Origin of the sequence: Halomonas alkalisoli (assembly GCF_021412585.1) — a bacterium.
GTDB classification, from domain to species: Bacteria; Pseudomonadota; Gammaproteobacteria; order Pseudomonadales; family Halomonadaceae; genus Halomonas; species Halomonas alkalisoli.
Window position 1 is genome coordinate 1 of record NZ_JAKCMI010000025.1, and the last position, 48,305, is coordinate 48,305.

At 63.7% G+C, this 48,305-nt stretch carries 37 protein-coding genes; 18 read left to right on the top strand and 19 right to left on the bottom strand.

Features of this window, described 5'->3' with window-relative positions:
* Nucleotides 1–590 precede the first annotated feature (590 nt).
* The 7 genes from LY622_RS10575 to LY622_RS10605 all read right to left on the bottom strand — a co-directional run bounded on the left by LY622_RS10575 (nt 591) and on the right by LY622_RS10605 (nt 8,241).
* Nucleotides 591–1,805 (bottom strand): MFS transporter, encoded by a 1,215-nt coding sequence (locus LY622_RS10575; RefSeq protein WP_234290869.1) that lies wholly within the window; start codon nt 1,803–1,805, stop codon nt 591–593.
* Complete coding sequence (locus tag LY622_RS10580; protein WP_234290870.1) at nt 1,795–2,346, bottom strand: hypothetical protein; 552 nt, start codon at nt 2,344–2,346, stop codon at nt 1,795–1,797. The genes LY622_RS10575 and LY622_RS10580 overlap by 11 nt, the downstream gene beginning before the upstream one ends.
* Nucleotides 2,347–2,495: 149 nt before the next feature.
* Nucleotides 2,496–3,830: a DEAD/DEAH box helicase gene (locus tag LY622_RS10585; RefSeq protein ID WP_234290871.1), complete on the bottom strand. Its 1,335-nt coding sequence runs from the start codon at nt 3,828–3,830 to the stop codon at nt 2,496–2,498.
* A gap of 250 nt (nt 3,831–4,080) precedes the next feature.
* The gene (locus LY622_RS10590) at nt 4,081–4,566 is read right to left on the bottom strand and encodes a helix-hairpin-helix domain-containing protein (RefSeq protein ID WP_234290872.1); all 486 of its coding nucleotides are present in this window, start codon (nt 4,564–4,566) and stop codon (nt 4,081–4,083) included.
* A 61-nt stretch (nt 4,567–4,627) separates the two neighbouring features.
* Entirely contained in the window at nt 4,628–5,212 is a 585-nt protein-coding gene (locus LY622_RS10595) for a PqiC family protein (RefSeq protein ID WP_234290873.1), read from the bottom strand.
* A 60-nt stretch (nt 5,213–5,272) separates the two neighbouring features.
* Nucleotides 5,273–6,946, bottom strand: a complete 1,674-nt coding sequence (pqiB, locus tag LY622_RS10600; protein ID WP_234290874.1) for an intermembrane transport protein PqiB — start codon at nt 6,944–6,946, stop codon at nt 5,273–5,275.
* Nucleotides 6,943–8,241 carry a PqiA/YebS family transporter subunit gene (locus tag LY622_RS10605; protein ID WP_234290875.1) on the bottom strand — a complete coding sequence of 433 codons (1,299 nt, stop codon included), beginning with the start codon at nt 8,239–8,241 and terminating at the stop codon, nt 6,943–6,945. Before LY622_RS10605 ends, pqiB begins: the two co-directional genes overlap by 4 nt.
* 236 nt (nt 8,242–8,477) lie before the next feature.
* Between LY622_RS10605 and LY622_RS10610 the strand changes: the two genes are divergently transcribed.
* The 6 genes from LY622_RS10610 (at nt 8,478) to LY622_RS10635 (ending at nt 16,675) form a co-directional block, all read left to right on the top strand.
* Nucleotides 8,478–9,461: a calcium/sodium antiporter gene (locus tag LY622_RS10610; protein WP_234290876.1), complete on the top strand. Its 984-nt coding sequence runs from the start codon at nt 8,478–8,480 to the stop codon at nt 9,459–9,461.
* A 317-nt stretch (nt 9,462–9,778) separates the two neighbouring features.
* Nucleotides 9,779–11,191 (top strand): cytochrome ubiquinol oxidase subunit I, encoded by a 1,413-nt coding sequence (locus LY622_RS10615; RefSeq protein WP_234290877.1) that lies wholly within the window; start codon nt 9,779–9,781, stop codon nt 11,189–11,191.
* Between the two features lie 3 nt (nt 11,192–11,194).
* Nucleotides 11,195–12,205 (top strand): cytochrome d ubiquinol oxidase subunit II, encoded by a 1,011-nt coding sequence (gene cydB, locus LY622_RS10620; RefSeq protein WP_234290878.1) that lies wholly within the window; start codon nt 11,195–11,197, stop codon nt 12,203–12,205.
* Nucleotides 12,206–12,209: 4 nt separating this feature from the next.
* Nucleotides 12,210–13,931 (top strand): thiol reductant ABC exporter subunit CydD, encoded by a 1,722-nt coding sequence (gene cydD / locus LY622_RS10625; protein ID WP_234290879.1) that lies wholly within the window; start codon nt 12,210–12,212, stop codon nt 13,929–13,931.
* Nucleotides 13,924–15,654, top strand: a complete 1,731-nt coding sequence (gene cydC, locus LY622_RS10630) for a thiol reductant ABC exporter subunit CydC (RefSeq protein ID WP_234290880.1) — start codon at nt 13,924–13,926, stop codon at nt 15,652–15,654. The genes cydD and cydC overlap by 8 nt, the downstream gene beginning before the upstream one ends.
* A 25-nt stretch (nt 15,655–15,679) precedes the next feature.
* Entirely contained in the window at nt 15,680–16,675 is a 996-nt protein-coding gene (locus tag LY622_RS10635; RefSeq protein WP_234290881.1) for an adenosine deaminase, read from the top strand.
* A 50-nt stretch (nt 16,676–16,725) separates the two neighbouring features.
* Here LY622_RS10635 and LY622_RS10640 read toward each other — a convergent pair whose 3' ends face one another.
* Nucleotides 16,726–17,730: a cytochrome-c peroxidase gene (locus tag LY622_RS10640; protein ID WP_234290882.1), complete on the bottom strand. Its 1,005-nt coding sequence runs from the start codon at nt 17,728–17,730 to the stop codon at nt 16,726–16,728.
* Nucleotides 17,731–17,953: 223 nt separating this feature from the next.
* On the opposite strand from LY622_RS10640, the gene msrP reads away from it, so the two are divergent.
* Nucleotides 17,954–18,919, top strand: a complete 966-nt coding sequence (msrP, locus tag LY622_RS10645) for a protein-methionine-sulfoxide reductase catalytic subunit MsrP (protein ID WP_234290883.1) — start codon at nt 17,954–17,956, stop codon at nt 18,917–18,919.
* 66 nt (nt 18,920–18,985) lie between these two features.
* Entirely contained in the window at nt 18,986–19,585 is a 600-nt protein-coding gene (msrQ, locus tag LY622_RS10650) for a protein-methionine-sulfoxide reductase heme-binding subunit MsrQ (protein ID WP_234290884.1), read from the top strand.
* Nucleotides 19,586–19,619: 34 nt separating this feature from the next.
* On the opposite strand, the gene LY622_RS10655 is transcribed toward msrQ, so the two are convergent.
* Nucleotides 19,620–20,999: an NCS2 family permease gene (locus LY622_RS10655; RefSeq protein ID WP_234290885.1), complete on the bottom strand. Its 1,380-nt coding sequence runs from the start codon at nt 20,997–20,999 to the stop codon at nt 19,620–19,622.
* A 348-nt stretch (nt 21,000–21,347) separates the two neighbouring features.
* Entirely contained in the window at nt 21,348–21,884 is a 537-nt protein-coding gene (locus LY622_RS10660; protein ID WP_234290886.1) for a phage integrase N-terminal SAM-like domain-containing protein, read from the bottom strand.
* 327 nt (nt 21,885–22,211) lie between these two features.
* On the opposite strand from LY622_RS10660, the gene LY622_RS10665 reads away from it, so the two are divergent.
* The 6 genes from LY622_RS10665 to LY622_RS10690 all read left to right on the top strand — a co-directional run bounded on the left by LY622_RS10665 (nt 22,212) and on the right by LY622_RS10690 (nt 28,123).
* A complete protein-coding gene (locus tag LY622_RS10665) occupies nt 22,212–23,405 on the top strand; it encodes a DUF262 domain-containing protein (protein WP_234290887.1) in 1,194 nt (397 codons plus the stop codon).
* Between the two features lie 10 nt (nt 23,406–23,415).
* Nucleotides 23,416–24,054, top strand: coding sequence for a HEPN domain-containing protein (locus LY622_RS10670; RefSeq protein ID WP_234290888.1), 639 nt, complete (start codon nt 23,416–23,418; stop codon nt 24,052–24,054).
* Nucleotides 24,055–24,176: 122 nt separating this feature from the next.
* Nucleotides 24,177–24,821, top strand: a complete 645-nt coding sequence (locus LY622_RS10675) for a hypothetical protein (RefSeq protein ID WP_234290889.1) — start codon at nt 24,177–24,179, stop codon at nt 24,819–24,821.
* A 90-nt stretch (nt 24,822–24,911) separates the two neighbouring features.
* Nucleotides 24,912–25,424: a hypothetical protein gene (locus LY622_RS10680; RefSeq protein ID WP_234290890.1), complete on the top strand. Its 513-nt coding sequence runs from the start codon at nt 24,912–24,914 to the stop codon at nt 25,422–25,424.
* A 131-nt stretch (nt 25,425–25,555) separates the two neighbouring features.
* Nucleotides 25,556–27,355: a hypothetical protein gene (locus LY622_RS10685; protein WP_234290891.1), complete on the top strand. Its 1,800-nt coding sequence runs from the start codon at nt 25,556–25,558 to the stop codon at nt 27,353–27,355.
* A gap of 177 nt (nt 27,356–27,532) precedes the next feature.
* Entirely contained in the window at nt 27,533–28,123 is a 591-nt protein-coding gene (locus LY622_RS10690; RefSeq protein ID WP_234290892.1) for a hypothetical protein, read from the top strand.
* 230 nt (nt 28,124–28,353) lie between these two features.
* Here LY622_RS10690 and LY622_RS10695 read toward each other — a convergent pair whose 3' ends face one another.
* The 6 genes from LY622_RS10695 to xdhA all read right to left on the bottom strand — a co-directional run bounded on the left by LY622_RS10695 (nt 28,354) and on the right by xdhA (nt 38,424).
* Entirely contained in the window at nt 28,354–30,675 is a 2,322-nt protein-coding gene (locus tag LY622_RS10695; RefSeq protein WP_234290893.1) for a TRAP transporter permease, read from the bottom strand.
* 69 nt (nt 30,676–30,744) lie between these two features.
* Nucleotides 30,745–31,692, bottom strand: a complete 948-nt coding sequence (locus LY622_RS10700; RefSeq protein ID WP_234290894.1) for a TAXI family TRAP transporter solute-binding subunit — start codon at nt 31,690–31,692, stop codon at nt 30,745–30,747.
* 442 nt (nt 31,693–32,134) lie between these two features.
* Entirely contained in the window at nt 32,135–33,460 is a 1,326-nt protein-coding gene (gene guaD / locus LY622_RS10705; protein WP_234290895.1) for a guanine deaminase, read from the bottom strand.
* 179 nt (nt 33,461–33,639) lie between these two features.
* A complete protein-coding gene (xdhC, locus tag LY622_RS10710; protein ID WP_234290896.1) occupies nt 33,640–34,500 on the bottom strand; it encodes a xanthine dehydrogenase accessory protein XdhC in 861 nt (286 codons plus the stop codon).
* Complete coding sequence (gene xdhB, locus LY622_RS10715; RefSeq protein WP_234290897.1) at nt 34,500–36,974, bottom strand: xanthine dehydrogenase molybdopterin binding subunit; 2,475 nt, start codon at nt 36,972–36,974, stop codon at nt 34,500–34,502. Before xdhB ends, xdhC begins: the two co-directional genes overlap by 1 nt.
* Nucleotides 36,958–38,424: a xanthine dehydrogenase small subunit gene (xdhA, locus tag LY622_RS10720; RefSeq protein WP_234290898.1), complete on the bottom strand. Its 1,467-nt coding sequence runs from the start codon at nt 38,422–38,424 to the stop codon at nt 36,958–36,960. Before xdhA ends, xdhB begins: the two co-directional genes overlap by 17 nt.
* 318 nt (nt 38,425–38,742) lie before the next feature.
* Between xdhA and LY622_RS10725 the strand changes: the two genes are divergently transcribed.
* On the top strand, nt 38,743–39,426 hold the full coding sequence (locus LY622_RS10725; RefSeq protein WP_234290899.1) for a TetR/AcrR family transcriptional regulator: 684 nt from the start codon (nt 38,743–38,745) through the stop codon (nt 39,424–39,426).
* Here LY622_RS10725 and arsJ read toward each other — a convergent pair.
* Together arsJ and LY622_RS10735 are read right to left on the bottom strand one after the other, a co-directional pair.
* Nucleotides 39,398–40,600 (bottom strand): organoarsenical effux MFS transporter ArsJ, encoded by a 1,203-nt coding sequence (gene arsJ / locus LY622_RS10730; RefSeq protein WP_234290900.1) that lies wholly within the window; start codon nt 40,598–40,600, stop codon nt 39,398–39,400. The two genes, LY622_RS10725 and arsJ, sit on opposite strands and share 29 nt — an antisense overlap.
* Entirely contained in the window at nt 40,597–41,625 is a 1,029-nt protein-coding gene (locus LY622_RS10735; RefSeq protein ID WP_234290901.1) for an ArsJ-associated glyceraldehyde-3-phosphate dehydrogenase, read from the bottom strand. Before LY622_RS10735 ends, arsJ begins: the two co-directional genes overlap by 4 nt.
* Before the next feature lie 101 nt (nt 41,626–41,726).
* On the opposite strand from LY622_RS10735, the gene hrpB reads away from it, so the two are divergent.
* Both hrpB and hutC read left to right on the top strand, forming a co-directional pair.
* Nucleotides 41,727–44,177 (top strand): ATP-dependent helicase HrpB, encoded by a 2,451-nt coding sequence (hrpB, locus tag LY622_RS10740; protein WP_234290902.1) that lies wholly within the window; start codon nt 41,727–41,729, stop codon nt 44,175–44,177.
* 60 nt (nt 44,178–44,237) lie between these two features.
* On the top strand, nt 44,238–44,945 hold the full coding sequence (gene hutC, locus LY622_RS10745; RefSeq protein WP_234290903.1) for a histidine utilization transcriptional repressor HutC: 708 nt from the start codon (nt 44,238–44,240) through the stop codon (nt 44,943–44,945).
* Nucleotides 44,946–45,015: 70 nt separating this feature from the next.
* Here hutC and LY622_RS10750 read toward each other — a convergent pair whose 3' ends face one another.
* Nucleotides 45,016–46,341: a YjiH family protein gene (locus tag LY622_RS10750; RefSeq protein WP_234290904.1), complete on the bottom strand. Its 1,326-nt coding sequence runs from the start codon at nt 46,339–46,341 to the stop codon at nt 45,016–45,018.
* 276 nt (nt 46,342–46,617) lie between these two features.
* Here LY622_RS10750 and hutU point away from each other — a divergent pair.
* Nucleotides 46,618–48,305 (top strand): urocanate hydratase (hutU, locus tag LY622_RS10755; RefSeq protein WP_234290905.1); only part of this gene is annotated, 1,688 nt, incomplete at its 3' end.

A 48,305-nucleotide genomic window follows, 5' to 3' on the forward strand; every position in this document is an offset into this window, starting at 1 on the left:
CGAACCGAGCGCTCCTACAGCGATCCTCTCCACCGACGGTGCCACGCCGCTGTTGGAGGAAGCTTTAGCTCACGACTGGAGGCCGAAGGCCTCCCCGGTGGTGTTGGAAACGATGCGATTATCGCCGTGGCGGCGGCCTCCGCCGTGGCGCCTGGCGGCGCCAGGCGCGATGCGGAGTCGGAGCGCCGAACCGAGCGCTCCTACAGCGGATTTTTCCTGCCGTGGCAAGCGATTGCCACCCTGTCGGAGGAAGCTTCAGCTCACGACTGGAGGCCGTAGGCCTCCTGGCGGTGTTGGAAACGTTGCGATTACCGCCGTGGCGGCGGCCTCCGCCGGGGCGCCTGCGGCGCCAGTCGCGATGCGGAGTCGGAGCGCCGAACCGAGCGCTCCTACAGCGATCCTCTCCACCGACGGTGCCACGCCGCTGTTGGAGGAAGCTTTAGCTCACGACTGGAGGCCGAAGGCCTCCCGGCGGTGTTGCCGATGTGAGCAATAACTGCTGCCGCAGCAGCCTCTGCCGAGGCGCCTGGCGGCGCCAGTCGCGATGGGGACCAGCGCTCCAACAGCGGATTTTTCCTGCCGTGGCACCCTCAGCGTGTCACCAGCTGGCCCGCTTCATTCACGTCCAGGCGCTGGTTGCGCCCGGCCAGCATGGCGAAGATCGCGGATACCGCGACGATCAGCAGCAGGGCGGTGGTGACGATGGTCAGGCTGACGTCGAACTGCAGCAGGATACCCACCGCCAGCGGCCCCATGGCGGCCAGGGTGTAGCCGCCGCCCTGGGCCAGGCCGGAGAGCTTGCCGGCCAGGCGCGAGTTGGCGGTGCGCAGTACGATCAGCGTCAATGCCAGGCTGAAGCAGCCGCCCTGGCCAAGGCCGAGCAGTACCACACCGGCCCAGCGCCAGCTCGTGGGACCGAGCAGCAGCAGCCAGAGGCCGGCGCCGACACAGCCCAGCACCAGCATCAGGGCGGGGCGCTGGTCACGGCTGAAGCGTGCAAGCCAGGGTGCCCCCAGGGCCGAGATGAGCTGCACCATGACCGAAGCGCCCATCATCCAGCCGGCTTCCGACTCCCCATAGCCACGGGCCTGAAGCAGGGTGGGCAGCCAGCCGAAGACGATATAGGCCAGCGACGACTGTGTGCCCATGTAGAGCATCACCTGCCAGGCGAGCGGCTGGGAGAGCAGTTGGCGCAGGGAGCCGCCGCCTCCGGGCAGCGGCGTGCCCCTTGGGGTTCGCGGCATGAGCATGATCCAGGCCAGCAGGGCCGTCACGCCCAGCAGCGACCAACTGATCAGGCTGAGTCGCCAGCTGCCGAGCAGGTCGGCCAGCGGGATGCTGAGGCCGGCACCGAGGGCGCCCCCGAGGCACAGTGCCATGGTGTAGACACCGGTCATCAGGTCGGCCCCGGCGGGTATCTCGCGCTTGACCAGGGCCGGTAGCAGCGTGCCGGCCACGCCGATGGCGGCGCCCACCAGCAAGGTGCCGGCGAAAAGCAGCGGTGTGGCGGGGAGGCCGCGTAGCAGCAGGCCGGCGATCAGGGCGGCGAGCGCCAGTGTCAGGGTGTTCTCGGGCCCGAGCCGCTTGGCGAGCCAGGGGGCCAGGGGGGCGAAGATGCCCAGGCAGAGGACGGGCAGGGTGGTGAGCGCGCCGATGGCCAGCGGAGAGAGGCCGGTGTCCAGCTGCAGCCTGACCAGCAGGGGGGCGAGCGAGGAGAGCGCGGGCCTCAGGTTGAGGCCGACCAGCACCATCAGGAATAGAAACAGTATCATGCGGGCGGTGTTACGCTTCGTGTCAGTCGTCATCGCCTCGCCATTCCCGCCCTTTGGGCGGCTTTTTGGATGTGCCCGACGCATCGGTATGTTCGCCGTCACGGGGCGCAATCAAGGGGTGTTCGGGGGTGGGGGAGCCGAAGGTCACCACGCCGGGATCCAGGCTGGCCTTGACCTGGCGGCGAATGCCGGAGACATCCTCGGTGCTGATCAACAGCTCCCGGTCGTCCTGTCGTTGACGCTGTGCGATCAAGGGGCCATCGAAGGTCCAGCAGCGTTGGGGAACCTGTGAGACATGCCAGGTGCGCCCCTGCCAGTGAGCCAGGGCCTGTGTATCCAGTTCCAGCGCCTCCAGCGGTACCAGCGCGGCAAAGAGCCGAGCGTTCAGGACGAGTCCTCCGCTGGCCATGTTCACTGCACCCTGGTAACGCCTCTCATGCAGTTCCGTGAGAACGACGCTGCGTTTCTTCCGGGGCTCGACGGTGGCCTGCCCGCAAAGGTGGAGCAGGCCGTCGTCGATCTGCTTGATGACCCAGACCGGAATGGGCTGTTTGCCGGTCAGCCACTTCAGCATTGGTAGGGCACTTTCACAACGGCACGCCGATACGCGCTCATCCCTGTTCTCTCCCTATCGGCACGGTACACTCGGTATCGGTAGCACTCGTACGGCACAATTTGGCTGCCTACATTGGCACAGATCCCAGCAGTCTACCATGTGCCGAATCAGGCTTGGCGAGCGCCCTGGCCGCGACTGCGACGCCGGCGTGGTGCCCGGCTGTCGTCGCCGCTACGGTTGCCTTCGCTGCCACGCGAAGCGGCACCGCGGTTCCCGGTGCTGTTGCCGCCGTTGCCGCGCTGCCCCTGGCCGCCAGAGCGACCACCGCGCCCGCCGCGACCGTTCTCGATGGGCTCGGGCTTGGCGTTGGGGTCGGGCTCGAAGCCGGGCTCGACATGCTTGGTCAGGTCGCGCTTGATCAGCCGCTCGATACCCTTCAGCAGGCCATGCTCGTCGACGCAGACCAGTGAAACGGCCTGGCCGTCGCTGCCGGCTCGGCCGGTGCGGCCGATACGGTGAACGTAGTCTTCCGCCACGTTGGGCAGCTCGAAATTGACCACGTGGGGCAGTTCGTTGATATCGAGGCCGCGAGCCGCGATGTCGGTTGCCACCAATACCTGCAGGTCGCCGGTCTTGAAGGCGGCCAGGGCCTTGGTGCGCGCCGACTGGCTCTTGTTGCCGTGAATCGCCATGGCAGGGATGTCCTGCTTGGAGAGCTGCTCGGCCAGCCGGTTGGCGCCATGCTTGGTGCGGGTGAAGACCAACACCTGGTTCCAGCTGTGACGGGTGATCAGGTGGGCCAGCAGCTCACGCTTCTTCTCCCTGTCGACGCGATAGATCGACTGGTCGACGGTCTCGGCGGTAGTGTTGCGACGCGCCACCTCGATCATGGCCGGGTTATCGAGCAGCTTGCCGGCAAGCGCCTGGATCTCGTTGGAGAAGGTGGCCGAGAACAGCAGGTTCTGGCGCTTCTCGGGCAGCACGCGCAGGATCTTCTTGATGTCGTGGATGAAGCCCATGTCCAGCATGCGATCGGCTTCGTCGAGCACCAGGATCTCGACGTGGGAGAGGTCCACGTGCTTCTGCTGGTGCAGGTCGAGCAGGCGGCCGGGCGTGGCGATCAGGACGTCCAGGCCGGGGCGGATGGCATCCACCTGGGGCTGCTGACCTACGCCGCCGAAGATGACATGGCTCTTCATGGTGAGGTGGCGACCGTAGTCGGCCACGCTTTCGCCCACCTGGGCGGCCAGTTCGCGGGTCGGCGTCAGGATCAGGGCGCGAATCTGGCGCTTGCCGGGTCGCGGTCCTTCCGCCAGGCGTTGCAGCATCGGCAGGGTGAAGCCGGCGGTCTTGCCGGTGCCGGTCTGGGCGCTGGCCAGCAGGTCGCCACCATTGAGGACGGCAGGTATCGCCTGGCGCTGAATGGGGGTCGGAATCGTGTAGCCCTGTGCCTCAACGGCACGGAGCAGTTCGGCACGCAGGCCGAGTTCGGAAAAGGTCATGCGGTCTCCGCAGATACGCCTCCGCCGTGCCATGTGCGTCTTGCACATGACCAGTCCCGGGCCAAGGCGTGAAAAATTCGGTTCAGGGCGCGGCAGGAGGGACTACAGGTTGCCGCGAAGGCGCATTATGCCACAGCGTTGGCGGTAGCGCAGCTTGTTCCTGCGCCACCGCCTTGTTTTCCGGGCAGATGATTTTCCAGCGTGGCGCTTGTCCAACGGGATTTTCCAGGAATGCCTTCCAGGCTCCCGGTTACGGAAGGTTCTGCTTGATGCGTGCCCGAGTGGCGGCATTGAGGCCCTTGACGTTGTCGAGGGCTTCCGGTTTGAGTGCCTTCAACTGCTCGAGGTCGCTGATACCGTGGGCGAAGAGCGCCCTGGCGCTGACCGGGCCGATGCCGTCGAGCAGGGTGAGCCGCTGTGCGAAGCGGTCGATGTAGGCCTGCTGTGCCTGCTGGTCCAGGTGATCACAGGCGCCGCGACCATAGAGCTCGCCGGCCAGCCGGTTCATGCTCCGCTCGAGGCGCTCCAGCATCGGCAGCTCGATGTCCGGATGCTGCCGCAGGCGCTCCTGCAGCTCCGTCAGTGCCTGGCTGGCCGTCTGCAGCGAGGCTACCGCCGTTGCCGGTTCGGCATCCATTGCTGCGAGCAGGCTCGACTCGAACTCACGCGCCTGCGCTTGCAGCGACAGCGCATCGTCCCGTGAAAGGGTGGTTTCATGCTGCCCGGTATCGCTCATGACGCTGTTCCTGTTCGATTCTGTGATTGCAGTACGCTACTAGCGTAGCGTACTCGTCGCCTCATCGATGGCGACGTACGGTTGCGGCCACCTGGTCGGCCACCTGATCCCAGCTTCTGCCCAGGGCCCTCACCAGGGCGGGGTAGCCGTCATCGTCGAGCTCCGTCTCTGCGCGGAAGTTCTCCATGGCCAGCAGGGTTCCATCCGCTGCCAGCAGCTGCCACTGGCCGCTGGCCACCGCCAGGCCGTCGTAGCGGCCCTGGAAACTATCGACCTCCAGCCGCAGGAACAGCGCATCGGGCTCCCGCTGGCCGCCTTCGTCGCGCAGGACACGGGTGTCGCCCAGGCGCTCGGCAAGGCGTGCCCGCATGCCTCGTTCGAGCTGGCGCCCCAGGGGTTCGGCCCAGAGGTGCTGGCGAGCCGCATTCAGGCTGATGTCGTCGAGCTGCAGCACGATGCCATCCACGTCCAGGTAGTGGGCCAGGCGCGGGGCACGGACCCGTAGCACATGTTCGGCACCGGGCCCGCCGGAGGGTACGGCCTGGCTGTCGGGCAGCATGAAGCGATTGGCCGGCGTGGTGCTGGTGGCGCAGCCGCTGAGCCCGAGCAGCATCGCCAGGGTGAGAAGGGCAGGCAATGTCCTCATGCACGGCTCCGTTGCGCAGGTCTCGAAGTCTTGAAACTCATTCCAGGTTCCCTGTTCAGTTCAGTTGCGTCTCGGTGCGCGGGGTTGCGGGTCGTCGGTATCCAGGCTGTCGAACAGCAGCGCCCGCGGATTCTCGTTGAGCGTGCGGGTCACCGGCTGGAGGTCGCGCATCATGCGTTCGAGGCGCTCGGCGGCGCCGCTCAGCTCGCGATAGGCACTGGAGTCCGGCGACATGCCCTCCAGCGTCTCCTGCAGGGCCACCAGCGTCGCGTTCAGGTTGCTCGGCAGGCTGCGAGTGCCAGGGTCGTCGAGCATGGCCTGCAGCGAGCTGCTCAGCTCGCGCACTTCGGTAAGCATGGCCTCCGATGTTGCCAGGTTGCGGTCGAGGCCGGCCAGCAGCGGCTCGATCTCCAGGTCGTTGAGCTTGGTGAGCAGGCTGGTCACCTGGGATTCGATCTGGGCAAATCCGGCCGAGGTGATCGGGAAGACGGTCCGGTTGCTGAAGGTTTCCGCTATGTAGCTGTCGGCCTCTTCGCGATGGAAATTGATATCCACGAACATGGCGCCGGTGAGCAGGTTGCCCGACTTGAGCGAGGCGCGCAGCCCGGTATCGAAGAGCCGCCGGAAGCGCTGCTCCCACTCCTCGAGATCCACTTCCTGGTTCTCGATGCCCAGCCGCTGGGGCTCGATGCGGATCAGTACCGGGATCGAGAAGCCGCCGCGGTTCGCCGGCTGGGAGGCGGTGAACTGCCAGGGTACCGCGGCCACCGTGCCGATGCGCACCCCGCGAAACTCTACCGGCGCCCCCCGGGACAGGCCGCGAACGGTATCTTCCACCAGCAGTACGTATTCCAGGTAGCGGTTGAAGGTGCCCTGGCGAGCGCTGTCCTCATCGGGATAGAGGTTGAAGGCGGTGTCGTCCGCCACCGGATTGCCGCGGGGCAGGTCCTCGGGCACGCCGAATGTCACCCCGCCTCCCAGCAGGGCCTCCAGGGATTCGACGTTGACCCGGATGCCATCGGCGTCGAGGCGCAGGTCGACGCCGCTGGCGGACCAGAAGCGCGTAGTGTCGGTGACCAGCCGGTCGTAAGGGCTCTCGATGAAGATGCGTTGGTCCATGCGGCGGGCCTCGGCATCGAAGTTGACCTCCTCCACGCGTCCCACCGTGTAGCCCTGGAAGGTGACGGGGTCGCCGGGACGCAGCGAGTTGCCCAGCTGGCTGATCAGGTTGACGCGAACGCCGGCGGCATCCGCCGGGGCCACTGGGGGCTGGTCGCTCACCTCGAACTCCCGGACGCCCGGCTCGCCCCTGCCGGGCTGCAGCTGGATGAAGGCCCCGGAGAGCACGGTGCCCAAACCGCTGATGCCTTCGCGGCCGATACGCGGCTTCACGACCCAGAAGCGGCTGCCCTCGGTCAGCATGGCATCGGAGTCCGGCGCCATGCGTGCGGAGATCACGGTATGGGTCAGGTCGTCGGAAAGCTGTACCCGTTCGACGCGCCCCACCTCGACGTTGCGGGTCTTGATCAGCGTGCTGCCGGCCTCGATGCCTTCGGCGTTGGACATGGTCAAGGTGATCAACGGGCCACGACTGCGATAGTTGTCGTATACCAGCCACAGGCCGATCACGATGGCAACGATGGGGACGATCCAGATCGGCGACAGCCGTGCCTGGGGCGAGGGCTTGGCACGGTGCAGCTCCCGGGTATCGGGTTCGCGGGGTGTCTCGCTCATTCAGAGATTCCTTGCGGGTCGCGGGTGGCACGCGGCGGAGGCGTGTCCCAGATCAGGCGTGGGTCGAAGGTCATGGCGGCCAGCATGGTCAGTACCACGACACTGCCGAAGGCCAGGGCGGCGGGGCCCGGGGTAATGGACATCAGCGACCCGGCGCGAATCAGGGCGACCAGGATGGCCACCACGAAGACGTCGACCATGGACCAGCGGCCGATGAACTCGGTGAGGCGGTAGAGCCGCGTTCGCGTGCCGGCGTTGAGTTCGTTGCTGCGCTTGACCACCAGGCAGAGCCAGGATAGTGCCACCAGTTTCCCCACCGGGACGATCACGCTGGCGGTGAAGATCACTGCCGCGATAGGCCAGGAGCCCATCTGGATCAACTCCACGACACCGCCGATGATGGTCGATGGCGTGGAATGTCCCAGGCTGGTGGTGGTCATGATCGGATAGAGGTTGGCCGGCACGTACATCACCGCGGCGGCGGCCAGCAGGGCCCAGGTTCGCTGCAGGCTATGCGGCATGCGGGCGTGCAGCTGTTCATCGCAGCGTCGACAATGCGTTTTCCCTTGCGGCGAGAGTCGGTTGACCAGGCCGCAGGTGGGGCAGCCGGTCAAACCCTGGGAGGCCGCTGTCTGGCCCGAGCGAGCCCCCTCCGGTGCCAAGGGTTCGCCGCTGAGAGAGAACCACATCCAGTCCGAATCGAGGGATTGCGTGGTCGACAGCAGCAGAATGGCGAAGGCGCAGAAGGCCCAGAAGGAGACGCCGAGCTCGATCTGCGCCATGCCGGCGACCTTGATCAGGCTGACCAGCGCGCCAATGATGAAGACGTCTGCCATCATCCAGGGGTGCAGGTGGGAGAGCGAGCGGGCGATATTGCGACTGGACGGCAACGGCTCGCCACGCAGCAGGCCGAACTGCAGCCAGATCACCCCGAGCAGGTAGACGGCGGGCAAGACCAGGATGGTCAGGATCACGGCGATCGCCACCAGGGGCTGGTGGAAGCCGATCAGCGTCGTGGCGGTCTGGGAAAGCTCGATGTTGTTGCCGATACCCCCCACGCTGAAGCTGACGAACGGAAAGGAGGCCGCCAGCATCAGCGCGATGAGTGCCGATATGGCCAGGGCCATGCTACGTTGGGCCGGTCGATGGTGGCGCGTGGCCAGCGTATGTCCACAGCGGGGGCAGTCGGCCTTCTGTCCGCCACGCAGGGGCGGCAGCGCGACCAGCCAGTCGCACTCGTGGCAGGCGCGCAGGCGCCGCCGCGAGGTGCGTGCCTCGGGCGGGTACTGGTCCACCAGGGGCTCGCCCTGCGGAAAACCAGGAGTTCGGAACGTTCGTACGGGTTGCCTGGGCACCGGCGTCGTTTACCTGAAGCATTTACCTGAGACGGGAAGAAAAGAGCGCCACCAACTGCCGCTCGGCAGTACACATCATGTCGACATGGCCATGGGCGTCAAACGAAAGTGTGACATGTTGACGCCATGCATACCATATACAAACATTCGGCACTGAATGTTCCCGAGGAAATGGAATGTTGCTACCCGCTCTCGCCGTCATTGGCGGTCTGGTTCTGCTGGTCTGGAGCGCCGAGCGCTTCGTCGAAGGGGCGGCAGCCACATCCCGTCGCCTGGGTGTCTCACCACTGCTGATCGGCATGCTGGTGCTTGGCTTCGGTACATCGGCACCGGAACTGATGGTATCGGCACTGGCGGCGGGGCAAGGCAATCCGGGGCTGGCGCTGGGTAATGCCTACGGCTCGAATATCGCCAACATCGGCCTGATTCTCGGGCTGGTGGCACTGGCGTCGCCGCTGTCGGTGCACTCCGGGGTGATTCGCCGGGAGCTGCCGCTGTTGGGTGGGGTGACGCTGCTGTCGGCCCTGTTGATGTGGGGCGGGGTGATCGGGCGCATGGAGGGCAGCCTGCTGCTGGCACTGCTGGCCGCGTTCATCCTGTTCAGTATCCTGCAGGCCCGCCGAGCCGGGCCGGATGCCCTGGCGGCGGAGACCGAGGAGAGCCTGGCGGTCAAGCCCATGTCGCTCAAGGCTGGGCTGGTCTGGACCCTGGTGGGCCTGCTGCTGCTGATCGTGAGTTCACGCATCCTGGTGTGGGGGGCGGTTGCCATCGCCCAGGGCTTTGGCGTCAGCGACCTGATCATCGGGCTCACCGTGGTGGCGGTGGGTACATCGCTGCCCGAGCTGGCCGCCTCGGTCAGCGCTTTGCGCCGGGGTGAGCACGACCTGGTGCTGGGCAACGTGGTCGGCTCGAACCTCTTCAATACGCTGGGCGTCGTCGGGCTCGCCGCGGTGATCCGGCCCATCGAGGTCGGCAGCGAGGTGCTGCTGCGGGACTGGAGCCTGATGGCTGTCATGACGGCGCTGATGGTGGTCTTCGCCATGGGCTGGCGGGGGCGCCCGGGCCGTATCAATCGCCTCGAAGGGGCCGTGCTGCTGACCCTGTTCCTCGGCTATATGCTCTTCATGATCCGGCTGGTGGTGCTGTCCGGCAGCGCTTGAGCCCACCTGAAGAGGGAGAGCATCCAGGGAGTGCTGCGACAACCAGACACAGGAAAAGCGGAGTCATAACGGTTACTGTTCAGCTTCGTTGTCGGCCCTGTCGTGAGGCCGGGCAGCCGCTGGTCGCAACGCCGTTACAGGACGGCGTCACACCAGCCAGGCTGCTAGGCTCATCAGCAGGCCGTTAGTCTCATCAGAGTGTCGAGGTGGAATGCGTCACGGCAAGCCAGGAGGGCGTTGCCGGAGGCACAAAAGCACACGGTGTGCATCCGCATCCCTTGAGACGTGAACTCTTTGCAGCCAAGAGGTATTGCGTCATGGAGCTAGATCCCCTGTTGCTGTCACGATTGCAGTTCGCTTTCGTGGTTTCCTTCCACGCCATCTTTCCGGTCTTCACCATCGGCCTGGCGTCCTACATTGCCGTGCTTCATGCGCTGTTCTACAAGACCGCCAACCCGGCCTGGGACCGCCTGGCCCAGCTCTGGACCCGGGTCTTTGCCGTGGCGTTCGGCATGGGGGTGGTGTCGGGCATCGTCATGTCCTTCCAGTTCGGCACCAACTGGAGCAACTTCGCCCAGTCCACCGCCAACTTCATGGGGCCGCTGCTGAGCTACGAGGTCGTCACCGCCTTCTTCCTCGAAGCGGCCTTCCTCGGCGTGCTGCTGTTCGGCCGTGGCCGGGTGCCCCAGGGCGTGCATCTGTTCGCCGCCATCATGGTGGCAGTGGGCACCTTCATTTCGACCTTCTGGATACTCTCCGCCAACAGCTGGATGCACACCCCGGCCGGGGTCGAGGTGATCAACGGCGTCTTTCGCGTGACCTCCTGGACCGAGGCGATATTCAACCCTTCGTTTCCGTATCGTCTCGCCCATATGGCCATGGCATCGTTCATTACCGGTGGCTTCGTGGTGGCCGGGGTCAGCGCCTGGTACCTGCTGATCGGCCGCGACGTGGAAGCCAACCGCAAGGCGCTCTCCATGTGCCTGTGGATGCTGCTGGTGCTGACGCCGAGCCAGGCCCTGGTGGGCGACTTCCACGGTCTCAATACCCTGGAGTACCAGCCCACCAAGCTGGCGGCCATGGAGGGTAACTGGGAAACCCGGGAGGGGGCGCCGTTCCTGCTGTTTGCCTGGCCGGACCAGACGGCCCAGCAGAACCGCTTCGAGATCGGCATCCCCTATGCGGCGAGCCTGATCCTGACTCACGAGCTGCATGGCGAGGTGCCGGGCATTCTCGAGGCGCCGCCTGAGGAGCAGCCGCCGGTTGCCCTGGTGTTCTGGTCGTTCCGGATCATGGTCGGCCTCGGCTTCCTGATGATCGCGGTCTCCCTGCTGGGATTCTATCTGCGGCGGGGCGGGCGCCTCTATCACTCCCGTCGATTCCTGCAGACGCTCCGGCTGATGTCGGTGACGCCCTTCATCGCGGTGCTAGCCGGCTGGGTCACCACCGAGTCGGGACGAGCCCCCTGGCTTGTCTACGGGATGATGACCCATGCGGAAGGGGTCACGCCCTCGCTGACCGGTGGCATGGCGCTGTTCACGCTGCTCGGCTACATCACGGTCTATGGCGTGATCTTCTATGCCGGCACCTACTACCTGACGCGGGTCATCCGCTACGGCATGCAGCCCCGGGATGAAGAGAAGCTGGTCGACGACTTCGAGACGCCCAAGCGGCCCTGGTCGGCTGCCAGCACCCCCTTCGACGACGACCCCACCAAGGCGGAGGGCTGAGACATGGAGATGTTCGACCTGTCATTGATCTGGGCGCTGATCATCGGCTTCGGCATCATGATGTACGTGCTCATGGACGGCTTCGACCTGGGGCTTGGCATCCTCTTTCCCTTCGCACCGGACGAGGATGCCCGGGACGTGATGATGAACTCTGTCGCGCCGGTGTGGGATGGTAACGAGACCTGGCTGGTGCTGGGGGGCGCGGGGCTGCTGGGCGCCTTTCCTCTGGTCTATTCCGTGTTCCTGCCGGCGCTCTATATCGGTGTATTCCTGATGCTGGCGGGGCTGGTATTTCGCGGCGTGGCCTTCGAGCTGCGCTTCAAGTCGCATCGCGATCGCCGCGGTCGCCGGATGTGGAACCGAGCGTTCAGTTGGGGGTCGGCCATCGCCGCCTTTGCCCAGGGGGCCGTGGTGGGTACCTATATCCAGGGCTTCGAGACCCAGGACCGCGTCTTCGTGGGGGGCGCCTTCGACTGGCTCACTCCCTTCTCGGTACTGACCGGGATCGGCATCATGATCGGCTACACGCTGCTGGGTACCACCTGGCTGATCCTCAAGTCGGAGGGCTATATCCAGGCCTGGGCCTACAGGCTGACACCGCGGCTGCTGCTGGCGGTGCTGGCGATCTTCGCCATCATCAGCATCTGGACGCCGCTGGTGAATCCACTGGTCTGGGAGCGCTGGTTCGGCAACATCGGCTGGATCTGGATACTCCCCGCGCTGACCCTGCTCTGCATGTTTGTCGTCCACTGGTCGGTGAAGCGTCGCCGGGAGCTGATGCCCTTCATGGCCACCCTGGGCATGTTCCTGTTCACCTACCTGGGGCTGGTGGTCAGCAAGTGGCCGATGATCGTGCCGCCGGACTACACCATCTGGGACGCCGCCTCGGCGCCGGAATCGCAGCTGTTCCTGCTGATCGGGGTGCTCTTCGTGCTGCCCTTCGTGCTGGTCTATACCTTCTGGTCCTACTGGGTCTTCCGCGGCAAGGTCAGGGTTGGCGAAGGGTATCACTGAGCCAATGGGCGAGCGCTTCGGCCCGGAATTGACGCCGCGCCGCTGGCTGGCGGCCCATGCCGCCGGCCAGCGAGTCTGGCTGACGCTGGCGGCGCTGGCCGGCTTCGCTGTCGGCGCCCTGACCATCGTGCAGATGCTGCTGCTGGCCTGGATCATCAGTCGCCTGCTCGTGGACGGTGCCAGCGTGGCGTCGCTTGGCGGTGGCTTTCTGGCCCTGGCTGCGGTGCTGCCGGTGCGTGCCCTGGCCCAGTGGGGGCAGGAGCTGGCGGGCCAGGAAGCCAGCCTGCGCATCCGCCGGGCGGTGCGGGCCGAACTGCTCGATCACCTCGCGGCCATGGGGCCTGTGCGTGCCGGTGCTCGCCATACGGCAGGGCTGGCCAGCCAGCTGGTGGAGCAGGTCGAGGCGTTGGACGGCTATTTCGCCCGCTTCCTGCCGCAGCTTCGGCTGGCCGTGGCGATTCCCGTGATGATCCTGGTCGTGGTGCTGTGGCTGGACTGGCTGGCCGCACTCTTCCTGCTGCTGGCGGCTCCCTTGATCCCCCTGTTCATGGCGCTGGTGGGGATGGGGGCGGAGCGACTGAATCAGGCGCAGTTTGCCGCGGTCAGTCGCCTGGCCGGCCACTTTCTCGATCGCGTTCGCGGCATCGCCACGCTTCAGCTGTTCCACCGCACCGAAGCGGCAACCCACGAGGTGCACGAGGCGGCCGACGACTACCGGCGGCTGAGCATGCGCACCCTGCGGCTCGCCTTTCTCTCCTCGGCGGTGCTGGAGTTCTTCGCCTCGGTGGCCATCGCCGTGGTCGCCATCTATGTCGGCTTCGGGCTGCTGGGCTATATCGACTATGGCCCGTCGCCGCAGCTGACGCTGTTCACCGGGCTGCTGGTGCTGCTGCTGGCGCCGGAGTTCTTCCAGCCCCTGCGCAGCCTGGCCCAGCACTATCATGATCGCGCCGCCGCCCTGGGTGCGGCGGACGGCATGGTGGCGCTGCTGTCCGAAGCGGCGGCGGAGCAGAGGACAGGTCGGCCCCGGCCGGTCCGGGAAGCCGGCCAGGTGGTCTCACTCGTCAATGTCACCCTCGACCACCCGGGGCGTGGCCGGGTGCTGGGGCCGCTGGACCTGACCGTGCGCCAGGGCGATATCCTGGCGATAACGGGGCCTTCCGGGGTCGGCAAGTCGGCCCTGCTGCAGCTGCTGGCGGGCTTCGTGGCCCCGGACCAGGGCGAAAGGCGTGTCATGGATGGGCTGAGCTTCGCCTGGATGGACCAGCGGCCTCTGCTGATCCCTGGCAGCCTGGCCGACAATCTTCGCCTGGCCGCCCCCGGGGCGAGTGACGCCGAATTGCACCAGGCCCTGCGTCACGCCGGTCTGGCCGATGTGGTGGATGCGCTGCCTGGTGGCCTCGCGACCCCTCTGGGAGAGCGCGGCTCGGGGCTCTCCGGCGGCCAGGCGCAGCGGCTCGCGCTTGCGCGGGTGTTTCTCTCCAATTCGCCACTGGTGCTGCTGGACGAGCCCACCGCCAGCCTCGACGAGGGTGCCGAGGCCGGGATCATCGAATCGCTGCGACAGCTTTCCGATACCGGTCGTACCCTGGTGATTGCCACCCATCATCCGGCATTGATGGCGCTGGCGACTCGGCGCCTGGTACTGGCCGAAGGCCGGGTCGTGTCGGATAGCGGCGAGGCGAAGGGCGATGAGAAGGACGATGAGAGGCGCGACGATGCGTGATCCTTCGCTGCCGATAACCCTGCGCCCCTGGCTACGCCTGTTGGCGCGCCGGCGCCGGCGGCTAATGGCCGGGGCTGCGTTGCTGGCGCTTACGCTGGGCTCCGCCATCGGCCTGCTGGCCCTCTCGGGCTGGTTCATTACCGCCAGCGCCCTGACCGGCATGGCGTTGGCGGCGGGGCTCGCGGCGACCCTCGACGTTCATGTGCCCGGCGGCGGGATACGCACCTTCGCCGTGACCCGGACCGTGGCGCGCTACGTCGAGCGTCTCTACAACCATGACACCGTGCTGCGGCTGCTGGCCGATCTGCGTGGCACGCTCTTTGCCGTCATGGCGCGGCTCGACGAGCGTGTGCTGGCTCGTCGGCGTGCCAGCGACTGGCTCAACCGCCTGACCGCCGATATCGACACCCTGGACAGTCTCTACCTGCGTCTGCTCGCCCCGCCGGCAGTAGCGCTGCTGGCGGTCCTGCTGCTGTCGGGCTTTGTGGCGCTGTGGGTGCCCGTGGCGGGCCTGGCGGTGGCGGCGCTGCTGCTGTCTGCCTGGCTCTGGCTCACCGTCGGGCAGGCCTGGCTCGGGATGGCGCCGAGCCACAGCCAGGTCAGCCACGTACAGCGCCTGCGTAGCCAGGCCATCGAGCATCTGCAGGGCCAGGCGGAACTGGAGGCCTACGGCGCCCGCGACGCTCATCGCCGCCTGCTGCTGCAGCGCGAGTCGCAATTGCAGCAGCTCCAGCGCTCTCTGGGGCGGCTGTCCGGTTTTGGCACGTCGCTGGTCAACCTGATGGTCGGGCTCGCCATGCTGACGGCACTCTGGTTGGCCGCGATGGCCTGGGAGCAGGGCGGCATCAGCGGGGCCGTGATGGTCATGCTGCCGCTGGCGGTGCTTGCCACGGGGGAGGCGCTGGCGCTGCTGCCCGTGGCCTTCACCCACCTGGGGGCGACTCGCGCCGCGGCCGAACGGCTCAATGAGCTGGTGGCATCCGGGGGCGAGGGCACGAAGCCGGGCCATGAGGCGCTGCCGGCAGGGCCGCTGTCGGTTGTCCTGCGGGGGGTGACCCTGCGCTATCCCGGCGCGTTGCAGCCGGCACTGGAGAGTGTCGACCTCGCGCTGCCCGCCGGAGCGCGACTGGCCCTGACGGGCGCCTCCGGTGCCGGCAAATCCAGCGTGGCGGCGCTGCTGACGCGCCAGTTGCCACCGACAGCCGGCGAGATACGGCTCGGTGGCAGCGCACTCCATAACATCGAAGAACGATCGCTGCGCGAGCGAGTGGCTATCCTGGGGCAGCGCGTCGATCTCTTTCAGGACAGCCTCGCGCACAATCTGTATCTGGCCGACCCCAAGGCCGATGAGTCTGAGCTGTGGCGGGCACTGGCCTGGGTGGAGCTCGCGGATTGGGCCGAGTCGCTCCCCCGCGGCCTGGCTACCCGGGTGGGCGAGGGTGGGCGTCAGCTCTCGGGGGGGCAGGCGCGTCGCCTCGCCCTGGCGCGGCTGTGGCTGCGTGACCCTGGGCTGGTGATCCTCGACGAACCCTTTGCCGGGCTGGATGCCGAGCTGGCGGCCAGGCTCTCGGGTCGCCTCGACCAATGGCTCGCCGGTCGCACCGTTATCTACCTGGTGCACCAGCTCGCCGGGGCCTTCGAACCACCGGGTATCACCCGTCATGAGCGCCTCTATCAGGGGCGGTTGACCGATTGCGCAGCGCACTCGTTTCGATCAGGATGAAGAGAAACTGACGACGAGGTGACAAATGCGTGACTTCCTTCAGCGGCTACCCAAGGCCGAGCTCCATCTGCATATCGAGGGCTCCCTGGAACCGGAGCTGATGTTTGCCCTGGCGGAACGAAACGGCATCGCCCTGCCATACGCTTCGGTGGAGGCGGTGCGCGCGGCCTACGAGTTCGACGACCTGCCCGCCTTTCTCGACCTCTATTACCAGGGCATGAGCGTGCTGAGGACCGCTGAAGACTTCCATGACCTGGCCATGGACTATTTTCGTCGTGCCCATGACGAAGGGGTGGTGCACGTGGAGATGCACTTCGATCCCCAGGCCCACCTGGTTCGTGGCATCGAGCTCGATGTCGTGATGGAGGGGCTGAGCCTGGCCCAGCGTCATGCCGAACGGGAGCTGGGCATGTCCACGGCACTGATCATGGCCTTCCTGCGCGACAGGTCGGCCGAAGAGGCCATGAAAGTGCTGGAAAGCGCGGCGCCCTACTGGGAAATGATCGATGCCGTGGGGCTCGACAGCGCCGAGCGGGGGCATCCCCCTTCCAAGTTCGTCGAGGTATTCCAGCGTGCCCGTATGCTCGGCATTCCCCGGGTCGCCCATGCCGGCGAGGAGGGGCCGCCGGAGTACATCCGTGAAGCGCTGGACCTGCTGGACGTCTGCCGCATCGATCATGGCGTGCGCTGCCTGGAAGACCCCGAGCTGGTCGCACGGCTGCGCGACGAGGCTGTGGTGCTCACCGTCTGTCCGCTCTCCAACGTCAAGCTCAAGGTCGTCGAGCGCATGGAGGATCACCCGCTACCCCAGTTGATGGAGGCGGGCCTGAGGCTGACCATCAATTCCGACGACCCGGCCTATTTCGGCGGCGGTGTGCTCGACAACTACCGGGCCTGCCATGAGGCATTCGACTGGTCCCGGGAGACCTTCGTGCAACTGGCCGGTACCGCCATCGAAGCGGCCTTCATGAGCGATACCCGTCGCCTCGAGCTGCACCGGAAGCTGGCCGAGAGCGCATAAAAAAGCTCCCGGATTTCGCCGGGAGCCAGTAGGTCAGATGCGTCGTGGCGTTACGGCAGGGCCGGCACCTCGAAATCGGGCATCTCGCCGGTCAGGGTGTGAAGGAAGGCGGTGATGTCGGCAATGGTGGTGTCGTCGAACTCACGGCCGAGCATTTCGCTGCCCATGATGGCAACGGCCTCCTCGAGGGTCTCGGTGGCACCGTTGTTCATGTACGGATAGGTGACGCCGACGTTGCGCAGGGTCGGGGTACGGAAGCGATACATGTCATTGTCGTCGCCGGTGACCTCATAGCGACCCACGTCGGTAGAGCCGGGTACCTGAATGCGATGGAAGTTGCTGTCGGTCAGCGCGGGGCCGCTGTGGCAGGCCACGCAGCCGCTCTCCACGAAGGCGACCATGCCGTCCTTTTCCTGCTGGTTCAGGGCTTCCATGTCACCGTGCAGGTACCTGTCGAAGGGTGAGTTCGGCGTATTCAGCGTGCGCTGGAAGCTCGCCAGGGCCATGGCCAGGTTGTCGGCGTTGATCGGATCTTCGTCGTCCGGATAGGCTTCGGCGAACTTCTTCTGATACAGCTCGAATTCTTCCAGGCGCTCCAGCGCCATGTCGAGGTCCATGGCCATTTCGATATCGGCCTCGATGGGGCCGAGTGCCTGTCCTTCCAGATCCGGTTCGCGGCCATCCCAGAACTGGGCGCCCAGGAAGCCGGAGTTGAGCACCGTCGGCGTATTTCGCTCACCGATCTGGCCATCATGGCCGGTGGCGCGAGGAATCCGGTCGCTCCAGCCAAGTGCCGGGTTGTGGCAGGTGGCGCAGCTGATCACACCGCTGGAGGAGATGCGCGGCTCGAAGAACAGCATGTTGCCCAACTCCACCTTCTCGGGGGTCAGGGAGTTGTGTGCGGGTATCGGTGGAAAGTGGGGCAAGGGCTCGAAGCGGTCGCGATAGTCGCCGAGACCGTCATCGGCCAGGGCCGTGCCGCCGAAGGCAAGGGCGCCGCCCAGCGCCACAGCAGCGACGAGTCGGGCCGGTTGTACAATTTTTTGAAATTCCATTGTGATCTCCCTGGTAGGCAATCGATACAGGCCAGTCTCCTATATCCTGAAGCCAGCTTATTCTTGAGACTTGATGCATATCAACCAACTGAAATGGTCGGAAAAGGGGGGGCTTTGAGGTAAGTCAAGTTTTCGTCGACTTGAGGTGATATTGGTCGATAAGGTGTTGTACAAGGTTGCATCGTCAGGATTTTACGTACTGTGAATTGCGTCAGGAGAGGGCATGGCTCGCTATCGCTATCCGAGAATCCCCGAATCCGAGGTGACCCCGCGTGAGCTGTTCGAGTCGCGCCGACGTCTGCTGCGGGGCGGGCTGGCGCTGGGTGCTGCCGCGGTTGCCCCCGGCCTGCTCTGGTCGCGCGAGGCTCAAGCGTGGCAGGGCCTGTTGGAGGAGCGTCTGGCGGTTGAGCTACCCAGCCGTGAACTGGCCGATGGCGAGTCGTTGACGTCACCGCGCGACATCACCACCTACAACAACTTCTATGAGTTCGGCACCGGCAAGCGGGATCCGGAGGTCTATGGGCATCGCCTGGTTACCGATCCCTGGTCGCTGGCCATCGAAGGGGAGGTGGAGAAGGCGGGGAGCTTTGCCCTGGAGGACGTGCTGGCGGGGCAGGCGCTGGAAGAGCGTATCTATCGCCATCGCTGTGTGGAGGCGTGGTCCAAGGTCATTCCATGGGTCGGGTTTCCCCTGGCCGACCTGCTCAAGCGTCACGGCCCGACGTCACGGGCAAAGTATGTCGTCTTCGAGTCGATACACGACCCCGACAACCTTCGCGGGCAGCGCCGCTCGATCATCGACTGGCCCTATCGGGAGGCACTGCGCATCGACGAGGCGATGCATCCGCTGACACTGCTTGCCGTGGGGCTCTACGGCGAGGTGATGCCGAACCAGAGCGGGGCGCCGATCCGGCTGGTGGTGCCCTGGAAATACGGCTTCAAGAGCATCAAGTCCATCGTGCGCATCGCGCTGGTCGAGGAGCGACCGACGACGTCATGGCATGCCCGGAATCCCGAGGAGTACGGCTTCTACGCCAACGTCAATCCCGGAGTCGATCATCCCCGCTGGTCCCAGGCCCGTGAGCGGAGAATTGGCGAGAGCGGTCGGCGAGAAACGCTGATGTTCAATGGCTATGCCGATGAAGTGGCCCATCTCTATGCCGGAATGGATCTGGATCGCCACTATTGAGCCTGAGCGGCTGAGCATCACTGCTGAACGACATCAGCTGAGCGTGTCGGGGTAGGGGGCCAAGGCATGAGATCGCGACTGGGTTTGATAAGCGCCTTTCGGTGGCTGGTGCTTGCGGGCTGCAGCGCCCCGGCGCTATGGCTGGCATGGCAGTGGTTCTTCGGCGACCTGGGTGCCGTACCCGGCGAGGCGGTGGTGCACTTTACCGGCATGACGGGGCTGACGCTGCTGCTGGTTACCATCGCCGTCAGCCCCGCCTACCGTGTTACCGGCTGGGTCGGCTTCATGGCGGCACGGCGGCAGATCGGCCTATGGGCCTTCTTCTGGCTGGTCGCCCACATGCTGGCCTGGATGGGGCTGGACCAGTACTGGGACTGGCCCTGGATTCGGCGGGAGATGATCGAACTGCCCTATATTCGCTACGGTGTTGCCGCGCTGTTGCTGCTGGTGCCGCTGGCCATCACGTCCTTTCGCCGCGTGCAGCAGGCCATGGGGTACCGTGCCTGGCATTGGCTACATCGACTCATCTACGTGTCCGCGGCGCTGGGTGTGACCCACTTGTGGGTCCTGACCCGGGCCGACTACCTGGTACCGTCGATCTTGGCTGCCGTGCTGGCCGGCCTGACGGTTTTCCGGCTAGTCGATGCCATGCGCCATCGCCAGTGACGAGAATGCCGCCATCCCTGGCGGCAACCGTGGTTCAGTGCGTGGTGACCAGCATGACCACGCTGAGGGCGGCGGAGACCCACATGGCCGGCTTGATGTCCGTGATGCGGCCGGTAAAGAGCTTGATGACCACGAAGCTGAGGAAGCCGAAGGCGATACCCAGGGTGATCGAGTAGGTCAGCGGCATCAGGATGATGGCCAGGAAGGCGGGGAAGGCCTGGTCGAACTTCGCCCATTCGATCTTGCTGATCGGAGCCAGCATGAAGAGCCCCACCAGCACCAGTGCCGGCGCCGTGGCGATGCCGGGCACCAGCGAGAGCAGCGGCGACAGGAACAGGAAAGGCAGGAACAGCAGGGCGATGGTCACCGCCACCAGGCCGGTCCGGCCGCCCTGGGCAACGCCGGCACCGGATTCGATGAAGGTCTGGGCCGCACTGGTACCCAATGGCGCCGCGATCATCGAAGCGAAGGCATCGACGGTCATGGATCGCTTCAGGTTGCGCGGGTTGCCATCCTTGTCCTTGAGATTGGCCGACTCGGAGAGCGCCATGAAGCAGGAGAGAGCATCGAAGAAGTTGGTGAACAGCATCACGAAGATGAACGGCAGGTAGGCCACCTTCAGCGCCCCCCAGATGTCCACCTGCATCACGGCGCTGAAGTCGGGCCAGGCCGCCAGGCCGCTCCACTGCACCACCACGTCGCCGCCCCACAGCCGGCCCATGGGCGATGCCAGCAGGGTGGTCAGGGCGATGCCCAGGATCAGCGCCCCGTTGAAGCGCAGGATGACCAGGATCGCCGTCGCCATCATGCCGATGAAGAAGGTGATCATGCTGGCATCCATGCTGCCCAGCGTGACCAGGGTGGCGTCGCTGCCGACGATGAAGCCCGCGTTCTTGAAGCCGATGAAGGTGATGAACAGGCCGATGCCGCAGGTGATCGCGTAGCGCAGCGAGGGGGGAATGGCCTCGATGATCGCCTTGCGGACGTTGAACATGGCCAGTGTGGCGAACAGCACCCCGGACCAGAACACGCAGCCCAGTGCCACTTCCCAGGAGAGCCCCGCGCCCTGCACCAGGGTATAGGTGAACAGGGCGTTCATGCCCATGCCCGGTGCAACCAGGATCGGGTTACGGGCATAGAGGCCCATGGCCAGGCTGCTCATGAAACTGATCAGCACCGTGGCCGAGAGGGCGGCGGAGAAGGGGATGCCGGCATCGCTGAGAATCGCCGGGTTGACCACGATGATGTACATGGCGGCCAGGAAGGTGGCGATGCCGGCGAGGAACTCGGTGCGCAGCGACGAGCCACGCCGGGTCACGCCAAAGTAGTGGTCCAGCCAGTTGGCAGGTTCCGAGGCCTGCGCGGGCGACTGGCCTTGGGCCTTGCCGGCAAGGGAAGAAGAAGTCGGTTCCATAGCTTGTGTCCATTGTTGTTGGAGAGACGTCAGCGGATGATCTCGTGCGACATGCTTGACCATTTGGTCAGGCCGTTCGGCTACAGCCTAGACGGTATTTGACCGATTGGACAAGTGGGTTGCGACCAAGGTCGTAGGTGGGGAGGGAAGCGGAGATGGGACAAGACGGGAGAGGGAAAGACTCAGGTTCAGTTCACCTCGGTCATTGCACAGGGCGCGGCAGGCTGATCCCGCGCGAAGGCGTTGCCCTCAACGTTTCGCTTGGTTACGGTAGGTAAAAAGCTGCAGAAGATGGCTTACGTGACCAAGACGTACTCAGGGATGCCGCATTAGGGATGATGGAAATCATCATCCATTCTGCCAGCAGGGCGGTAGCGTGCTGTTTATCCGCTGATAGATGCTCAACCGAGCGGGCTTCGACCTCCGGCAAAACCTTTGCCCAGCACATGTGTATAGATCTGCGTGGTTTCCAGGCTCTTGTGGCCCAGTAACTCCTCTCAACCCCGAGCCATACATCAAGCTCGCCATCAAATGCATGGAGCCGGAGAGTTGATTCAACACACACGTCACTTGTTCATGACTCAGTACCACCGGCAGCCGCCGTGATTGCCTGGCGTGCGCGAAATCACCAATATCTCCGAGAGGCTGAGCGAGCACATGGTGATAGAGGAACACGATGGCATTCAGGGCCTGGTTCTGCGTGGCCGCTGCCACATGGCGCTGCACCGCATGGTGTTCCAGGAAAGCCCTGACCTCAGGGCCACCCATGCTGGCGGGGTGACGTACGCCATTGAAATGAATGAAGTAGCGTATCCAGTAGCAGTAGGTTTTCACGGTGCGAGGGCTGTAGCGTTTAACCTTCATGGTGGCCTTCACGCGATACATGAGCTTTGGAGGTCGCCTGCGCGCGTCCATAAGCTGCTCCTTGCATTCTTTTTTCTGGTTATTTATACAGTATATCGGTTCCAGCTAAACGCGCAAGCACGCGAATTCTGCATAGGTTGCCTAGCTATTCTTAGCCTAACGAGATATCAATGGGTTAGGTGCGAAGCAGCAGGCTAGATAAGATTGTTGAACGCGCCGGCGCGTTCAAGATGATGAACGAGTGTGCTATCCAATACCTGTTAACACAAGGACTGTCCTAGGCCATCAACCATTGAGGATCTGTTGGGTTACACTGTGATCTCGTAAACCCTACCCGCAGGAGTAGTCATGTCATTAGAAGAACACGAATTTTTGGAAGAAGAAGACCAGCGGGAGAACGAAGCTGACATCGCTGACCTTGATCAATCGCTCTTTTCGTCAGCTGTTGTCAGTGGAAATGACTGGACGACAGAGACCCTGATAAACCAAATAAATAAAGGCAACATTCTCCTAAATCCAGAGTTCCAACGTCGTGACGCGTGGGATAAGAAGAGGAAAAGTTTATTCGTTGAATCTCTGATTCTAGGCCTCCCAGTCCCGCAGCTCGTGCTCGCCGAATCAAAAGAAAGAAAAGGGGCATATATTGTTCTAGATGGGAAGCAGAGAATGCTTAGTATCCGGCAGTTCGCTGCGGATCAAGATGATCCGCATTATGAGCAATTAAAACTAACGGGATTAGAGATAAGAGATGATCTAAAGGGAAAAACTCTTCAAGATCTTCAAGAAGATTTAACCCTGTTCGATGACTTGTCTTCTTTTGAAAATCAGCCAATCAGAACTGTGGTTATAAAAAATTGGCCTAATGAGGACTTTCTTTATCATGTCTTTCTTAGGCTTAATACCGGGAGTGTATCCTTATCCCCCCAAGAACTCCGTCAAGCTCTTCATCCCGGACCTTTTGTCACTTTTCTCGACCAAGCTTCATCCAAAAGTGAGGCTATGAGAGAAATTCTCAAGCTAAAAAAACCAGATTTTCGGATGCGCGATGCGGAACTGCTTCTCCGCTATTACGGATTGAGAAACTACCTGACGGATTATACTGGTAATCTCAAAGCTTTTTTGGATAGCACTTGCGGGAAGCTAAATAAATTATGGGAAAAAGAAGAAAATAATTTGCTTGTTCAGCTCGATGAATTTGAAACTGCGCATCAGTTTTTGAGGGGGGTATTCGGTAATTCTCTGTATCGGAAGTGGAATGGAGAAAAATACGAGACGCGATTTAATCGCGCCGTGTTTGATGTTCTTGTCCTCGCATTTGTTGATGCCAATGTCCGACAAGCTGCCGTGGGAAAAGAGGCAGTCATAGAAGAAGCATTTCGCGATCTATGCGCCAAGGATCAGGATTTTCTGAGCTCGATTGAGACTACAACAAAAAGCATTTGGGCAACTCAAACAAGGATATCCCGTTGGAACAAGACTCTTAATGACTTAGTTGGAACAAAGTTGCAGGTGCCGAAACTAGTAGACGGCCGCATAGTCTAGGAGGCGATTAATGCCGACGTCTATTCGTTTTAAAGAGATGCGAGCTCGTCTTACCGAACTTCGCCATCACATGTTGCCCGCGAAGTTTTCGCCTACAGGTGACTATAGCGATCGACAATTAGATCGTACACGCGGCTACCGCGTGCTTGTTCATGCAGAAATCGAGTCCTATCTGGAAGACGTCGCAAGAGAAGCTGTAACGCAGGCAATACAAAAGTGGAAGAATAACAAAAAACCTTCGACGATCCTTTTGGCTTTTCTGGCGGCATACCATTCTGGCTGGAATTCTAATGACGACAGAGAAAATGAGGAAATCGTAAGGCTCGCGAAAGCGCGCTCACGCGTGAAAGACTCAATAAACGAGGCGATAGATATTGCTCAAAAACAATACATCACGAACGTGCGAGATAATCACGGCGTGAAAGAGAAGAACTTCAAGCGCTTAATTATTCCGCTGGGTATTGAGATTGACGAATTGGACGGAACGTGGCTAACAAACCTTGATAATTTCGGTGCCAGTCGCGGGGAAACAGCTCATAAAACAAAGAGAGCCACAGGGCAGGTAAATCCGGAAGATGAATATAAAACGGTTCAGAGTTTGGTGGAAGGCCTGAAAGAGCTCGATGAAAAGATTCTACAAGCAAAATAATAATAGTTTGACTGTGCGGTGGTTTTAGGTGTTAACAAGGGGCTGCAGCGGACCGCTTTTCCGGCGCTGTGCGCCTCCAAACCGGCCGCTGAGCCCAGGCGTTAATTCCAAAGGAGGTGGCAATGTCCCAAAGTCCTGATATTCATTTCCGCCTGCTTGATAATGCTCGTGATAGCCTCAGTCATGCCGTTGAACTCTTGGCCTGGAAGGACATCGGTACCGATCACACACGATTGAAGCACGCCATTACGAACTCAGCACACGCTGTGGAACTACTGCTTAAGGAAAGGCTTAGGTTAATACATCCGGCCTTTATCTGGGAGAAAATTGATAAATATCCGAGCCTTGAGGCTCAGACGGTTAATGTTAGTACTGCTATTGTCCGACTTGAGAGAGTTGGCGGGGTCGAGCTGTCCCAGAGTGATAAAAACAACCTCAAATCTCTCAGAAATACCCGGAATGCCATCGAGCACTACGAGTGGAGCACTTCTGAGAAGGAGGCAAAACTTATTGTGGGAAATGCCTTGAGTTTCGCTTTCTCGTTTGCGGATCAGGAATTAGGAATAGACTTGGCTGCAGAATTCAAGCGGGATGACACCTGGCGAGCGCTTCTCCAAGAACTTACTGATTTTGTACGAGCTTATGGCAAACGGATCGCCGAAAGACTACAAGAGAATGGCGAGCATCCAGAATACTGTGAAGAATGTGATGAATATACCGTGCCCTATGATGGTGGAAGTTGTGAGCTATGTGGGCATTGGCCGTAGAACCAGAATTAACAATTCGCGTCACTCGGATGCCCTTGTCTCCGCTTCGCTGCGTCAAGGTCACCGGTGCGCTCCGCGTTAGAGGTCTTGATGAGTTTCGACTTTGATTCGATGGACCGGGTGGAAAAAGACTTTTCTGGGCATTTCGTGACCCTGTCTATGACGCAAAGAAAGATCAGGGAGCTTCTCGTTGCGCACTCAGATGGAAAAGTCCTGAAGGGTGACGAGCTTGTTGGTTGGCTTGGAGAGATTTATACAAAAATAGCTGTTGGTGGATACCTTGTAGACGATAGCTTTGAACACGACGTTGAAACAACAACCGGAATGGCTATATCAGTTAAAACTCGCCGAGGCACCAACAACGGATGGACAAGAACCAGCGCTATCCCGAAGATTAAGGGTGAAGGTATCCCCAGTCATTTGATGTTTGTCCACCTGAACGAAGACTATGTTGTCTCGGAAATGTGGCTATACCCTTGGCAGGATTTGATCGATCAAGGTCGCTTCCGAAAGCACTTAGTGCGCGGGAATTTCCGTTCTTACTATATGTCGGTAAACCCGAGTAACGACCAGAGGTACAAAGTATATGCCAGCAACCTCTAACAATCGCAGGCACGGCGACGGCTTTTCGTTGCGGCTTCGCCTTCACTACAAAGCCGCGCGTGCTGCGGGCGTTCGGCGAGGAGACAAATTCGGTTATCGAATATAAATTTTAATCGAGGCATAGGTGAAGAATGAAAACCTCACAGAAACTCATGATCGCCACGGGGGCAGGGATTGGGGTTGCGGTTGTAATTGCTGTCTTTCTGTGGTCTCGACAACCTGAGCACACCTCACTCCAGGATGGCCTTGGCCGTGCTTTTAATCGACCAGCACAGTATATCGAGGTTAATTTGCCCCCGGCTGACGGCAGATACCCCGGTGCAGTAATTGTGATGCCGCAGCCGGGCCAAGCATTTCCACTACGGCGAGCTTACCGCCCGAGTCAAGTCCCGGACTTCGCGACAAGTCTAACGGCCAGATTAGTCGGTCAAGCGGAGGCGGCATTAGCGAGCCAATTCATTGGGTCCGCTTCCTCGGCTGGAGATCTCGCTGTTGATATCGCGCTCAATGACTTGCGGTTGTTCGAAGTTGATCTAAATGAGCAGTTCAGAAATAGCTTAATAGAAGATGAAGATGTATACAGAGCTGAGAAGCGTGGAAGTAACCCACGGGTGATCGTACGTACTTACGAGGCAGTTATGTCAGTGAGTGTGCGTCGCACAGGATCGCTTTCTGCTGAAGCGTGGGAAAAGGCTCAAGATGGATTGATCAAGGCGGGTGGAAGGATCAAGGACGCAAGCACTATTGCTTTCGAGGGTGATCGTGCCACTGCCATCGCCTATGAAACCGTCACGGTTAACTATATTGCCACGAGTCTCTCCGGTGGGCGACCCAGTGACGTTGAAATCCGTGAAGCGGTTGCCGTGAATGTAGCGCCTCGCAACTTGGACATTTCGGCATTCGGCCTTACGGGCGGCATGGCCGGCGTTCGATACGCTCTTTTGGGAAATAGCAGCTACAGCAGCGAGGAGTTCGGGAATCTGAGAGTTGTCGAGCCAAGCATTCAGGTTGCCGAGAGCGTGTTTCGTGGAGCTGGTGCCAGACCATTACTTTCTGAGCCGCTTCCACACATTTTGAGCGAGTCTTCGATGGAAGAAGCTGTTTCTCGGATTGTTGGCGCGCCTACTGCGCACGATGCTCAGCTTATTGTCTTTTATTATGCCGGACACGCGGTCTCTGGACGCGGAGGACAGTTGTATCTCGTCATGCAGGACTATAAGGGCAATCCGGCCGAGGACCTTGGGGAGGATCTATTCCTTGGATTACCCCGGGCTCAGCTGGATGCGCCCTCTTCGCCACTCGCAGGCAGCAACATTCACGACTTATTGGATATGGTTGTGGCTATCCAAACAGAGGCTCCCGCAGAGGTTCGCGGATTGTACCCCGTTAGTAAGCTTGTTAAAGACCTGGAGGCCGCAGGCCGGCCATTCGTGATTCTCATTGATGCCTGCTATGAGCACGAGCAAATGGATCATCTCCGCAGGAATTTCAATCTAACGGGAACGGGTGACTACTACGGCCCAGATATTTCTGGTGGTGCTCGAGAATTCAAAAGATTTGCTGATGCTATTCGTCAGTTCGGAGTTGCGCCATATCTTAACTCGACCAATGTTGTCATCTTTTCAGCGACACCGGGAACCATTGCGGTTGAGGTTGACGATCCCCGTCCCACATGGGAGCCTCACCGAAAAGTGGCACCCCTTGCGCGACGCATGTATAGGAGGTTCGAGTCCGCCGTAGTGGAATCGCAGCCGCTAAGCTGGGGCCACTTTATGCAATCGATCGTAGATGTAAAGCCGATTGGTGAAATGAGGGTCCATGGAACCGTCAGTTGGTCCGATTATACGGCCATCAACGAAATTCCGATGCTTCGGGATAGTGCCAGCGCCGAACAAGAGTATGCAGTGGACGACGCTGTGCGCCGCCACTGATGCCAACGTTAGCTCTACAGGTTTGCAGGTGTTCGCCGTCACGTATACTACCGTGCATATGAAGCATTCAATTCAGCATCAGGAGGCTTCATGACGTCACTCAGGCTTCCGCTCGCTCTCACAATCGCAGCCGCTGCTCTCGTGCTCAGCGGCTGTCCGTCGCCGGGAAATGGCGAATTGCCAACGGCAATCGAAGCATCCGATACCGCTCAATCAGAAGCGGCTCTTGCCCCGCTTGATGTGGGCGACGAGCGCATACGTGCGGCGGATGGATCCGTGCTGGTCGGCATTGCCGATGTGCCGGACACCATTCGCGTGGATCAACAGACTGAGTTTGGTGCTGCGGATCGCTTCCAGGAAGCCTCGATTTCGCCGGACGGTGACTGGCTAACCGTGGTCACCACGGGGGCGGCACACAGTGCCGGCTGGCTTGTCCGAGTGGAAGCACGGCAGTCAAGACCGGCTGCGTTCCAGTATGGCGGCAACATCGCCATCGGGCCGTGGAGCGATGATGCACGACGTGTGGTCTTCGTTCAGGAGGGGCCTGCAGGGGATCGGACGTTGACGGTGGTCGATGCAGAGCGGCTGGGAGAAACGGTGGAGGCGAGCTCCATGCCGGTGCGCAGCCCCGAGCATGAGGAGCGAGCACCCGAGGAGCGCATCTACGAGGCGCTGGCGTGGAGGAACGGAGAGCTGCTATTCCGAGTGGGCGGCGAGCGTTGGGTCTTCGATCCGGATAGCGGGGAGGTACGGCCCTCGAAGCAGTAGGTTTCACAACCGGGTTTCACATAATGGCGAGTGGTCTTCCAACCACTCGCCATTTTCGTTTCAGGCTTAACCTAAGCCTAGTCGCGCCGATGCTGGCAGCGTCCGCTGGCCCAGGTCTCCAGTATGTTGCGGTCGTCGCCGAGCATCATCAGGGCGAACAGCCGCTCGCCGAGGGTGCGGCAGCGGGCATGGCGCCTGGCCAGCAGCGTCTCTGAACCACAACCGTCGCGTCAGGCGGTATCGGCACGGCGGCGCTGACGCAGCCACTGGGAGAGGTAGACCAGGCCATAGAGGCTCACCCCGAGCAGGTCGGTGAACCAGTTGGGCTGGATCAGCATGAAGGCCACCGCCAGCAGCACCAGGCGCTCGAGCAGCAGGGTCTTCAGGCGCACGAAGCCCTGCACCCCGGCGGCGAAGGCCATCATGCCCACCAGGGCGCTGACGAAGATATGCAGGATCTCGAGCCAGCCGCTCACGCCGATCTGCAGCAGCGACACATTGAAGATGAACATGAAGGGCAGGATGGCGGTGCGCATGTCGTAGATAAAGCCCTGCACCCCGGTGCGGATCGGGTCACTGCGGGCGATGCCGGCGGCGGCGTAGGCGGCCAGCCCCACCGGTGGGGTGTCATCGGCGAGGATACCGAAGAAGAACACGAAGAGGTGCGCGGCCAGCAGCGGGATGCCGAAGCCGAACTCGTTGCCCAGGTTGTAGATCACCGGCGCCGTCAGGGTCGCCATCACCACGTAGTTGGCGGTGGTGGGCAACCCCAGGCCGAGGATCAGGCTGGCCACGGCGGTGATCAGCAGCACGATGGCGAACTGGGTGGTGGTATCGAAGGTCGCCACATTGCCACCGAAGAACTCCACCACCGGCAGGGTGATCAGGCCGATCCCCGAGGCCATGGCGCCACTGAGGATCTGGATGATCTCGGTGAGCCTGAGCCCCACCCCGGTCTGGCTCACCGAACCGACGATGATCCCGGCGGTGGCCACCGCCACGGCGATGCCCACCATGTTGCGTGCCCCGGCCAGCAGGCCATGGAAGAGGGTCACGACGCCGTGCCACAGTGCCGGCAACAGCGGCCGCCCCTGCAGCCAGGCCTTGATCGGCTCCTGCACCAGCATCAGCACGGCGAGCGCCAGGATCGCCACCATCACCGCATAGCCGGGGGTGCGCCGCAGGATGATCAGGTAGTAGACCAGCACCGCCACCGGAATCAGGAAGTGGATGCCGCCGATAAAGGTCGCCAGCCGCGGCGGCAGCTCATGGCGCGGGATACCGTGCAGGCCCAGCTTCAGGGCCTCCAGATGCATGATGTAGAAGAGCGCGAAGTAGGCGACGAAGGCCGGAATGGCCGCGGCGCGAACCACCTCGATATAGGGCACCCCGACGAACTCGGCGATGATAAAGGCCGCCGCTCCCATCACCGGAGGCATCAACTGACCATTGGTGGAGACCGCCACCTCGCAGGCCCCAGCCTTGTGGGCCGGGTAGCCGGTGCGCTTCATCAGCGGAATGGTAAAGGTGCCGGTGGTGACCACATTGGCCAGGGACGAGCCGGAGACCATACCGGTCATCCCCGAGGCCACCACCGCCGCCTTGGCCGGGCCGCCACGCAGATGGCCGAGGAAGGAGTTGGCCACGTCGATGAAGTACTTGCCCGCCCCGGCCTTGTCGAGCATCGAGCCGAACAGCACGAAGAGGAAGACGAAGGCGGTGGAGACCCCCACCGGCACCCCGAAGATGCCCTCGGTGGTGACGTACTGCTGGCTGATGGCCCGCTGCAGGCTGGCACCGCGGTGCGCCAGCAGGTCCGGCATCCACTCCGCCAGCCAGGGCACGGCCCCCCGCGGCCCGGTGAGCTGGTAGAGGAAGAAGAGCCCGGCGATCACCGCCAATGCCGGTCCCAGGCTGCGCCGGGTCGCCTCCAGCAGCAACAGCATGAACAGCAGGCCGATCCAGATCTCGCGCGTGAGCGCCAACCCCTGGCGGGCCTGCAGGCCCTGGTAGTCGAATACCAGATAGAGGGCCCCGGCGCCGGCCAGCAGGGCGAACAGCAGGTCGAACCAGGGCAGCCGCTCGATCTGCTCACCGCGTAGCGAGACAAGTACCGCCACACAAAGGACGAGGCCCATGCCCAGCGCCAGCCAGTTCGGCGGAGCCAGCGGCGTCACCTCGCCGATCAGGCGCACCGCGGCATAGCCCACCCCCAGGCTGATGCCCCCCAGCACCGCCAGTTGGAAGACGCCCGGACGCCGGCGACCGCGAATGGCGGGAAAGACCAGGAAGGCCAGGGTAATGCCGCAGAACACATGCACCGCCCGCTGGATCACCACGTCCACGGCGAGCACGCTGGCCACCCCGAGCTGGAACAGCGACCAGCCCAGTGAGAGGGCGACGATCACCCACAGCAGCAACCCGTGGGGCAACCGCGCCCCGGTCTCGAACTCCTCGACCAGGCGCCGCGCCTCGCGGGCGGCTTCGGCATCGACCCGGGACGCCGAGCCGGGCTCCCGGGGCGACTCGGGGGGTGGGGAAGCTACGGCCATGGCGGTGCCTCGCAGAGGGGCCGTCAGCGGGAGTCGGCCGGGGCCGCGGGCCCCGGCCTAGTCCCACGCTTACAGCAGACCGGCCTCCTGATAGGCACGCTCGGCGCCGGGATGCAGCGGGGCGCCGAGGCCGCTCAGGAAGTCCTCCGCGGTGAGGAGGTTGAGGGCCGGATGGATCCGGGTGAAGTCCTCCAGGTTGTCGAGTACCGCCTTGGTCACGTTGTAGGCGACCTCCTCGTCCAGGTCGGTGGTGGTGACGAACAGCGCCTTGACCCCGAACAGGGTGATGTCCTCCTCCTGGCCGCGATAGGTGCCCGCGGGCACCTCGGTGAAGGCATAGTAGGGGTGCTCCGCCACCAGGGCCTCGAGCACCGCATCATCCATGGGTACGAAGACCACGTCCTGGGTGGTGCTGATGTCCTGCAGGGCGGCGCCGCCGATGCCGATGGTGTAGAAGAAGCAGTCGACGCGACGGTCACGCAGGAAGTCGACGCCCTCGGGGGCGGTCAGGCTGAACGGCTCGAAGTCGTCCAGGCCGATCTCGAGTGCCTGCAGTGCCTGCTCCACGGTGAAGCGAATGCCGGAACCGGGGTTGCCGATATTGACCCGCTTGCCGGCGATATCGCGCACCTCGGTGATCCCGGACTCCCGGGAGCAGACCAGGTGCAGCGGCTCGGCATGCAGGCCCATCACGGTGCGCAGTTGATCCACCGCCTCGCCCTCAAACCCCGCCTCGCCGTGGTAGGCCTGATAGACCACGTCGGACTGGGCGATGGCCAGGTCGAGCTCGCCGGCGGCCAGGGCCCGGGCGTTGAAGGCCGAACCGCCGGTGGCCTCCACCGTGGCCCGCAGACCCACATCGGCCTGGTTGATGATCTGCGCCGTGGCGCCGCCTACCGGGTAGTAGATACCCACCACGCTGGCGGTGCCGATGGTGAGGAACTGGCGTTGGCCGAGCGCCTGATGCGACACGAGGGCCAACGCTATGCATAACAGCAGTACGAGTGACTTTTTCATGACAGCCTCCCCTTCGGGCGCTCTCGCTCGGCGTCGTGGCCCGGCGGGCACCCTGAGCCGGCCGTGCCGGCCCGGTTGGTGGTAAGCCATCCTTAGTGTACGGAGCACCGGTAGGGCTCCGCGATGAAAGACGGACAGTTCCCTGCCGCCCGACGAGCTGCCCCTGCCCGTACCGGAGGCACGGCCCAGAATCCACGACGGAGAGGTCAGCCCACCGCCGCACCCGGGGAGCTCACCTTTAATTCTATACACTCCGTGATATTCTGAAATTCCCATGATCCCGCCTTATTCATGAGGCAGGCCTGAAAACGAAGATAGCGGATGCTATTCTCTTGAGAAATCAGGGCATTCCGCCAAGAACCTGATTCCAGAGAACCATCCGCTATGGGTGAAGGCGTATCTCCCTGGATTCCCTCCTGCAACGGCTCTGTCCGTGTCGAACTCAGGAGGCCTGATCGCGCCTATGCTGGCAGCGTCCGCCCGCCCAGGTCTCCAATATGCTGCGATCATCGCCCAGCATCATCAGTGCGAAGAGACGCTCGCCGAGAGTGCGGCAGCGGGCATGGCGCCTGGCCAGCAGCGGTGTGGCATCGGGGTCGAGCACCACGAAGTCGGCCTCCATGCCGGTTGCCAGGCGACCGATGTTCTCATCCAGCGATAGCGCCCGGGCGTTGCCCAGGGTCAGTCCATAGAGGCCTTGCCAGGCGGTCAGGGGCTGGCCGCGCAGCTGGCCGACCTGATAGGCGGCCTTGAGGGTCGCCAGGCCGGAGAGGTCGGTGCCGCCGCCGACATCGCTGGCATAGGTGACGTTGAGCCCGACGTCGGATGCCGCCTGGCGGTCGAACAGGCCGCTACCCAGGAACAGGTTGGAGCTGGGGCAGAAGGCCAGGTTGGCGCCGCGATCGGCGAGACGCTGGCGCATACCCTGGTCGAGGTGAATGCCGTGGGCGAAGGTGCTGCGCGGACCGACCAGGCCTGACTGCTCGTAGACCTCGAGGTAGTCGCGGCTCTCCGGGAACAGCTCGGCGACCCAGTCCAGTTCCCCGGTATTCTCGGAAAGGTGGGTTTGCAGCCACAGGCTGGGGTCGTTGCGCAGCATTCCGCCGGTAGCGTCCAGTTGCTCTCGTGTCGAGGTGGGGGCGAAGCGTGGCGTCAGGCTGTAGCCGAGCCGGCGCGTGCCGTGCCAGTCGCTGATCAGCCGCTCGGCGTCGCGCACACCGCCCAATGTGTCGTCGCAGAGCGCCTCGGGGGCGTGACGATTCATGTGCACCTTGCCGGCCAGCATGCGCAGGTCGCGCTTGCTGCTGGCGGTGAAGAAGGCGTCCACCGAATCGGGGTGGCTGGAGCAGAACACCTGGGCAGTGGTGGTGCCGACCCGAAGCATCTCGTCGAGAAAGGCATTGGAGAGCGCCAGGGCATGATCGTACTGGGCAAAACGGCATTCTTCGGGGAAGGTGTAGTCGTTGAGCCAGTCGAGCAGCTGGCGCCCGTAGGAGGCCATGATCTCGAGCTGGACATAATGTACGTGGCTGTCGATGAAGCCGGGCATCAGCAGCTTGCCGCGATGGTCGATCACCTCGATGCCCGGTGGCAGGTCCTCTTCGAGACGTGCAAATTCATCGATGGCGTGAATGCGGCCATCCTCGATCCACAGGGCACCGTCCTCGATATGGCGCACGCTGCCCTCGGCAGGTGTGTCACCCTCGCCGGGGTTGGCATCGAAGCTCAGCAGTTCGGCGCGTATCACGCGCGAGTCGTTTGTCGTCATGATAGGGGCTCGTTCGTTTCTGCTATCGGGCTGATCCGGCGGCAGACCTGCGAGGAGGCGCTGTGAATCCTTCCCTGGACGCTACATTCTTCATCCATGAAGAATGACCTCCTCTTCGGCCTGCCCCCGGCGCCCTTCGTCATCGTTGGGCGGTTGTCATTGGGTATTGAGCATGGCTATTAAGCATTCTGGCCAAACAGGGCTCGCAGTTCTGCCGGATCGAGGCCGCGTTGGTCGGCGCGTTCGGCGTTGCCCACCAGGGGGAGCAGCTCGGCCAGGGCAGCCAGCGCAATGGCATAGGGCGTCTTGTCGCCGCCGGTGCCACCGGAAGCCGTGCCGATGGGGCAGCGAACGCTGCCCAAGGCCGCCGCGTCGTGCCCCGCGTCGGTGAGCCGAGAGCGGAAGCTCGCCCACTTGCTCTTGGAGCCGATCAGGCCGATGGACGCCATGTCGCCGCGCTGTAGCAGGGCGTCGACCAGCTCGCGATCCTCGGCGTGATCATGGGTCAGCACCAGCGCGTGGCTGCCAGCCGGCAGGGCGGCCACGGCGGCCCGTGGGTCGGCCGCGTGGCGACAGGCCAGGCGCTGCTGCGCCTCGGCCCAGCCGGGGAAGACGCCGTCGCGGCTGTCGTGCCACAGCACACGCCAGGGCAGCGGGGCGGCCAGGCGCACCAGCTCGGTGCCGACATGGCCGGCGCCGAAGAGGGCGAGCGTCGCCGCGCTGCCGGGGAAGATCTCCAGCAGCACGTTGACGAAGCCGCCGCAGCATTGTCCGCTGCGGCCGCCCAGGGCGAAGGCCTCGAGGCTCATGCCGAGCTCTCCCGATGCCAGCCGCTCGCGGGCTGAGTCGATCACCTGAAATTCGAAGGTGCCTCCGCCCAGGGTGTCGTGGACGGCGTCCGCCGTGATCACCATGCGAGCGCCGGGCTCACGAGGCGTGGAGCCGGCGCTGGTCACTACGGTGGCCAGCGCATGGGGGAGACCGTCCCGTTGCAAGCGGTGCAGAGCCTCATGCCAGGCCTGCGGACGCGACGCGCTCATCACACGCCATCCTTTTTCAGGGGCCAGGCATCATATTTAGCCCGCAGAGTCTCGGCGGCCATCAGTACCCGTTCCGGCGTGGCCGGCGTGTCGAGGCGCGGCGCCTCGGCGTAGTCGGCCAGGCTTGCCAAGGCGTCACGCAGCGCCGACCACACCGCCATGCCGAGCATGAAGGGTGGCTCGCCCACCGCCTTGGAGCGATAGATACTGGCCATGGAGTTGGGGTGCCCCTCCATCAGCCTGACGTTGAACACCGGCGGCAGGTCGCCGTAGGTGGGGATCTTGTAGGTGGCAGGGCCATCGGAGATCAGCCGGCCGGCTTCGTTCCACTTCAGCTCCTCGCTGGTCAGCCAGCCCATGCCCTGAATGAAGCCGCCTTCCACCTGGCCGAGGTCGATGGCCGGGTTCAGCGAATCGCCCACGTCGTGGAGGATATCGACCCGGTCGACCTGGTACTCGCCGGTGAGGGTATCCACGCTGACCTCCGCCACGGCGGCGCCGAAGGCGTAGTAGTAGAAGGGGCGGCCCTGGCCGACGTTACGGTCGTAGTGGATCAGCGGCGTGGCGTAGAAACCCTTCTCAGAAAGCGAGATGCGGTTGAGGTAGGCCGCCTGGACCAGCTCGCCCCAGGGAATGCGTTGCTCGCTCTCGCCGTGACCGGCGACGAGATGGCCGGCCTCCAGGCGCATGTCCTCGCGATCGAGCCCCTGGTCTTTGTAGAGATGCTCATGGGCGAAGTCGAACAGGCGCTGCTTGAGCTTCACGCAGGCATCGCGGGCGGCCTGGCCGTTGAGGTCGGCGCCGCTGGAGGCCGCCGTGGGCGAGGTGTTGGGTACCTTGTCGGTACGCGTGGCGCTGATACGAACCTCGTTGGTATCGAGGCCCAGCTCCCGGGCGGCCACCTGACAGATCTTGGTGTGCAGCCCCTGGCCCATCTCGGTGCCGCCGTGGTTGATCATCACGCTGCCGTCGGTATAGACGTGCAGCAGGGCGCCGGCCTGGTTCAGGTGCTTGGCGGTGAAGGAGATGCCGAACTTCACCGGCGTCAGCGCCAGGCCTTTCTTGACGATGGGGCTGTCGGCGTTGAACTCGGTGATGGCCCGGCGCCGCGTCCAGTAGTCGCTGCTGGTCTCGAGCTGTTCGACCAGCGCCTTGAGCAGGGCGATCTGGTCCACATGCTGGCCGTAGTGGGTGGTCTGGCGGTCGGGGCGGTAGAAGTTGCGCTTGCGCACCGTCAGCGGGTCCTCGCCGATGCGCCGGGCGATATCGTCCATGGCCGCTTCGATCACCATCATGCCCTGGGGGCCGCCGAAGCCGCGGAAGGCGGTGTTCGAGGCGGTATGAGTGCGGGCGCGGTGGCCGGTCACCCGGGCATCGCCCAGCGAATAGGCGTTGTCGCTGTGGAACATGGCGCGGTCGACGATGGCGTCGGACAGGTCGGGCGAGTAGCCGCAGTCGCCGATCACGGTGATCTCGCCACCCAGGATCACGCCCTGGTCGTCGATGCCCAGCCGGTAGCGGTTATGGAACGGATGACGCTTGCCGGTCACGCGCATGTCGTCGGCCCGGGGCAGGCGCACACGGGTGGTGCGGCCCGTGCGCCGGGCGATCAGTGCGGCGATGCAGGCCCAGGGCGAGGCCTGGGTCTCCTTGCCGCCGAAGCCGCCGCCCATGCGGCGCACTTCCACGGTGACGGCGTGGAACGGAATGCCCAGCACCTCGGCCACCAGTTTCTGGGTCTCGCTGGGGTGCTGGTTGGAGGTGAAGACCACCACGCCCTCGTCCTCGGTGGGCTGCACCAGGCAAGCCTGGCCTTCCAGGTAGAAATGCTCCTGGCCGCCGACGAACTGTTCGTCCTCCACGACCAGGGCGGCATCCTTCAGCGCCTGCTCCCAGTCACCGCTCTGTTGAACGTGGGTGGGGCGCACGAACTCTTCCCGCTCGGCGGCGGCCACCGGGTCGAGGCAGGCCGGCTGCTCGTCGATCTCCACGATGGCCGCCTGGACGGCTTCCCGTGCGGCGCGATGACTCTCGGCGGCCACGGCGAAGAGGACCTGGCCGACGTAGCTGATCTCCTCCTCGACGAAGATGGGGTCGCCGGGGAAGACCGGGCCGATATCGGTGTGGCCAGGTACATCACCCACGGCGATGACATCCACGACGCCGGGCATGGCGCGGACCTTGTCCAGGTCGAGGCGGGTCAGGCGGCCATGGGCGACGGGTGAGAGCCCCAGTGCCACGTGCAGGGTGTCGGCCGGGGCGCTCAGGTCGTCGATATAGGCTGCCCGGCCGGTGACATGCTTGACCGCACTCTCGTGGGCCTGGGCGTGGGGGTGAGCGTTGGTATAAGGAACCGTGTCGCGGGCCAGGGGACCGTCGCCCTTGATGCGCCCATCGAGCTCGTGGCGCGCCGCCGCGGAGTCGGCGCTCACGTCGGCGGTGGCTTCTTGGTTCAGCTTAGTGAGCGTACGCATGGAGCATCACCTCCCGAGGGCTGTCTGTGGCGTCCTGCGCAATGACCAGGCGCAGGCGTTCGAGCAGGTTGGCGGCAGAGACCTGGCGATAGTGGGCGCTGCCGCGCACATCCGACATGGGCTGGAAGTCCTGGCGCAGTGCCAGCCGTGCCTCCTGGAAGGCAGCCGATGAGGGCGCCTTGCCCTCGAGCGCCGCTTCGGCCCGGGCCGCACGCTTGGGAATGGCGGCCATGCCGCCAAAGGCCAGGCGCACGTCGCGCATCACGCCGTTCTCCATGCGCCAGGCGAAGGCGCTGAGCACGGCGGAAATATCGTCCTCACGCCGTTTGGACAGTTTCCAGACCTTGAGCGTTTCCCCCGCGACAGGGTGGGGCAGGAACAGGGCGCGGATCGCTTCCCCCTGCTGCAGGGCGGTACGCTTGTAGTCGAGGAAGAAGTCGTCCAGTGGCAACTCGCGCTCACCTTCGGGGCCAACCAGGCGCAGGCGCGAGCCCAGCGCCAGCAGTACCGGCGGGGTGTCGCCGATGGGCGAGGCGTTGGCCACGTTGCCGCCCAGGGTGCCCCGGTTGCGAATCTGGGAAGAGCCCAGTCGATGCAGCAGGTGGGCGAAAGCGTCAAAATGCTCTTCGAGCAGCGGCTCGATACGGGTATAGGTCACCGCAGCGCCGATCCACCAGCCCTTGCGGCCATCTTCGAGGGTGGTTTCCTCGATGACGTTCAATTCGTCGACGCGAGTGACATCGATCAGCCGCTCGAAGCGCACCAGGCGCTGGGTGCTCTCCAGCCACAGGTCGGTGGCCCCGGCAACGAGCCGCGCCTCGGGGTGGCGCGCCAGGCACTCGGTCAATTCGGCGAGCGTGGTGGGCTGGGCAAAGAGGCTTTCATCAGCGGTGTGCTGGGCTTTCGGCTCAGGAGCGGCGGCGTCAATCCACAGCGGGCGATGCTCCGGGTGCTCGTGCATGGTCAGCGCGGCGTCGCGGATCGGGCGGTAGCCGGTACAGCGACAGAGATTGCCTCCCAGGGCGGCCTCGAGGCGCTGCGGCGTCAGCGGTGCCAGGGCCCTGTCGGCCTGCCGGCGCTGCTCCTCGTGAAGGGTGAACAGCGACATGACGATGCCCGGGGTGCAGAAGCCGCACTGGCTGCCATGGCACTCGACCATGGCGGCCTGGGCGGGATGGAGGTTGTCGCCATCGGCGAGGCCATCCACGGTGACCAGATGGCGTCCATTCAACTGATGGGCCGGAGTGATGCAGGCATTGGCACTATGGTAGCGCAGCTCGCCGTCGGGGCCTTTTTCGCCAATGGCGACGGTGCAGGCACCGCAGTCACCGGAGGCGCAACCCTCCTTGGTACCCGTGGCGCCAAGGGTTTCTCGCAGCAGTTCAAGCACGCTGGTTTCGGGTGTCGCCTCGCAGTGGCGTGGCTGCCCGTTGAGCAGGAAGTCGATCATCGCCGTGTCTCTTGTTGAGTCGCTTGTTGACCTTGATGAGTGAATGGTATGCCGCAGTTATTTGACCAAATGGTCAGGATGTTTTCAGCATGGGCCAGAATGTCGCACTTTGCAAGTCCGGAAGAGGGCTTTTCCTGCCAGGGCATCTACCGTGCAGGCAGGCGAGAGATGGGCCGGGCAAGGAGTGACTGGGCAAGGAGTGAAGAGCGGAGCGCGGAAAAGCGGTATCCTGCCCGTGAGTGGAGCCAATTTGCAGGAAGCCCCGGGGTGGGGCACTCTTTTCGCTTTACTGAACACAACAAGGGCAGGGGCCTTGCGATGTCAGAACTGCCAACTATAGAAAAAGGGAACCGCTCTCGCGGCGGTGCCGATGGTAACGGTGCCACCCGTGAGCGCAACGAGCGCGAGATCCTGGCGGCGGCCGAGCGGGTCTTCGCCCAGTACGGCTATCGCGGTGCCAGCGTGCAGGCCATTGCTGAAGCCGCGGGGCTGCCCAAGTCCAACGTGCTCTATTACATGGGCAACAAGCGCGGCCTCTACGTCCGCCTGCTCGAACGGATGATGGCGCGCTGGAATGCCTTGCTCGACGATATCAGCGTGGAGGACGACCCGGCCGAGGTGCTGGAAGCCTTCATCCGCAGCAAGATGCAGCTGTCTCGCCGCCATCCCGAAGGCTCCCGGCTATTTGCCGCGGAAATCCTCGGCGGCGCGCCCTTCCTCCAGGGCTATCTGCGAGGAGAGCTGCGCGAGTGGGTGCACGCCAGGGCGAAGATCTTCGAACAGTGGGCCGAGCGGGGCCTGATGGACCCGGTCGATCCGGTATGGCTGATCTTCCTGATCTGGTCGGCCACCCAGCACTACGCCGACTTCGAGGCCCAGGTGCTGGGCATTACCGGCAAGGATGAGATAAGTGATGCCGACGTGGAGCGGATCACCCGTTTTCTCACTCAGGTGATTCTCAAGGGGTGTGGGGTCAGGCCTCCTTCGGCAATGCCAGGCTGATCGCCACCGTGGCTGCCAGCATGGCGCTCGAGACCCACAGTGTGGCGGTGAGCCCGCCGGACATGTAGAGCCATCCCGAGAGCAGGGTGCCGATCAGCCGCCCCATGGCGTTGGCCATGTAGTAGAAGCCGACGTCCAGCGAGACACCGTCGGCGCGGGCCAGCTTGACGATCAGGAAGCTGTGCAAGCTCGAGTTGACCGCGAACACCGCACCGAACAGCAGCAGCCCACCGAGCAGCATGATATGTGGCTGCCACTCCAGTCCGAGCGCAATCAGCGCCGGCAGGGCGGCGAGACCCGCCGCCCACAGGATGGCGGCAGAGCGCCCCGCATGACGCCCGGTAATGCGAGGTGCCATTGCCTGTACCGCGCCGTAGCCGATGACCCACAGTGCCAGGAAACCACCCACCCGCCAGCTGTCCCAGCCGAACTGCGTGGCCAGGAACACCGGCAGCGCCACCACGAACCAGACGTCCCGCGCACCGAACAGGAACAGCCGTGCCGCCGACAGCACGTTGATCGCCCGGCTCTTGGAGAGAATCTCGCGAAACTTCGGCTTGGCCTTGGCGCGGCCCAGGTCGGCATCGAGCCTGACCAGCGAAAGCGCCAGCACGCCGGCGAGCATCACCGCCATCACCAGGATCGCCCCTTGGAAGCCGATCAGCGTGAGCAGCAGCCCGCCGAGGAAGAAGCCCACACCCTTGAGCGCGTTCTTCGAGCCGGTGAGCAGCGCCACCCAGCGGTAGAGCGCCGGATGGCCGGCATCGCCGGCTGGCACCAGGGTCTTGATCGCACTCTTGGCGCTCATCTTGTTGAGGTCCTTGGCGATGCCCGAGAGCGCCTGGGCGGCCATCACCCAGGGCACGCTGAGCCAGGCTACCGGCACCAGCAGCATGGCGAGGGCGAAGACCTGCAGCCCCAGTCCCAGGTTCATGGTGCGGTTGAGACCCAGGCGCGCGCCCAGCCAGCCGCCCACCAGGTTGGTGACCACGCCGAAGAACTCGTAGAACAGGAACAGCAGCGCCACTTCCAGCGCCGAGTAGCCGAGCTGGTGGAAGTAGAGCACCACCAGCATGCGCAGGGCGCCGTCGGTCAGCGTGAAGGCCCAGTAGTTGCCGGTGACCAGCAGGTACTGGCGCACCTCGCGGGGCAGGGCGGCGACGCGAGCGATCATGCGTCGGCTTTCCCTACCTTGGCGGCGAGTTCCACGGTGCGGCAGGCGTAGCCGTACTCGTTGTCGTACCAGGCGTAGAGCTTCACCTGGGTGCCGGCCACCACCATGGTGGAGAGCGCGTCGACGATGGAGCTGCGCGGGTCGCTGCGGTAGTCGATGGAAACCAGCGGGCGCTCCTCATATCCCAGGATACCGGCCAGTTCGCCTTCGGCGGCCTGCTTGAGCAGGGCGTTGATCTCTTCCACCGTGGTCTCGCGCTGCACCTCGAACACCATGTCGGTGAGCGAGGCGTTGGCCAGCGGTACGCGCACGGCATGGCCATTTAGCTTGCCGGTGAGCTCCGGGAAGATCGCGGTGATCGCCTTGGCCGAGCCGGTGGTGGTGGGAATCAGGCTCATGCCGCAGGCCCGCGAGCGGCGCAGGTCCGGCTTTTGTGGAGAGCTGGGAGCGTCCAGGATCACCTGGGTGTTGGTGATGTCGTGAATGGTGGTCATGGAACCGTGGCGGATGCCGAGCTGCTCGTGGATCACCTTGACCACCGGCGCCAGGCAGTTGGTCGTGCAGCTCGCGGCGGTGACGATACGGTGCTTGGCCGGGTCGAACAGGTGATCATTGACGCCCATCACCACGTTGAGCACACCCTCTTCCTTGACCGGGGCGCTGACCACCACGCGCTTCACCCCCTGAGCGAGATAGCCCTGCAGTTTCCCGGTCGTCTTGATCTTGCCCGAGCATTCGATGACGACGTCGCAGCCGGACCAGTCGGTATCGGCGATGTCGCGGTTCGCGGTGAAGTCGATGTGTTTCCCGGCGACGAACAGGGCGTCGTCATTGGCCGTGATATCATCGCCGCCACCGGTCCATTGGCCGTGCACCGAGTCGAACTGCAGCAGGTGGGCAAAGGTGGCGGCATCGCCGCCCGGGTCGTTGATACGCACGAACTCGAGATCGGGGGTCGACCAGCCGGCGCGAAGTGCCAGGCGGCCAATGCGGCCGAAACCGTTGATACCGATACGAAGGGACATGGTCCGCTCCTTTTTCCCTGAGATGTTGGGTGCCTGAGACGTGTCGCTGAAATGCGCCTGAAATATATGGCAAATCGTATATGAAAAAGGATGACAATTCGATGACAGCGTCGGCGTCATCGGCTCTGCCTATCGAGACCCGTCTGGATGACATCCGCCTGGCACTCGCCGGTCATAACCGTGCCGTGCTGGTCGCGGAACCGGGTGCCGGCAAGACCACCCGGGTTCCCCTGGCACTGCTCGAGGCGCCCTGGTGTGGCCAGGGCAAGCTGCTGCTGCTGGAACCCCGACGCGTTGCGGCCAGACTTGCCGCCGGTTTTATGGCCGATAGCCTCGGTGAACCGGTGGGGGAGACCGTCGGCTACCGGATGCGGGGCGAGAGCAGAGTGGGTGCCACAACCCGCCTCGAAGTCGTTACCCAGGGGATACTGACCCGAATGCTGCAGGACGACCCCCTGCTCGAAGGGGTCGCGGGAGTCATCTTCGACGAGTTTCACGAACGCAGCCTGGAGGCCGACCTGGGCCTGGCGCTGGCGCTTGACGCCCAGTCGGTGCGCGACGACCTGCGCCTGCTGGTGATGTCGGCGACTCTGGACGTCGAGGCGCTGCTCGGCGTACTGGGCCAGGACACCCCGGTGATCGATTGCCCTGGCCGGGCCCATCCCGTGAAGACGCGATACTTCCCCGTCAATGGCGGCCGGGATACGGCACGCCAGCAGTGCGCAGCGGTAATGGAGGCCATGCAAGAGGACGCGGGTGACGTCCTGGCGATACTCCCCGGGGTGGCCGAAATTCGCCGCCTGGCCAGGGAGCTGAGCGCGCGGCGGCCCGACCTTTCGGTCATGGAACTGCATGGGCGGCTGCCGCTGGATGCCCAGCGTCGTGCGCTACGCCCGGACCCGCAAGGCCATCGCCGGGTGGTACTGGCCACGGCGATTGCCGAATCCAGCCTGACCGTGGAAGGGGTTTGCATCGTGGTCGACGCCGGCCAGGAGCGGGTGCCGGTTTTTCAGCCACGCAGCGGGCTGACCCGCCTGGAGACGCGCCGGGTCAATCGCGCCAGCGCCGATCAGCGCCGTGGCCGCGCGGGGCGTCAGGGCCCCGGCCTCTGCCTGCGGCTATGGGCCGAGGAGCAGCCACTGATTCCCCACGGCGAGCCGGAGATACGACAGGCCGACCTGGCCCCGCTGGCATTCGAACTGGCCCGCTGGGGAGTCACGGACATCGCGGCACTCGCCTGGGTCACCACGCCGCCGTCCGGTGCGCTGGCCGCCGGGCGGGATCTGCTCCGGCGGCTCGGCGTGATCGACGAGGCTTGTCATCTCACCGCGCTGGGACGTCGCTGCGTCCGCTGGCCCACCCATCCACGCCTGGCGGTGATGCTGGAGCGAGCCCATGAGCTGGAGGCGCTGCCGCTGGCCTGTGCGCTGGTGGCCGCGCTGGAGGGGCGTGACCTGGATGGCGAGAAGGACCTGGAGCCGGCGCTTCAGGCGCGACTCGCCGACGCCAGGCGTTTTGGCCAGTGGCATCAGGAGGCACGTCGCCTGGCGCGCATCGGCGGCTGCGGACTGGAGGTGAAAAGCCTCGCCCCGCTGGGTGAGCTGCTGGCGCTGGCCTATCCCGAGCGCATCGGACAGCGTCTCGCCCCGGGGCGCTTTCGGCTGGCCGGGGGAGGGCTGGCCACCCTTCCCGAGGAGCATCCGCTGGCTCACGCCGAGCTGCTGGTGGCCGCTGACCTGGATGGCCAGGCCAGTGGCGCCAGGATATATCGCGGGGTGGCGCTGGCTGCCGACCGGCTCGAGGTTCTCTATCCCGAGACCGCCGAATGGCGGGCGAACATCGAGTGGTCGGATGAGCAGGGACGGCTGGTGGGCGAGCTGGTGCGTGGCCTGGGGGCGGTGGTGCTGGCGCGAAGGCCGCTTCAGCAGCTGCCGCCTGAGGCGGTCCGCCAGGCACTGCTAGAGGCATTGCGCCACCGCGGCGTGCTGCCTTTCGACGAGGCGGCCGACCAACTGCGTGGGCGGGTGGCGCTGCTGCGCCGGGAACTGGGCGACGACTGGCCCGACTGGTCGACGGCGGCGCTGCTCGACGATCTCGAGAGCTGGCTGGGCCCGCATCTCGATGGCATCACCCGGCTCGATGCCGTGGAGCGCCTGCCCCTGGCGCGAAAACTGCTCGACAGTCTCGACTGGTCGCTTCGTTCACGCCTCGACGACCTGGCGCCGGAACGACTGGGCGTGCCCAGTGGATCGTATATCCGTCTCGACTACAGGCCCTGCCTGGAGGGAGGCGAGCCGGTGCTGGCGGTAAAGCTGCAGGAGCTGTTCGGCTGGCGGGCCTCGCCGTGCGTCGCCGGTGGGCGCGTGCCGGTACTGCTGCACCTGCTCTCGCCGGCACGGCGCCCGCTGCAGGTCACCCGTGACCTGGCCAGCTTCTGGGCCAACGGCTACCCGGAGGTACGCCGGGAGATGCGCGGGCGTTATCCGAAGCACCCCTGGCCCGAGGATCCGCTCACCGCCGAGGCCACCGCCCGCACCAGGCGGCAGGGGTAAGATGATGATGCTGGCTGGTATAGTGAGGCGATAGTCTAAAGGGAACCCAGAAGGTCGGATATGAAGCCATCCTATACGAGGATCAAAGACTACCTGACCGAGCAGATCGAGCAGGGAGCGTTCGCGCCGGGCGACAGAATTCCGGCCGAGAATACATTGGCCAAGGAGTTCGGTGTCAGTCGTATGACCGCCAACAAGGCGATACGTGACCTGGTACACCAGGGGATGCTGATGCGGCGCACAGGATCCGGTACGTATGTTGTCGAGCTCAAGGCTGAGTCATCGCTGTTCGAGATCAAGAACATCGCAGACGAGATCCGGGCTCGGGGCGGCGTGCACAGCAGCGAGGTCATCTGTCTCGAAGAGGTGCCGGCGCTGGGAGATGTTGCCATCTTCCTGGGGGTCCAGACGGGCTCCCGTGTGTTCTACTCCGAGATCGTGCATCGGGAGAACGGGGTCAAGATCCAGCTTGAGCGGCGGCATGTGAACCCCAAACTGGCACCGGACTACCTGGAGCAGGACTTCGAGCGCCAGACCCCCAACGCCATCCTGGTGGCTCGTTACCCGGTCACCGATGTGGAACACTCGGTGGAAGCGGTGCACCCAAGCCCCCAGGAGGCAGCGCTGCTGGATATTTCGGAGCGGGAGGCCTGTCTCAAGGTGATTCGGCGTAGCTGGTCGGGAGAGCTGTTGATCAGCTATACCCAGCTGTTGCATCCGGGCTCCCGTTACAAGCTTAACGCTCGATTTCATACCGGCTCTTTATAACGGGTGTCACTCCCTGACAACGACACAGGCCATCCCTTGGGATGGCCTGTGTCGTTGTGTGTCCTCTGTGCTAACCGGCCAGGAAGAGCACCAGATAGCCTGCGGGAATCGCCAGGAACAGGCCGATGGCGGTACGAATGAACCAGATCGCCAGCAGCTGCGGAATGGAAATGGGAATGTTGGTGGAGAGAATGCAGGGAATCGACGCTGAGAAGAACAGGATCGAGGAGATCGACACGATGGCGGTGGCAAAGCGGGCCACGAAGGAGGCCTCGGTCATCTGCAGCGCCGGCAGGAACAGCTCGGCGAGACCAGAAGCGGTGGCCTGAGCCAGCATCAGGCCGTCATCGAGTCCCCAGGGCAACACGAAGGGGTAGAGGGCGTAGCCGAGCCAGTCGAACACCGGGGTATAGTTGGCCACCAGCAGGCCGATCAGCCCCACCGACATGATGGAGGGCAGGATGCTCATGGCCATCAACAACCCTTCGCGGCCATTGTTGAACACATTGCGTTGCAGGCTCGGTGCCCGCTCGGCGGCTTCCAGTCCGGCACGCAGGGCGCTGCTCAGGCGCTCTCCCCGGGGCACCATCGGTTCGGGGTTGGCTACGTCAGTGCTCATGCGGCTGATCGGCGGGATGCGCGCGGTAATGGCGGTGATCAGGAAGGTGATCAGCAAGGTCAGCCAGAAGTAGTGCAGCCACACATGCATGATGTCCAGGGTGTTCGCCACCACGATCATGAAGGTCACCGATGCGGTGGAGAACCCGGTGGCGATGATGGCTGCCTCGCGGTTGGAGTACATGCCGCTGGTATAGACCCGGTTGGTGATCAGCAGGCCGATGGAGTAGCTGCCCACGAAGGAGGCCACCGCATCGATGGCGGAGCGCCCCGGCGTCTTCCATAGAGGACGCATCAGCGGTTGGCAGATCACCCCCACCAGTTCCAGCAGCCCGTAGGTGGTGAGCAGGGCGAGGAAAATGGCCCCGATAGGCACGATCAGGCTCACCGGTACCACCAGCTTGTCGAGCAGGAAGGGCAACTTGTCGGCCTCGTGCAGCAGGGCAGGCCCGACACCGCTCATGGCCATCACCATGAAGACTACCCCGGCTACCTTGAGCAGGGTAAACACCAGATTGGTGGTGCTGTGCCGCCAGCTTCCGGTGATAAAGGGGTAGAGGGCACCTGCGGTAATCACGGCCAAGGCGTACCAGGGAGCCCAGTCACCCAGCAGACCGATGCAGTAGCGTACGAGGTGATCCAGGAGGATGGTGGAGCGTCCGCTGATCTCGATGGGTACAAAGAAGAACAGAATGCCAATGCCGCTGGGAATCACCAGCTTCATCAGGTTCCACCAGCTGCTTTTTCTGTTCTTGGGATATTCCGCCAGTTTTTCCATGGGATTCTACCGTCGCGTCGTTGTCCGAAGGAGTATTTGTATATACAGCATGAACAAGATTTAGCCATTTTTATCTCTGCGGCAAATAGACCTTAGTCTAATAATTTTGATGAGTACTGGATTTTAATATTTTAAAAACAATATGTTATGTCTTTTTGAGTGGTCTTGAAAAAATTCCCTCTTGACGACACCTCGTGAAATGGCCGATATCTGTATATACAGATTGTGCAGCTGACTCGGCTGCACCCGTCCGGCCACAAGAACGAGGATGCCTTCATGACCCAGTATCAGCCCATCGACCGCGACCCCCGTCACGATCCCAGCCGCCGGATCGCCGCCCCCACCGGGACTGAACTCAGCTGCAAGAGCTGGCTCACCGAAGCCCCCATGCGCATGCTGATGAACAACCTTCACCCGGACGTGGCAGAGCGCCCCGAGGACCTGGTGGTCTACGGCGGCATCGGTCGTGCCGCCCGGGACTGGCAGTGCTTCGACGCCATCGTCGAGACCCTCAAGCGCCTGGAGGACAACCAGTCGCTGCTGATCCAGTCGGGCAAGCCGGTGGGCGTGTTCGAGACCCACAGGGACGCCCCGCGGGTGCTCATCGCCAACTCCAACCTGGTACCGGCCTGGGCCAACTGGGAGCACTTCAACGAGCTGGATAAGCAGGGCCTGATGATGTACGGCCAGATGACCGCCGGCTCATGGATCTACATCGGTTCCCAGGGCATCGTCCAGGGTACCTACGAGACCTTCGTCGAGGCCGGGCGCCAGCACTACGACGGAAAGTTGGCCGGGCGCTGGATCCTCACCGCCGGCCTCGGCGGCATGGGCGGCGCCCAACCCCTGGCCGCGACCCTGGCCGGGGCCTGTTCGCTGAATATCGAGTGCCAGCAGACCAGCATCGATTTCCGCCTGCGCACCCGTTACCTGGACGAGCAGGCCAGCGACCTGGACGACGCCCTGGCGCGCCTCGAGCGCTACACCGCCGAGGGCAAGGCGGTTTCCATCGGCCTGTGCGCCAACGCCGCCGACGTGCTGCCCGAGCTGGTGAAGCGTGGCGTGCGCCCGGACATGGTCACCGACCAGACCAGCGCCCACGACCCGCTGCATGGCTACCTGCCGTCGGGCTGGAGCTGGGACGAATACGTGGCCCGGGGCAAGACCGAACCCGAGGCGGTGACCAAGGCCGCCAAGCAGTCCATGGCGGTGCATGTGCGTGCCATGCTCGACTTCCAGGCCATGGGCGTGCCGACCTTCGACTACGGCAACAATATCCGCCAGATGGCCCAGGAAGAGGGCGTGGAGAACGCCTTCGACTTCCCCGGCTTCGTACCGGCCTATATCCGCCCGCTGTTCTGCCAGGGCATCGGCCCGTTCCGCTGGGTGGCGCTCTCCGGCGACCCGGAGGACATCTACAAGACCGACCAGAAGGTCAAGGAGCTGATCCCGGACGACCCGCACCTGCACAACTGGCTCGACATGGCCCGGGAGCGGATCGCCTTACAGGGCCTGCCGGCGCGGATCTGCTGGGTCGGCCTGAAGGATCGCGCCCGCCTGGGCCAGGCCTTCAACGAGATGGTTGCAAAAGGAGAGCTCAAGGCACCCATCGTCATCGGCCGCGACCACCTGGACTCCGGCTCGGTGGCCAGCCCCAACCGCGAGACCGAGGCGATGATGGACGGCAGCGACGCCGTCTCCGACTGGCCGCTGCTCAACGCCCTGCTCAATACCGCCGGCGGCGCGACCTGGGTCTCGTTGCACCACGGCGGAGGCGTGGGCATGGGCTATTCACAGCATGCCGGGGTAGTGATCGTCGCCGACGGCACGGACGAAGCCCACGCGCGCCTGGGCCGGGTGCTGCGCAACGACCCGGGCACCGGGGTGATGCGCCACGCGGATGCCGGGTACGATATTGCCAAGCAGTGCGCCCGCGACAACGGCCTCGACCTGCCGATGCTGGA

Coding starts and splice junctions, on each gene's coding strand:
- LY622_RS10700 (WP_234290894.1), bottom strand. CDS start 31,692: ATGAAAAAGTCACTCGTACTGCTGTTATGCATAGCGTTGGCCCTCGTG.
- xdhC (WP_234290896.1), bottom strand. CDS start 34,500: ATGAGCGCGTCGCGTCCGCAGGCCTGGCATGAGGCTCTGCACCGCTTG.
- LY622_RS10640 (WP_234290882.1), bottom strand. CDS start 17,730: ATGGAATTTCAAAAAATTGTACAACCGGCCCGACTCGTCGCTGCTGTG.
- LY622_RS10610 (WP_234290876.1), top strand. CDS start 8,478: ATGTTGCTACCCGCTCTCGCCGTCATTGGCGGTCTGGTTCTGCTGGTC.
- LY622_RS10635 (WP_234290881.1), top strand. CDS start 15,680: ATGCGTGACTTCCTTCAGCGGCTACCCAAGGCCGAGCTCCATCTGCAT.
- LY622_RS10595 (WP_234290873.1), bottom strand. CDS start 5,212: ATGAGGACATTGCCTGCCCTTCTCACCCTGGCGATGCTGCTCGGGCTC.
- LY622_RS10665 (WP_234290887.1), top strand. CDS start 22,212: ATGTCATTAGAAGAACACGAATTTTTGGAAGAAGAAGACCAGCGGGAG.
- cydD (WP_234290879.1), top strand. CDS start 12,210: ATGGGCGAGCGCTTCGGCCCGGAATTGACGCCGCGCCGCTGGCTGGCG.
- cydC (WP_234290880.1), top strand. CDS start 13,924: ATGCGTGATCCTTCGCTGCCGATAACCCTGCGCCCCTGGCTACGCCTG.
- LY622_RS10580 (WP_234290870.1), bottom strand. CDS start 2,346: ATGCTGAAGTGGCTGACCGGCAAACAGCCCATTCCGGTCTGGGTCATC.
- LY622_RS10660 (WP_234290886.1), bottom strand. CDS start 21,884: ATGTATCGCGTGAAGGCCACCATGAAGGTTAAACGCTACAGCCCTCGC.
- hrpB (WP_234290902.1), top strand. CDS start 41,727: ATGACAGCGTCGGCGTCATCGGCTCTGCCTATCGAGACCCGTCTGGAT.
- LY622_RS10655 (WP_234290885.1), bottom strand. CDS start 20,999: ATGGAACCGACTTCTTCTTCCCTTGCCGGCAAGGCCCAAGGCCAGTCG.
- LY622_RS10735 (WP_234290901.1), bottom strand. CDS start 41,625: ATGTCCCTTCGTATCGGTATCAACGGTTTCGGCCGCATTGGCCGCCTG.
- arsJ (WP_234290900.1), bottom strand. CDS start 40,600: ATGATCGCTCGCGTCGCCGCCCTGCCCCGCGAGGTGCGCCAGTACCTG.
- LY622_RS10590 (WP_234290872.1), bottom strand. CDS start 4,566: ATGAGCGATACCGGGCAGCATGAAACCACCCTTTCACGGGACGATGCG.
- LY622_RS10680 (WP_234290890.1), top strand. CDS start 24,912: ATGAGTTTCGACTTTGATTCGATGGACCGGGTGGAAAAAGACTTTTCT.
- LY622_RS10675 (WP_234290889.1), top strand. CDS start 24,177: ATGTCCCAAAGTCCTGATATTCATTTCCGCCTGCTTGATAATGCTCGT.
- msrP (WP_234290883.1), top strand. CDS start 17,954: ATGGCTCGCTATCGCTATCCGAGAATCCCCGAATCCGAGGTGACCCCG.
- hutC (WP_234290903.1), top strand. CDS start 44,238: ATGAAGCCATCCTATACGAGGATCAAAGACTACCTGACCGAGCAGATC.
- guaD (WP_234290895.1), bottom strand. CDS start 33,460: ATGACGACAAACGACTCGCGCGTGATACGCGCCGAACTGCTGAGCTTC.
- cydB (WP_234290878.1), top strand. CDS start 11,195: ATGGAGATGTTCGACCTGTCATTGATCTGGGCGCTGATCATCGGCTTC.
- LY622_RS10685 (WP_234290891.1), top strand. CDS start 25,556: ATGAAAACCTCACAGAAACTCATGATCGCCACGGGGGCAGGGATTGGG.
- LY622_RS10695 (WP_234290893.1), bottom strand. CDS start 30,675: ATGGCCGTAGCTTCCCCACCCCCCGAGTCGCCCCGGGAGCCCGGCTCG.
- LY622_RS10615 (WP_234290877.1), top strand. CDS start 9,779: ATGGAGCTAGATCCCCTGTTGCTGTCACGATTGCAGTTCGCTTTCGTG.
- LY622_RS10575 (WP_234290869.1), bottom strand. CDS start 1,805: ATGACGACTGACACGAAGCGTAACACCGCCCGCATGATACTGTTTCTA.
- LY622_RS10750 (WP_234290904.1), bottom strand. CDS start 46,341: ATGGAAAAACTGGCGGAATATCCCAAGAACAGAAAAAGCAGCTGGTGG.
- LY622_RS10670 (WP_234290888.1), top strand. CDS start 23,416: ATGCCGACGTCTATTCGTTTTAAAGAGATGCGAGCTCGTCTTACCGAA.
- xdhB (WP_234290897.1), bottom strand. CDS start 36,974: ATGCGTACGCTCACTAAGCTGAACCAAGAAGCCACCGCCGACGTGAGC.
- xdhA (WP_234290898.1), bottom strand. CDS start 38,424: ATGATCGACTTCCTGCTCAACGGGCAGCCACGCCACTGCGAGGCGACA.
- LY622_RS10725 (WP_234290899.1), top strand. CDS start 38,743: ATGTCAGAACTGCCAACTATAGAAAAAGGGAACCGCTCTCGCGGCGGT.
- LY622_RS10585 (WP_234290871.1), bottom strand. CDS start 3,830: ATGACCTTTTCCGAACTCGGCCTGCGTGCCGAACTGCTCCGTGCCGTT.
- msrQ (WP_234290884.1), top strand. CDS start 18,986: ATGAGATCGCGACTGGGTTTGATAAGCGCCTTTCGGTGGCTGGTGCTT.
- pqiB (WP_234290874.1), bottom strand. CDS start 6,946: ATGAGCGAGACACCCCGCGAACCCGATACCCGGGAGCTGCACCGTGCC.